This window comes from Lacinutrix algicola (assembly GCF_001418085.1).
Taxonomy (GTDB): domain Bacteria; phylum Bacteroidota; class Bacteroidia; order Flavobacteriales; family Flavobacteriaceae; genus Lacinutrix; species Lacinutrix algicola.
This window is the reverse complement of record NZ_LIQH01000018.1, coordinates 1-43,464: the sequence shown is the minus strand read 5'-3', so window position 1 is coordinate 43,464 and position 43,464 is coordinate 1. Positions and strand designations below refer to the sequence as shown.

General features: G+C 32.3%; 26 protein-coding genes. 9 read left to right on the top strand and 17 right to left on the bottom strand.

Annotation, left to right across the window (positions count from 1 at the left end):
* Window positions 1-30 precede the first annotated feature (30 nt).
* From ASC41_RS00480 to panC, 9 genes are all read right to left on the bottom strand, one after another.
* Complete coding sequence (locus ASC41_RS00480) at window positions 31-417, bottom strand: TraR/DksA family transcriptional regulator (protein WP_055434682.1); 387 nt, start codon at window positions 415-417, stop codon at window positions 31-33.
* Window positions 418-421: 4 nt separating this feature from the next.
* The gene (gene ileS / locus ASC41_RS00475) at window positions 422-3,826 is read right to left on the bottom strand and encodes an isoleucine--tRNA ligase (protein ID WP_055434681.1); all 3,405 of its coding nucleotides are present in this window, start codon (window positions 3,824-3,826) and stop codon (window positions 422-424) included.
* A 241-nt stretch (window positions 3,827-4,067) separates the two neighbouring features.
* Window positions 4,068-4,622, bottom strand: a complete 555-nt coding sequence (locus ASC41_RS00470) for a hypothetical protein (RefSeq protein ID WP_055434680.1) — start codon at window positions 4,620-4,622, stop codon at window positions 4,068-4,070.
* A 113-nt stretch (window positions 4,623-4,735) separates the two neighbouring features.
* Complete coding sequence (locus tag ASC41_RS00465) at window positions 4,736-9,541, bottom strand: LamG-like jellyroll fold domain-containing protein (protein ID WP_055434679.1); 4,806 nt, start codon at window positions 9,539-9,541, stop codon at window positions 4,736-4,738.
* Between the two features lie 216 nt (window positions 9,542-9,757).
* Window positions 9,758-11,116, bottom strand: a complete 1,359-nt coding sequence (gene radA / locus ASC41_RS00460) for a DNA repair protein RadA (RefSeq protein WP_055434678.1) — start codon at window positions 11,114-11,116, stop codon at window positions 9,758-9,760.
* A gap of 88 nt (window positions 11,117-11,204) precedes the next feature.
* On the bottom strand, window positions 11,205-12,350 hold the full coding sequence (locus ASC41_RS00455; RefSeq protein WP_055434677.1) for an alpha/beta hydrolase: 1,146 nt from the start codon (window positions 12,348-12,350) through the stop codon (window positions 11,205-11,207).
* Between the two features lie 35 nt (window positions 12,351-12,385).
* On the bottom strand, window positions 12,386-13,339 hold the full coding sequence (locus ASC41_RS00450) for a lysylphosphatidylglycerol synthase transmembrane domain-containing protein (protein WP_055434676.1): 954 nt from the start codon (window positions 13,337-13,339) through the stop codon (window positions 12,386-12,388).
* Window positions 13,340-13,342: 3 nt separating this feature from the next.
* Window positions 13,343-13,693 carry an aspartate 1-decarboxylase gene (panD, locus tag ASC41_RS00445; protein ID WP_055434675.1) on the bottom strand — a complete coding sequence of 117 codons (351 nt, stop codon included), beginning with the start codon at window positions 13,691-13,693 and terminating at the stop codon, window positions 13,343-13,345.
* A 13-nt stretch (window positions 13,694-13,706) separates the two neighbouring features.
* The gene (panC, locus tag ASC41_RS00440) at window positions 13,707-14,555 is read right to left on the bottom strand and encodes a pantoate--beta-alanine ligase (protein ID WP_152971390.1); all 849 of its coding nucleotides are present in this window, start codon (window positions 14,553-14,555) and stop codon (window positions 13,707-13,709) included.
* 173 nt (window positions 14,556-14,728) lie between these two features.
* Between panC and ASC41_RS00435 the strand changes: the two genes are divergently transcribed.
* The 7 genes from ASC41_RS00435 to ASC41_RS00405 all read left to right on the top strand — a co-directional run bounded on the left by ASC41_RS00435 (window position 14,729) and on the right by ASC41_RS00405 (window position 25,730).
* Entirely contained in the window at window positions 14,729-15,535 is an 807-nt protein-coding gene (locus tag ASC41_RS00435; RefSeq protein WP_055434673.1) for a glycogen/starch synthase, read from the top strand.
* Between the two features lie 28 nt (window positions 15,536-15,563).
* The gene (locus ASC41_RS00430; protein ID WP_160318789.1) at window positions 15,564-17,210 is read left to right on the top strand and encodes a BamH family beta-barrel-assembly machinery protein; all 1,647 of its coding nucleotides are present in this window, start codon (window positions 15,564-15,566) and stop codon (window positions 17,208-17,210) included.
* Between the two features lie 6 nt (window positions 17,211-17,216).
* Window positions 17,217-19,064: a glutamine--fructose-6-phosphate transaminase (isomerizing) gene (glmS, locus tag ASC41_RS00425; RefSeq protein ID WP_055434671.1), complete on the top strand. Its 1,848-nt coding sequence runs from the start codon at window positions 17,217-17,219 to the stop codon at window positions 19,062-19,064.
* Between the two features lie 200 nt (window positions 19,065-19,264).
* Complete coding sequence (locus ASC41_RS00420) at window positions 19,265-22,045, top strand: TonB-dependent receptor (protein WP_055434670.1); 2,781 nt, start codon at window positions 19,265-19,267, stop codon at window positions 22,043-22,045.
* A gap of 1 nt (window position 22,046) precedes the next feature.
* A complete protein-coding gene (locus ASC41_RS00415) occupies window positions 22,047-23,678 on the top strand; it encodes an SGNH/GDSL hydrolase family protein (RefSeq protein WP_055434669.1) in 1,632 nt (543 codons plus the stop codon).
* Window positions 23,679-23,848: 170 nt separating this feature from the next.
* Window positions 23,849-25,357: a F0F1 ATP synthase subunit beta gene (gene atpD / locus ASC41_RS00410; RefSeq protein ID WP_055434668.1), complete on the top strand. Its 1,509-nt coding sequence runs from the start codon at window positions 23,849-23,851 to the stop codon at window positions 25,355-25,357.
* Between the two features lie 79 nt (window positions 25,358-25,436).
* Window positions 25,437-25,730, top strand: coding sequence for a FoF1 ATP synthase subunit delta/epsilon (locus ASC41_RS00405; RefSeq protein ID WP_055434667.1), 294 nt, complete (start codon window positions 25,437-25,439; stop codon window positions 25,728-25,730).
* 109 nt (window positions 25,731-25,839) lie between these two features.
* Here ASC41_RS00405 and gldD read toward each other — a convergent pair whose 3' ends face one another.
* From gldD to mutY, 4 genes are all read right to left on the bottom strand, one after another.
* Complete coding sequence (gene gldD, locus ASC41_RS00400; protein ID WP_055434666.1) at window positions 25,840-26,439, bottom strand: gliding motility lipoprotein GldD; 600 nt, start codon at window positions 26,437-26,439, stop codon at window positions 25,840-25,842.
* A gap of 83 nt (window positions 26,440-26,522) precedes the next feature.
* Window positions 26,523-27,827, bottom strand: coding sequence for a gliding motility-associated protein GldE (locus tag ASC41_RS00395; RefSeq protein WP_055434665.1), 1,305 nt, complete (start codon window positions 27,825-27,827; stop codon window positions 26,523-26,525).
* Between the two features lie 16 nt (window positions 27,828-27,843).
* Window positions 27,844-28,290, bottom strand: coding sequence for a single-stranded DNA-binding protein (locus ASC41_RS00390; RefSeq protein WP_055434664.1), 447 nt, complete (start codon window positions 28,288-28,290; stop codon window positions 27,844-27,846).
* Between the two features lie 90 nt (window positions 28,291-28,380).
* Entirely contained in the window at window positions 28,381-29,421 is a 1,041-nt protein-coding gene (gene mutY / locus ASC41_RS00385) for an A/G-specific adenine glycosylase (RefSeq protein WP_055434663.1), read from the bottom strand.
* 136 nt (window positions 29,422-29,557) lie between these two features.
* Between mutY and ASC41_RS00380 the strand changes: the two genes are divergently transcribed.
* Window positions 29,558-29,848, top strand: a complete 291-nt coding sequence (locus ASC41_RS00380; RefSeq protein ID WP_055434662.1) for an HU family DNA-binding protein — start codon at window positions 29,558-29,560, stop codon at window positions 29,846-29,848.
* A gap of 374 nt (window positions 29,849-30,222) precedes the next feature.
* Window positions 30,223-31,770, top strand: coding sequence for an Rne/Rng family ribonuclease (locus ASC41_RS00375; RefSeq protein WP_055434661.1), 1,548 nt, complete (start codon window positions 30,223-30,225; stop codon window positions 31,768-31,770).
* Between the two features lie 156 nt (window positions 31,771-31,926).
* Here the strand turns inward: ASC41_RS00375 and ASC41_RS00370 are convergent, their stop codons facing one another.
* The 4 genes from ASC41_RS00370 to ASC41_RS00355 all read right to left on the bottom strand — a co-directional run.
* A complete protein-coding gene (locus tag ASC41_RS00370) occupies window positions 31,927-34,509 on the bottom strand; it encodes a PQQ-dependent sugar dehydrogenase (RefSeq protein WP_055434660.1) in 2,583 nt (860 codons plus the stop codon).
* A 15-nt stretch (window positions 34,510-34,524) separates the two neighbouring features.
* Entirely contained in the window at window positions 34,525-40,746 is a 6,222-nt protein-coding gene (locus ASC41_RS00365; RefSeq protein ID WP_055434659.1) for a LamG-like jellyroll fold domain-containing protein, read from the bottom strand.
* Between the two features lie 245 nt (window positions 40,747-40,991).
* Complete coding sequence (locus ASC41_RS00360; protein ID WP_055434658.1) at window positions 40,992-42,905, bottom strand: OmpA family protein; 1,914 nt, start codon at window positions 42,903-42,905, stop codon at window positions 40,992-40,994.
* Window positions 42,906-42,937: 32 nt separating this feature from the next.
* The coding region (locus ASC41_RS00355; protein WP_152971389.1) for a PorP/SprF family type IX secretion system membrane protein at window positions 42,938-43,464 on the bottom strand (527 nt) is incomplete at its 5' end.

Sequence of the window (43,464 nt, the reverse complement as noted above, 5' to 3'; positions counted from 1 at the left end):
TTGGCTTTTTTTTGTTTTAATGTGTAGTAATTAACTTTTCTGTATATTTTTAGCCTCAATACTTAAAGTAGCATGTGGAACTAATTCTAGGCGCTTAGGATTAATTAATTTCCCTGTAACTCTACATACACCATAACTTTTATTTTCTACTCTTATAAGTGCATTTTTAAGATCACGAATAAATTTTTCTTGTCTAATTGCTAAAGCAGAATTAGATTCTTTACTGTTAACAGCACTACCTTCATCAAAGGCTTTAAATTGAGGCGAAGTATCTTCTGTCCCATTTGTATGGTCATTCATATACGCACTCTTAATAAGCTCTAAATCACGTTTAGCGTGATCTATTTTATCTAAAATTATAGTTTTAAATCTTTCTAATTCGCTATCCGAATATCTAACTGTATTTTCTATTGCCATAACATTAATTTTTTGTGATAAATAATTTGGTCTCTATAGCATCAAACGCAATATCTATACCATTATTTAACTGTTCTACAACCTCAAGACTATCTGTTAATGTTTCAGCCTTGATATATTCTAAATTCGTTTCTATTGCTTTTGTAATATCATCATGCTTTTGAATTTGAATAGATATACGATCTGTAACTTCAAAACCTGAATCTTTACGTAAATTCTGAATACGGTTTACAAGCTCACGAGCAATACCTTCTTCGCGTAAACCTTCAGAAATTGTTACATCTAAAGCAACTGTTAATGCTCCTTCACTAGCTACAAGCCATCCTTCAATATCTTGAGAAGTAATATCTACATCACTACGTTCTAAAGTAATATTTTTTCCATTACACTCGACATCGATAGTACCATTTTGTTCGATACTTTTAATATCATCCGAAGTCATTTTCTGTATCTCACTAGCAATCAACTTCATGTCTTTACCAAAACGTGGTCCTAAAGCTTTAAAATTAGGCTTAATCTGTTTTACTAAAATATCTGCAGCATCTTCTAAAAGCTCTACACTCTTAATATTTACTTCACTTTTAATTAAATCTGCAACTGCTAAAATTTCTTCTTTTTGTTCTTCTGAACTCACAGGAATCATAATTTTTTGCAATGGCTGACGCACTTTAATTTTTTCTTTAGCTCGTAATGATAATACTAAAGAGCAAATTGTTTGTGCTGCTTCCATTTTACGCTCTAAGGCTTTATCGATAAAGCGCTCATCACTTTTTGGAAACTCTGCCAAATGTACACTTTCAAAGTTTTCAGAATGTGTTGTATTTGTTAAGTCTAAGTAAAGTTTGTCCATAAAAAATGGTGCAATTGGTGCTCCCAGTTTCGCTATGGTTAACATACAAGTGTATAACGTTTGGTAAGCCGATATCTTATCTTGTTGATAATCGCCTTTCCAGAAACGTCTTCTACTTAAACGTACGTACCAGTTACTTAAGTAATCTTGAGTAAAATTAGAAATAGCACGAGCCGCTTTTGTTGGTTCGTATTCTGCATAATACTCGTCTACTCTTTGAATTAATGTGTTTAACTCAGAAAGTATCCATCTATCAATTTCTGGTCTATCTTCTAATGCAATATCTGCTTCAGAATACGTAAACTTATCAATATTTGTATAGAGTTGAAAGAAAGAATACGTGTTATAAAGTGTTCCGAAAAACTTACGCTTTACCTCTTCTATTCCTTCTAAATCGAATTTTAAATTATCCCATGGATTTGCATTTGAAATCATATACCAACGTGTAGCATCTGCTCCGTAAGTGTCAAGAGTTTCAAATGGATCTGTTGCATTACCTAAACGTTTAGACATTTTCTGTCCATTTTTATCTAACACTAATCCGTTAGACACCACGTTTTTGTAAGCTACAGAATCGAAAACCATAGTTGCAATAGCGTGAAGCGTATAAAACCATCCTCGTGTTTGGTCTACTCCTTCTGCAATAAAATCGGCTGGAAAAGCTTTGTTTTCGTCAATTTTATCTTTATTCTCAAATGGATAATGCCATTGTGCATAAGGCATAGAACCAGAATCGAACCAAACATCTATTAAATCGCTTTCACGTTTCATTGGTTGTCCGCTTGCCGATACTAATACAATTTCATCAACAATGTTTTTATGTAAATCTATTTTCGCATAATTTTCTTCAGAATTGTTTCCAACTTCAAAATCTGCAAAAATATCTTCAGCTAAAACACCAGCTGAAACTGCTTTCTTCATTTCTGCTTTTAGTTCTTCAACAGAACCAATACAAATTTCCTCTTTACCATCTTCTGTTCTCCAGATTGGTAATGGAATTCCCCAATAACGAGATCGAGATAAATTCCAATCGTTTGCGTTTGCTAACCAGTTACCAAAACGTCCTGTTCCTGTAGACTCAGGTTTCCAGTTAATGCTTGTATTTAACTCGTGCATTCTACCTTTTACATCAGTAACTTTAATAAACCAAGAATCTAATGGGTAATAAAGGATCGGTTTATCTGTACGCCAACAATGTGGGTAACTGTGCTTATATTTTTCAACCTTAAAGGCCTTGTTTTCTTCTTTTAACTTAATCGCCAATTCAACGTCTATTGAACGTTCTGGTGCTTCACCATCTGCATAATATTCGTTCTTAACATACTTACCACCAAACTCTTTCATCTCTGGTCTAAAACGACCTTGTAAATCTACAAGTGGTACTAAATTATCATTCTCGTCTTTTACTAAAAGTGGCGGAATTTCTGGTGTTGCTTGTTTTGCAACCAAAGCATCATCTGCTCCAAAAGTTGGTGCTGTATGTACTATTCCTGTACCATCTTCAGTCGTAACAAAATCTCCTGCGATTACTCTAAAAGCATTTTCAGGGTTATCGTTTGGTAAAGCGTATGGCAATAATTGTTCGTATTTAATACCAACAAGGTCCTTTCCTAAAAATTCTTTTACAACAAAATATGGTATTTTCTTATCTCCATCTTTATATTCTAAAAGTGCCGGTTTATCTTCAACTCTTTTAAACTTTCCGTCAAACTGTTTGTTTACTAATGCTTTTGCCAAAATTACATTCATAGGTTTGAATGTGTATTGGTTATAAGTTTCAACTAAAACATAATCAATTTTTGGTCCAACAGTTAATGCTGTATTACTTGGCAATGTCCAAGGTGTTGTAGTCCATGCAGTAAAATGGATATCGCCTTCGTTCTGTAAAAAATCTGGCAATGTACTTTCTATAGCTTTAAACTGAGCAACAATAGTTGTATCTGTTACATCTTGGTAAGCACCTGGCTGATTAACCTCGTGAGAACTTAAACCGGTTCCTGCTTTTGGTGAATAAGGCTGAATAGTATAGCCTTTATAAATTAGTTTTTTAGTGTATATTTCTTTTAATAACCACCAAACTGTTTCCATGTATTTAGGCTCGTAAGTAATATATGGATCTTCCATATCTACCCAATAACCCATTTTTTGCGTTAGGTTATTCCAAACATCGGTATAACGCATTACTGCTTTACGGCAAGCTGCATTATAATCTTCAACAGAAATAGTTTTACCAATATCTTCTTTGGTAATACCTAATTCTTTCTCTACACCTAATTCTATTGGTAGTCCATGTGTATCCCAACCAGCTTTACGCTTAACTTGGTAACCTTTCATGGTTTTATAACGTGGAAAAATATCTTTAATGGAACGTGCTAATACGTGGTGCACTCCTGGTAAACCATTTGCACTTGGTGGACCTTCGAAAAACACATAAGGTTCTGCGTTTTCTCTTGTAGTTACACTTTTTTCAAAAATGTTGTTTTCTTGCCAGTATGCTAAAATTTCTTCTGCAATGTTTGGTAAGTTAAGTCCTTTATATTCAGGGAATCCTGCGCTCATTTTTTCTAATTTCTTCAGTTCGTAATATCTTCTTATAAAATCAGGTTTAATAAAGCAATAGAAGCTATTATTGCTAATCGTCAAATTACTAAGCATTTGACCTGTTTCTAATAAGAAAAGCGAAATTAAGGAATTTTAGTAAAAAAGAGGTTATAATTAATTAACAGAAATACGCTTCAAATCATTTAATCTTCAACAAAAATTTCATCGTCACACAAATCATTATAAAATTCAACAATTTTTATAGCTCTTTTTTTGTGTATTTTTCGCTGTTTATTTTACTAACCAAACTCGGGCAGTCTTCGAAGAATTTAGTTGCTTCCTTGTTATAAAAACCATTATTAAGTTTAGTAATTAACTCTTGCTCTGGCTTTTTTATATAATAATGGTTTTTATTTTTTTTAGACACCTCTATATAAGAGCCTCCAAACTTATCGTCATTTGAAAATAACTCTCTTGTAATATAACGATAATAATCAATTGTTTTATAAAGGTTTACATTCCCTTTTTCAATGACTTCTAGTAATAATGGATAAGACAAATCTGCTTTTAAATATTGATACTCACACATTACATCTTTATCAAAACCGTGAAATGTTATAGCTTTTACCATGATATCCTTCCATTCATCAGGATCGTCTTCTAAGGTTAATCTAAACAGTATTATCCAATTATCTTTAATACTTGCGTACCCTTTTAATGATGTTCCATCTCTAAAAAACAAGGTTGCTTCTTGGTCTTGGGCAAGTGCTAAGTTTAGCGTTAAAAAAGACAGTATAAAAAAGAGTTTATTCATAATTCTTATTTAATAAACAATAATAAGAAATATGTTTTTAGCTATTAATACTATTACATAAAAAAAGTTTCAGTTAAACCTGAAGCTTTTTTATACTACATTAAAATATCGATTTAATTAGAATTAATTATAGCTTTTTTAGTAATAACAAAATTTGTAGACTTTATATTAAAAATATAAGTTCCTGTTTGTAATTGTATTGGAATTTCAATTCTATTAATTGAAGTATTAACCTCTTGTTCTAATACTATTTGACCTAGCATATTTATTACCTGGACAGTATTTATCTCCTTGTTTGAAGGATTAGAAATTGTTAAAACTGAATTGTTTTTTACAAATACGGTTAAATTATTATTCTCTTCAAATTCATCGGTTGACAAACTCGTAGGATCTTGTGTAAACACAATACTAAATCGATTTGTAATTTCTCCTAAATCTACAGTTGTTGTATACTTAGCTTCTCTAAGATTATGATATGTACTATCGTCTTTTAAGTAAATGTCTAATAATGGATCTACATTTTCTAAAGCATCTATACCTATTTCTATAATACCTCCATTTACAGTTTTAACTGTTAGTGGTAGCGCTGTTGTAGGTAGGGTTTCATTTGTTCCTTGTATTAAGAATTTATCATTTGCAAATTCCCAATACATATCTTCACTATTACTTTCGTTTATTTTTCCATCGTATCCCCAATTATAGTCGATAGTAGCATTCTCGTCAATAGTTAAAAGAATTTGTCTATTATAAGTTTCTGGTGATTTAAAGCCAAATCTAAACTTAGGTCTTAGATCTTCTATAGCAGAATCGTTGTTAGTATTGGTAGAGTTATTAGTGTTGTTTTTAAAAAACCATGAATTTATATTTCCTGTTTCTTTAACAAAAACTCTTTGATCATTTTCAAATTTAATATCTCCAGAACTTGAGCCCTCTACAAAGAAACCTTGACTTACAGGTACGTAACGTTGTGGTGTTTTTATACCAGTCCCTCCCGATCCATCTGTTCCTCCTGTTGTATAGTCATGCTGTATTGCAGGAACTCCTCCAGAGAGATTATAAACTCCATAACCGCCTTGATACTCTAAGGTATTATGTGTTCCTCCTGCAAAATGCTCCCAGAAATAAAGTACTCCTGTAAGGTTAAGGTTATCTAAAATAAAAGCATTAGCGTCTATTGCTGAAGCGTATGGATTACCAACTAAATAAGTATTATTTGCACTTATTGGCAATAATATAGTAGCATTATTTGGCTTACCTGTAAAAGTATAATTTTGCTCATTTGAAACTGCTCCAGTTCCTGGTCCTTTCATAGAATAACCTTCTCCTGCTTTTAAACTACCAGTTTCAAGTACATGCTCCCAATTATAGTAGTCTGTTGCAAGATTACCATATTTCCATAACCAGTAACGAGCTGTTTTAATAGGAGAACTAGTATTATCACCATTATAACCACCAACAAAATCAATTGGTACTGGATTATTAGAATCTGTTCCATCCATCATTACACTCTCTATAGTATAACTTTCGTTTCCATCGACTGTTGTATCTGGATTGCTAGAATGTACTGGAGATGAAAAATAATTATAAGTATACAAGTTTTCTGTTCCTTGCTGGTCTCTTTCTAGTTTACCATTAGTACCAACTATTAAATCGCTCTCGTTTGTTTGAATTAATTGAGATTCGTTTTCTAAATCTATAAACCCATTTAATTCTAAATACCAAGTGTTTTTAAGTTCATTATCTGCGATTTCTAGTTCTTGATTTGCATCAACAAACAAACCTAATGTTGTATGATTTACAGCAGTATTTACATTGTTTTTTATATTTACAATAGACCAATCTTTATTGTTTACTTCATCTGTAATATCCCAAACATTACCATGAAGCCATGTTGCTGTTGTTGACCAATTTCCATCTGCTATTGTTTGATAAGGCATTGGAGCTGTTTGCTCTTGAACGCTTGTGATATTATGAAGTTCTAAGTTATTATTATTTTCGGAATAATCAGATGTTGTATTACTAATTATGTTAGACATTGGGTAATATCCTTTTAAACGACTCCATAATACCTTTTCTGAAGTACTAAAATCTTGAATATCTTTTGGTATAACAGTACCTCTTAAAACTCCTGAGTTATTCTCAATTTCTTGATATACCATTTGTTTTATTTGATCGTTTGTTAATGCAGAATCAAAAATTCTAACTTCATCAATATCTCCTTTAAAATGACCAAAACCAGCTGTGCTTGTATTTGTTGGATATCGTCCTATTGTAAATCCTCTTTGTGAATAAATATGAGGAGTTCCATTAAAATTTTTAGTTAAAAGTTCAGAATTTAATCTTGAATCTGTTGTTGTACCAACCAATTCTCCATTTAAATACAATTTAACTGTTTGGTCTGAAGAATTAAATACTCCTGTTAAATGATACCATAGATCATTTTCTAATTTAATACCTAATGACGAATCTGGTTGAACCTGTATATTAGAAGGATAGTTACTAGAAGCTGTTACTTGATCTTGAGTAATAACATAAAAAGCAGGTGTCCTACCATTAGTTACGTATAACCTCATATTTTCCTGACCTGCAACACTATATAAATTTGGAAGGTTCCCACTTGAAGTATGACCAATTTTTACCCATCCCATAACTGTTCCTGCTGTCCAGTTTTCTATGTAAGGTGCTGTATCTAAATAATCATCTATTCCATCGAAATCGATAGTTGCTGAAGATGGTGGATTAACATTAAAAACATCTCTATAATCTAAATCACCAACTGTAAATAAATCTCCATCTGCATCTGGTAAAACTGTTAAATTAGTTGGATCATCTATCTCATCGTTATAATCTAAATCATTAACATTAGATCCTTCAAAAGAATCATCTAAACCATCTAAATCTGTATCTACACCACTTGCTACATTAGCCATTCCGTTTTCTTCAATATCCAACATTTGATCGTTGTCTGAATCTAAATCTAAATAGTCTGGAGTACCATCTCCATCTGTATCTTCTATGTTTACAAAGCCTTCTCCATAATTATCGTCAACTCCATCATTATTTGCATCTATCATTGATGCACCATTACCACTTGGAGCAATATAACCTATTGTTGTTTGAGCTTCTACATTATCTGGAATACCGTCATTATCACTATCTATGTCAATAAAATCTGGGATATTATCTCCATCTAAATCATTACTACAATTTAAGCCATAACCCGTTGCATACAAAAATGTAGGTCCTTGAACTTTTTGTGTAACCTTAACAGTATTTGTTGCAGACGAATTCCATGTTATTGTATTAAACTGTGGATGAGATGGGTCTATAATTAAATCTTCTAATATTGAAGTTGCTGTACGTTTTCCCTGAATAGAAACTTCTCCGTTTGGAGATATAAAAATTCTTAATGAAATGAATAACGGATTACTATTATTATAATTTATTGACCAAACATTAGAATTACCAGACTGACCATATAAAGAATTATCTGAAGCAAAACGTACTAAAGACTCTCCAGTTGTATATGCCCACGTATTATCAAACTGAATTTCATCAGGCACTAATTTGGTACCGTTTATAATTAAATTAAAACTATTGTCTATCGAAGAAATATCAATTACATAACCACCTGTTGAAGCAGTCAAGTTAAAGGTTTGAGTGTTTCCGTTTGTAACAGAAAAAGTACTAAATTCTACTCTTCCACATTCATCAAAGTCTAGTATACCATCATTATCATTATCAAGATCACAACTGTTATTTAACCCATCTCCATCTGGATCATTAGTAGTTGCTGTACCTAAAATAGCACCATCTACACAATAATCAATTAGTGTTCCGTCAAAATTTCTACAATCATTATCTAACATTAGAGTTTGTGAACAGTTACCATAAGCAATACAAGCTTTAGAAACATTTGCTAACTCTGTAGAGTTATTAAAATTTTGGTAGACATTAGCTTTGTCTGCTGCATTTGTTCCTGGATAATACTCTAAATCAAGGTTTGGGCCTATTGTACCACTATTAAAAGTAGCTTTTTGTCCAAATCTTATATATCCAAGTTTAGAGTTACTGGTTGGACCTGCAAAAACACCATTTGTAACATTAACAGTACTTTTAATTGTCATTTCTCCTTCATTATAAAGATAATCAGAACTTGAAGACATATTCATACCAGAATTAAGATCCATAGTTGCATAATTTTCTAACACACCTCCATTAAAGACAATAGTCCCCGATTCTGTTATAAAAAGTCCAGTATTAATTATCTTTCCTCCATCTAAATCAAATCCTTGTTCTGTAGTTACATTACCACAATTACTAAATATAACATTAGACTTAAAAACAAAACTTAGCCCTATATTCAAATCACCTCTGTTTCTAAGGTTAGTTGCACCTTCTAATGCTATGTCTTTATTAATATTGAAAGTCCCAAAATTTTCAATGAAATTATTAGCAGAAGGGCTATCAAATTTTAAAGCTCCCATTTCTATTAAGCCATAATTTACAATACTATTAGCTCCTGAACTATTGAAATCAAAATCTACATTTCCAGAGGATCCAGTTTTTAAATATCCCGTTGCCGAAACAAATAAATCTAGTTCACTTTTAAATTCAACAGGTTGAAAAATAATAAAAGAACCTTGTACATCAATATCTACGCTAGTATTTATCGTTGTTACTATTGTACCATTTATAGTTACTGTTATACCTGGTGCAATACAAACCGAACTATTATCATGAAAAGTAACATCGGTAAGTGTTGCATTTGCTGTAAAACAAGTTTTAGTATTACTCGCAAAAACAAAATTACCTGTTGTAGGACCTACAACATCACAATTATTACATTGTGAGTAAATATTATTTATCAAAAAGAAGAAAAGTACTAAAAAAGCACTCTTAAGTAGTGTTGTATTCATAGGTTAAATCATTCATTTCCAATAGACTTGGGGAGTCAAAGGTAAAAAGTAGCCACAATATTAGTTTAAATAACAAATACAAACATTTATTATTCGATTAAATACATAAATTACCGTTTAGTTTATGCATTAACGCATTTTTAAACTAAAAACGACCAACTACCTGATTTAATAATTATTAAGTTGGTTTCGGCAACTTAATTTGCTTAGACACTTTTACACAATAAAGTCTACCAAATCTTCAATTTTAGAAATTAATTGGATTTTTATCTCTGTATCTTTAAGTGATATTTTATTATATTTTGAAACAAAAATAGTTGAAAAACCAAGTTTTTCTGCCTCAAGAATACGTTGTTCCACACGTTGAACTGGACGAATTTCTCCAGATAAACCAACCTCTGCTGCAAAACAATAATTTGAAGGTAATGCTTCGTCTTCGTTTGAAGATAATATTGAAGCTACTACGGCTAAATCTATAGCCGGATCATCTACGTTAATACCACCTGTAATGTTTAAAAATACATCTTTTGCTCCTAAACGAAAACCAGCTCGCTTTTCTAAAACCGCTAAAAGCATATTTAGTCGTTTAGCATTGAATCCTGTTGCGCTACGTTGCGGTGTTCCATAAACAGCAGTACTTACCAAGGCTTGCACTTCTATCATTAATGGGCGCATACCTTCTAAAGTTGCTGCAATAGCATTACCAGAAAGTTCTTCGTCTTTTTTAGAAATTAAAATTTCACTAGGATTACTTACTTCTCGTAAACCCGAGCCTTGCATCTCGTAAATACCAAGTTCATGCGTAGAACCAAACCTGTTTTTTTGAGCTCTTAAAATTCTAAATACGTGATTACGATCACCTTCAAATTGCAACACAGTATCTACCATGTGTTCCAATATTTTAGGTCCTGCTATATTACCATCTTTAGTAATGTGACCAATTAATATAACTGGTGTATTGGTTTCTTTTGCAAACTTAATTAGCTCTGTAGTACACTCTTTTACTTGAGAGATACTTCCGCTAGAAGATTCGATATAATCGCTATGCAATGTTTGAATAGAATCGATAATAACAATATCTGGCTCTAAAGCTTCGATTTGTTTGAAGATATTTTGAGTTTTTGTTTCGGTAAGAATATAACAACTGTCGTTATTAGGATTTATACGCTCTGCACGCATTTTAATTTGTTTCTGACTTTCTTCGCCTGAAACATAAAGCGTTTTATATGGTAATTTTAAAGAAATTTGAAGTAATAATGTACTCTTTCCAATTCCTGGTTCCCCACCTAAAAGTGTTAATGAACCTGGAACAATACCACCACCTAAAACACGATTAAACTCTGCATCTAAAGTATCTAACCTTGCTTCTTTACTTGAATCAATTTCTTTAATTCTTAAAGGTTTAGAAGCTCGCGATTTTGTATTTGAAGGCGTTTTCCAATCGCTCTTTTCTGGTTTTTGAATAACTTCTTCTACAATAGTATTCCACTCTTTACAAGCTGTACATTGTCCTTGCCATTTAGAATATTGCGTGCCACAACTTTGGCAAAAAAACGTGGTTTTAACTTTAGCCATAACAGGTTTTGTTTTACAACTGTATTAACAGCAAAAACACTTTTATTTAGTTAGTTATTTCTTCCGCGCAAGCGAAAAACATATTTATTTAGTATCCGAAATCAGCTTTAATTTGTTCTGAAAGCTCTAAAACATGATCTTTAGTAATACCACCAATTTCTTCTAAAATATAAGCAGACTGGTATGTTTTCATAGCTTTTTTTGTAGATCCGGTTTCTTCGTAATAACGTCCTAAATAATAGTTTCCTAAAAGTGTATTTGGATAATGTTTTCTGGCTAACTTTCCTAAAGGTTCGAAATACTCAAACTTTTGAGACTTATTTATCGCAGCTGCAATAGCTCTAAAATCGTTTATTAAAATTGGTTTATCAATTCCGAATAAATCATCGATAGCGGCATATTTTTCAACTAAATAATCTACAGGAGATGTTTCTAGTTTTAAAATAGTCTCTTTATATTCTTGCTTAGAAATAGGCTTAAAAACAAAGAAAATACTCTCTAAAGCTTTTGGTATAGCATGTGCAGGAAGTGAGTAATGCGTTGGACCATCGAAATTATCGAAAGCACTAAGCACGTTTTTATTATCAATACTTTTTATAGCTGTATTTAGAGCTTCAGTTTTTGTTTTAATGTCTTTAATATCATTATTAGAAGTTGCTAAATAATAAAATGTTTTAGTTTCAACACCGGATAACTTTTCGGTTAAAAAGGTTTGCATATCTGGAGCTAGCTCCGGACTTAAACTGACGTAAGCATTAAACAAAGGTATTTCTTTAAACAAATAATAGTTTATAAAATTTGCTGTAGCACCATGACCTACTGCTACTTTAAACTTTTCTGTTCTGTATGTTTTTTCTATGTAAGGCATTAATTCCATACCTATAAAATCGAAAAAAGCGGCTCCTGTTTCTTCTGGCAAAGAATTTAGTGGAGAATACATAGTATCGCTATCTCTCTTATCGAATTGATTAATACCAACCACTATTGCTTCTGGAATATCTTCCCAATAAGATGCATATTCTACATTTCCGGCAACAATTTCGAACATATAATCACCATCTAATACAACAACTACAGGATAACTTTTATCACTAGTATTGTAACTTCTTGGTAATTGAATCTTAACCTCTCTAGCTTCACCTAGTTTTTCTGAATTAAAATTTTTATAAGTGACTTGTGCTCCAATAAATTGTGCAGAAAGAAATATAACGAAAAGGTATAGTATACGTTTCATAGTAGTATTTATAAAATTAAAATGCAATGTACAAATTATTTCTTTCGATTGTAAATAGGTAGAAATAATAGTGATAAACCTCCTAAAATAATAATCATTACTGTTTGCGAAGTCCACATAATCCAACCAAATGCACGACTTGGATCTTCTAGCAAACTAAATAACAAAAAGGCTATAACTATAGCTTCTGGATAAGAACCAATACCTCCATTTGTGGCTGCTATACTAAAACTTGCCAAAATAAAACCTATTAAAACAGCTCCAAAAGGAATGGGATTTAATCCTTGAATAGCATAAGTTGTAACATAGAACATAAGTACATACATACTCCAAATAAAGATTGTATGAAATATGAATGCCCATTTTTTCTTCATTTTAAAAATACTTAAAGCGCCTTCTATTAAACCATTTACAAAGGTTTTAATTTTAATTGCTAACGCAAATGTGCTTCGTTTGATATAAAAAACAAAAAATAAAGCAGCAATAGCAAGTATTAAAAAAGCAAAGATGATTTTGGTGGGATTAAATTTTTCGGTTAAAAAATTATAGATAAAATCGAACTCTAAAAACAATGTAATAGCTATAATTACTAACATCATTAAAAGGTCTGCAATACGCTCTGCGACTATGGTTCCAAAGCCTTTTTCGAAAGGCACACCTTCGTAATTAGTAAGTATAGATGCACGCGCTACTTCTCCAGCCCTAGGTATAGTATAGTTTATTAAATAGGTTGCAAATACTGCCATTATACTATTACCTAGTTTTATTTTATAACCTAAAGGTTCTAACATAAAAGTCCATCTATATGCTCTAGACAAATGACTTAGTAAGCCAAAAAAAACACCCAAAAGGATGTATGTATAATCTGCTGTTTTAAAGTAACCTAAAAGCTCTTGAAAAGATAATTTTGACAAAGAATACCATATTAAAAAAACTCCCAATAAAATTGGGAGCGTGATTTTTAATATTTTAAGTATTGATTTACTCATTTATTATTTCAACAAATTAGTTGCTTCGTCTGGAAACACTAATGAAGGCTTAAATGTTTTAGCTTCTTCGATGTCCATAAAACCGTAAGTAATTAATATAAGTACATCACCAGGAGAAACTAATCTTGCCGCCGCACCATTAAGTGTTATTTCTCCACTATTTCTTGGTCCAGGAATGGCATAGGTTTCTAATCGAGCTCCATTATTATTATTTACAATTTGAACTTTTTCACCTTGTACAATATTAGCAGCATCCATTAAATCTTCATCAATAGTAATACTACCAATATAATTTAGGTCTGCGCCTGTTACTTTTACTCTGTGAATTTTTGATTTTACTACTTGTATTTGCATGGTGCAAAGTTAATTAATTAAGTGCTAAATTATCTATTAATCTAATATCATCTGCATATGCAGCAACAAACGCACGATACGTTTTAGATTTAGACTTTCTTTTTACTGTTTTTAGAGTTGAAATATCGGCAATAATAAAATATTCAAGTTCTAAGAATTTATTTTTTGCAAATTGCTTCTCTACCCACTCTGTTACTTCTTTAGCACTTTTTGTGCCAAACTTTTCCTTGGCAGTAGTTAAGGTTTCAAAAATAAAAGGTGCTGCTTTTTTATAGTCTGGTTTTAATCTTTCGTTTCTAGAACTGTAAGCCAAACCATTTTCTTCTCTAAAAATCTCACAACCTTTTACAGTTACAGGAATATTATATTTTTGAGCTAGTTTTTTAATTATTGCTAATTGCTGAAAATCTTTCTCTCCAAAATAAGCAATATCCGGAGTTACTATCTCAAAAAGTCTTTTAACAATAGTACCAACACCATCAAAATGGCCTTGCCTAAACTTGCCTTCCATTTCGAATTCTAAGCCATCAAAACTAAAATGCTCAGATTTTGTATTTCCTTCGTATATATCATCAACACTAGGTGCGTAAACAATAATTTTATTAGAAACCGTTTTTAAAAGCTCAACATCACGCTCTAAAGTTCTTGGATATTTTTTTAAATCCTCTTCATTATCAAACTGGGTTGGGTTAACAAAGATGCTAACCACACAAAAATCATTTTCCTGCAATGCTCTTTTTACTAAAGACATATGCCCATTGTGCAATGCTCCCATAGTTGGCACGAAACCAAAGGTTGTTCCTTTTGCCTTTTCCTTGGTAATCAGGTCTTGAATTTCAGATTTATTAGTACAAACTATCATTTTTAATATAAAATTAACGGATGCAAACATAATATATTAGTCGCAAACTGCATAAAATTTTGTACTTTTGCGTGTTTTTTAATTACATTTTTTGATGTTGAATTACTTTTTAAGTGTTTCACACTAAAAGAAAAAACAAAAAAACTAGAACATAAATCGAATAAAACTAACGTATGAAAGATAAGAGAATATTATATGTGTCGTCTGAAGTAGTGCCATATTTACCAGAAACAGAGATTTCTTCAATGTCGTTTGAAACTCCAAGAATGGTAAACCAACAGGGAGGACAAATTAGAATATTCATGCCTAGATATGGAAACATTAACGAAAGAAGACATCAATTACACGAAGTAATAAGACTTTCTGGAATTAACTTAGTTATTAATGATTTAGATATGCCGCTTATTATCAAAGTTGCATCTATACCAAAAGAGCGTATTCAGGTTTATTTTATTGATAATGATGAGTACTTTAAAAGAAAGGCTACTTTAACTGATGAAGACGGAAAATTGTTTTCAGATAATGATGAACGTGCCATTTTCTTTGCAAAAGGTGTTATTGAAACTGTTAAAAAATTAAACTGGTCTCCAGATATTATTCATGTGCATGGATGGCTTGCTTCTTTACTACCACTATACTTAAAGCAGTTTTATAAAGACGAACCTCTATTTAACGAAAGTAAAATTGTTACCTCGGTATACAATCAAAGCTTTGACGATACGTTAAATAAAGACCTAATTAATAAAGTAGCTTTCGATAACATCGATAAGGATGCAATAAAAATGCTAGAAAAGCCTACATACAATAATTTAATGAAGGTTGCTATAGACAACTCAGATGCTTTAATAATTGGCTCTAACGAAATCCCAAAAGAATTAGAAGATTACTTAGCAAAAACAGATAAGCCTGTTTTAGATTTTAAAGAAAAAGATGAGTTTGCTGAAGCTTACACAACCTTTTATAATGAAAGTGTTTTATAACACACGAAGATAATATTTTATGAAAAAAATGATTAAAAGCCTCAAGTCTGTGGCCCTACTTGGCTTAATTTTAGTGATTTCTACATCTTGTGATAACGATTTCACCAATATAGAAAGTAATATTCAAGGCATAAAAAACTTTGAAGCTACAAGTAAATTATTTCCATTTGTTACACGAACTAAAACGTTTACTCCTTTTTCCGGAGGCACAAACGATGCTGTTGGTGTTAAAACAAATGATTTAGATGGTAACCTTTTTGGTATTTATAATAGTCCAACGGCTACCTATGGAGCTACTGCTGCTAGTGTAACTGCCCAAGTTGCTCCATTAACTTATAATCCAGATTTTGGAGATGTAAACAGATCTGTTGAATCTATTTGGTTAAATATCCCTTACTTTTCTACTTTAGAAAGTACAGATGATGACGGTGCAAACACTTATCAGTTAGATTCTATTATTGGTCAAACAAATCAAAAATTCAAGTTATACATATACAGAAGTAATTATGTACTTAGAGATTTAGATCCTAATTCTAATTTTCAAGACCCACAATGCTACTACTCTAATCAAGGTGATTTAATTGAAACAAATGCTGAATTATTATATAAAGATGAAGAATTTGAAATAAGCAATACAGAGCACACTGTAGAAGAATTAGTTGATGGTGTTTCAGAAGTAACAGAACGTATCGCTCCAGGAATTAGAATTAATTTATTAAAATCGAATCCAACAGATATAGATACTAATAGAACTTTTTGGGAAAATATTTTCTTTGCCAACCAAGGCAACGATGTATTAAGTACAAAAAGTAATTTTAAGGATTTTTTTAGAGGCATAATTATTAAAGTTGAAGAAATAGACTCTGCTAACCCTAACGGAAGCTTAACATATTTAAACTTTAATTCTGCAAATATTATTTTTGATTACACAAATCAAGAAGAGGAAGATGCTGATGAACCTTATGATTCTTCAAACGAAACAATCTACACATTACAATTTACTGAAAACATTGTAAATACATTTAAACAAATTAATGTAGTTGATGATCATGATGGTGACGAAGACAATCTTTATTTAAAAGGAATCGATGGCTCTATGGCTGTTTTAGAATTATTTTCTGGAAACATTGAAAATGAAGATGGTGACATGGTACCAACTTTAGATTATTTTAATAGTAAAAAAGATAAATGGTTAATTAACGAAGCTAACTTAGTTTTTTATGTTAATCAAGATCTTGTTGGTGGTGATGAACCTGACCGACTAACACTTTACGATTTAAAAAACAACCTTCCAATTATTGATTACTTTTTAGACGGATCAACAAATACTGCTCAACCTGAATTCTCTAAAACAGCTTACTCCGAAATGCTAACAAGAGATAGTGACGATAATGGTGTACGTTATAAAATTAGATTAACTCAGCACATCACTAATATTTTACAAAGTGATTCTACAAATGTAAAACTAGGATTATTTATTGCAAATAATGTCAATTCTCTTTCAGAGTCTAAAATTCAAGGAATAAACAGAGATGAGGACGACACTACAATAGACATGGTGCCAAGCACAAGTGTTTTAAGTCCTAAGGGAACAATTTTACATGGTTATAACGACAATGTCGACACACCATTAAGAGCGGAGTTTGAAATTTTTTATACAGAACCAGAAAATTAAATATATATGTGTGGTATAGTTGGCTATATAGGCAAAAAAGAAGCGTATCCTATTATTCTAGAAGGATTAAAAAGACTAGAATATAGAGGATACGATAGTGCAGGAATTGCTTTGTACGATGGAGAGAACATAAAATTATCTAAAACTAAAGGTAAGGTTGCAGATCTTGAAAATAAGATTAATCAAGGTATGCAAACTAGTGGATCTGTAGGTATTGGTCATACACGCTGGGCCACACATGGTGTTCCAAACGATGTTAACTCTCACCCTCATTATTCTAATTCTGGAGAACTAGTGATAATTCATAACGGGATTATTGAAAACTACGCTTCAATAAAAGAAGAACTTATAAAAAGAGGCTACACTTTCACTTCTGACACAGATACAGAAGTATTAATAAATCTTATCGAAGATGTAAAAAAGAACGAAAAGGTAAAATTAGGTAAAGCAGTACAAATAGCACTTAACCAAGTTATTGGAGCATATGCTATTGCAGTTTTCGATAAAAATAAGCCAGATGAAATTGTAGTTGCAAAATTAGGCAGCCCACTTGCAATTGGTGTGGGAGAAGATGAATTTTTTATTGCCAGTGATGCAACACCTTTTTTAGAATATACAAAAAAAGCAATTTACCTTGAAGATGAGGAAATGGCTGTTGTGCGTTTAAAAAAAGGTATTAAGATTAGAAAAATTAAAGATGATTCTTTAGTTGCTCCATACATTCAAGAGTTACAACTTAACTTAGAACAAATAGTAAAAGGTGGTTACGATCATTTTATGCTAAAAGAAATACACGAACAGCCTGAAGCTATAAAAGACACTTATCGCGGAAGAATGCTAGTAAAAGAAGGCATAATAAGAATGGCCGGTATTGATGATAATCTAGAACGTATTCTTAATGCTAATAGAATTATTATTATTGCTTGTGGTACATCATGGCATGCTGGTTTAGTTGCAGAATATATATTCGAAGACTTAGCTAGAATTCCTGTTGAAGTAGAATATGCATCAGAATTTAGATATAGAAATCCTGTTATCACAGAAAAAGATGTAGTTATCGCTATTTCTCAATCTGGAGAAACCGCAGATACTTTAGCTGCAATAAAATTAGCAAAATCTAAAGGCGCATTTGTTTTTGGTGTTTGTAATGTTGTAGGCTCTTCAATTGCAAGAGAAACACATGCTGGAGCTTATACACATGCTGGACCTGAAATAGGGGTAGCATCTACAAAGGCTTTTACTACTCAAATTACCGTACTTACATTAATAGCTCTTAAATTAGCGAAAGAAAAAGGGACTATTTCTAAATCCGATTTTCAACTTCATTTACAGGAGTTAGAACTTATCCCTAGTAAAGTAGAAAAAGCTTTACTACAAGATGAACATATTAAAACAGTAGCTCAAACTTATAAAGATGCTAAAAACTGTTTATATCTAGGTCGAGGTTATAATTTCCCAGTAGCATTAGAAGGCGCTTTAAAACTTAAAGAGATTTCCTATATTCATGCTGAAGGTTATCCTGCTGCAGAAATGAAACATGGCCCTATTGCTCTTATAGATGATCAAATGCCCGTTTTTGTAATTGCAACAAAAAAAGGACACTATGAAAAAGTTGTAAGTAACATTCAAGAAATAAAATCACGTAAAGGAAAAATTATAGGTATAGTAACAGAGGGAGATAAAGATGTAAAAGATCTTGCAGACCATGTTATTGAAGTACCAGAGACTATTGAGTCTTTAACACCGTTGTTAACTACTATTCCTCTACAATTGTTATCTTATCATATAGCAGTAATGCTTGATAAAAATGTAGATCAACCTAGAAATTTAGCTAAGTCTGTTACAGTAGAATAACACCTGTTAATACTATTTTAAGAGAATAAGACTAAATTATCAAATACTTAAAAAACACCGTTTTTTTTTATCATTAGTATAAAAAAAGACGGTGTTTATTTTTATATTTTTATTATGCACGCATAATTTTTGTTAACTTTTTTTTAAGATATAGTTAAAAAACGTATATTGGCTTATATTAAATTAACTAAATCTAAAAAATGAGAACAAACTTATCAATTGTATTGTTGCTGTTTTGCGCATTTGCTTTTGCACAAACCACATTAAGTGGTACTGTTATGGACAATAATGGAACTCCAATTCCTGGCGCAAATGTTATAGTAACAGGGACATCTTCGGGAAATGTAAGTGATTTTGATGGTCAATTTACATTAAAAACAGATAGTAATCCTCCATTCTCTGTACAAGCTAGTAGTGTTGGTTTTTCTACAGAAACAATGGATGTAACTTCAAAAAATCAAACATTAAATTTCGTATTACAAGAAGGTAGTGTTCTTGATGAAGTAGTTCTTTCTGCTTCTAGAACTCCAGAGCGTATTTTTGAATCTCCTGTAACGGTTGAACGTTTTGGTCTTAAAGAAATTAAAAACACAGCTTCTGCAGATTTTTACGGTGGATTAGAAAACCTTAAAGGTGTAGATGTAAACACAAATAGTTTAACCTTTAAATCTGTAAACACACGTGGTTTCGCAACATTTGCAAATACTAGATTTATGCAATTAGTAGACGGAATGGACAACTCTACTCCTGCTTTAAATTTCCCAATTGGAAACTTAGTTGGTATGGTTGAAACAGATGTTCAAAGTGTAGAATTGCTACCTGGTGCTTCTTCAGCTCTTTATGGAGCAAATGCATTTAATGGTGTTTTATTTATGAGAAGTAAAAATCCATTCGATCATCAAGGTATTAGAGTTTCTTTAAAAAGAGGTATTACCTCTCAAGAAGCTGCTGGAGATAATGCATATACAGATGTTGGAATAACAATGGGCCATAAGTTTTCAGAAAAATTTGCTGCAAAAGTGAATTTTGGATACTTGAAAGGTACAGATTGGCAAGCAACTAGTGAAATAGATAAGATTGATCCAAACAGAACTCGTGCTAACACTAACTATGATGGTATCAACGTTTATGGAGATGAAGTTTCTACAAACATCAGATCAGCTTCTGGACTTGGATTTATTCCAGATGTTGAAGTAAGCAGAACAGGTTATAACGAAAATACTTTAACAAACTATAATGCAGAAAGTATTAAAGCAGATTGGGGATTCTACTATAGACCAATTGAAGATAATAGTTTAGAGTTTTCTTATGTTGGTAAAGTTGGTACAGGTACTACAATTTATCAAGGAACCAATAGATATAATATTGATGGTTTCTTTCAACAACAACACAAATTAGAAGTTAGAAATGACAACTTTTTTGTAAGAGCTTATGAGGTTTCTGACAAAGCTGGTGATTCTTATGATATGGTTTTTACCGGAATTAACATTAACAGATCGTGGAAAAGTGATGAAGATTGGTTTGGAGATTACATAGGTAATTATGCAAATATAGAACTAGCCGGAAACCCTCAAGGTTTAACAACACAACAAAAACACGATGCTTCTAGAGCGGTTGCAGACGAAGGTCGTTTTTTACCAGGATCTACAGAGTTTAAAAATGCATTCGATAGAATTATTAAAGATCCAGATTTAGCTACAGGTTCTCAATTTAGAGATGCTTCTAAATACTTCCACAGTGATGCTAATTACAACTTTAGTCATTTAGTAGATATTGCAGACATTCAAGTTGGTGGATCTTACAGAAAATATAACTTAAATTCTGGAGGAAGTATTTATACCGATTTAGATGGTCCGATTGAATATTCTGAATATGGCGTTTATACTCAAATTCAAAAAGATTTAGAACTTAATAATGATATGAAATTAAAATTAACGGCTTCTGGACGTTATGATAAATCTGAATTATTCGATGGTTTTTTCTCTCCAAGATTATCTGCAGGTTTAACACTTAATAGAGATCATAATATTAGAGCTTCGGTTCAAACAGGATTTAGAAACCCAACTACTCAAGATTTATTTATAGGTCTAGATGCTGGTAGAGCAATATTAGTTGGTTCAGCGCCAAGCAACTTGAACAGATACGTTAGAACTTTCGAAGTAAGTACTGCTGCGCAAGGAACAAATCCTGCTCAAGGTGGATATGGTCAACCTGCAACAATTACACAAACAGGTGCAGCTGCATATAATAATTCTTATTCGGCTAGTTCTGTACAAGATTTCGCTAACACTCAAGATGTAAACTCTTTAAAAGTTGCAAATCCAAACATTATTAAGCCAGAACAAGTAACTTCTATGGAAATTGGTTATAGAGGTAAATTCGATAAATTAATTGTAGATTTTAGTACATACTATAACAAGTATCAAGATTTCATATCTCAGGAAGTTGTTATTTCACCTTACTATGGAATAGCTGGAGATGGAGGATTATCTGCAGGAGCGATTGCTAATGGTGATTACCAAGCATACAGTGCTTACACAAACTCAGATGTAGACGTAAATTCTTATGGAGCATCTCTTGGTTTATCTACTAAAGTACTTGATGGTTTTGATTTAAGTGGAAGTTATACATTTACAAAACAAGATTTCGATAGGGCATCTAATCCAGATTTCCAAACAAGTTTTAATACTCCAGAACATAAGTTTAAGGCTTCATTTGGTCATACAGAAGTATTTACAAACTTTGGTTTTAATGTATCATATAGATTTAGCGATGATTATTTCTGGGAAGCAACTTTTGGAAATGGTATTGTACCAGAATTCCATACAGTAGATGCACAAATAAACTATAAAGTACCTAGTTTAAAATCTGTAATAAAATTAGGTGCTACAAACCTTACAGGTAGTGAGTATTTTACAGCGTTTGGAACAGGATTTATAGGATCTATGTACTACGCATCATTAACAATTAATAACTTATAAAATGAAGACATTTAAAAACTTAAAATATATAGGGCTTCTAGCAATTGCTGTAAGTTTAACAGCCTGTAATGATGAAGAAGATTTTGAAGAATTCTTAGATGAGCAACCACAACCTACAGTAGTATTACCAACACTAAACGCAGGTTCTGTAGACTTTTCAAACTATGTTGCCCTAGGAGCTTCATTTACAGCTGGATTTACAGATGGTGGTTTATTTATTGCATCTCAAGAAAACTCTTTCCCAAATACACTAGCAAAACAATTTGCTAATGCAGGAGGAGGAACTTTTACGCAACCTTTAATGTCTGACAATTATGGAGGACTAGCCCTTGGAGGTTCAAGAATTCAAGATCCAAGATTGGTTTTTGGAGGAGCAGGACCAATTCCTTTAGAGGATGCAATAGGCCCAGTAACTGTAGGGACTGATTTATTATCACCTCCTACTGGACCTTTTAACAATGTTGGAGTTCCCGGTGCAAAAAGTTTTCACATGATTGCTCCCGGATATGGTAATTTAGCAAACTTATCTGCAGGGTTAGCAAATCCATATGCAGTAAGATTAACAGGAGCAACACCAGATGCCTCAATGCTAGAATTAGCTGCTGCTCAAAATCCAACATTTTTTACACTAAGTGAAGTTGGTGGTAATGATGTATTAGGCTATGCAACTACAGGTGGTGACGGTACAAACCCTATTACTCCTAATGCAGCTTTTGATTTTTCATTAAACACAATTGTAAATGCTTTAACTTCTAATGGAGCTAAAGGAGCTATTGGTAACTTGCCAGATATTACAAGCTTATCTCACTTTACAACTGTACCTTATAATCCATTAGATCCAACAGATTCAAGTTTTGGTCCACAAATCCCTTTATTAAACTCAATATTTGGAGCATTAAACCCAATATTTAATGCTGTAGATCCTGCGAGAGCAATTGTTTTTTCTGAAACAGAAGCAAGCGCAGTAGTTATAAAAGACGAAAGCTTAGCAGATATCTCTGGAATAATTATAGCACAATTAAATGCTAGCCCAACATTCCCTGCTTTTATAGCTCAATTTGACCTACCACCAGCAGCTGCACCATTAGTAGCAAACCTTTTGGGAAACACTTATGGACAAACAAGACAAGCAACCGAAGAAGATTTATTTGTATTACCTAGTTCTAGTGTAATAGGAACCGTTAACACTACTAATGTAGGAGTATTAATGGGTCAAGGCTTACCTCAAGCATTGGCTGGACAATTTTCTGTAGAAGGTATAACTTTACCTTTAGAAGATAAATGGGTATTATTACCTTCAGAACAATTAGAAATAGCTAATGCTACAGCAACTTACAACGCTTCAATTTCAGCTATTGCTTCTGCAAAAGGATTAGCTTTAGTAGACTTAAATAGTATTTTAACACAAGCAACTACAACTGGTGTTCAATTTGATAGTTACAATTTGGATACAAGATTAGTTTTTGGTGGTTTAGTAAGTTTAGATGGTATTCATTTAACAGCTAGAGGTTATGCTTTAATGGCTAATTCTTTCTTAGATGCTATTGACACTACATATGGTTCTAACTTTAGAGCTTCTGGAAATGTTGCAAAAGCTGATGATTTTGGAGTAAACTACTCTCCTCTGTTATAATAACAACAAAAAAACAACATAATATAAAACGCCTTCTAATAGAAGGCGTTTTTTTATCCATAAAAAGCTTGGGAAACAACTTTTATTTTAAATTAAATCCCCTATCTTTGCACGCGAAAACCGAAGGTGTTTTCAAACAATTAAATCGCATAATATTAAATAGATAAGTAATGTCAAAAGTTACAGGTAAAGTTGCACAAATAGTAGGTCCAGTAATCGATGTAGAATTCGGAGCTGGTGCTGAACTTCCAAAAATTTACGATTCATTAGAAATTAAGAAAGCTGATGGTTCATTATTAGTATTAGAAGTACAATCTCACATTGGTGAAGATACAGTACGTACTATTGCTATGGATTCATCTGATGGTTTAAGTAGAGGAACAGAGGTTAATGCTACTGGAGCACCTATTCAAATGCCAGTTGGAGGAGATGTTTACGGACGTTTATTTAATGTTATTGGTGATGCTATCGATGGTTTAGGAGATTTACCTAAAGCTGGTGATGCTGGTTTACCAATTCACAGAAGCGCACCTAAATTTGAAGATTTATCAACTTCTACAGAAGTTTTATTTACAGGTATTAAAGTAATCGATTTAATTGAGCCTTATGCAAAAGGTGGTAAAATTGGATTATTTGGTGGTGCGGGAGTAGGTAAAACTGTATTAATTCAGGAGTTAATTAACAATATTGCAAAAGGACACGGTGGACTTTCTGTATTCGCAGGAGTAGGTGAAAGAACACGTGAAGGAAACGATTTACTTCGTGAAATGTTAGAGTCAGGAATTATCAAGTATGGTGATGACTTTATGCATTCTATGGAAGAAGGAGGTTGGGATCTTCAAAAAGTGGACAAAAATATAATGAAAGAGTCTAAGGCTACTTTCGTATTCGGACAAATGAATGAGCCACCTGGAGCACGTGCACGTGTTGCATTATCTGGTTTAACAATTGCTGAATATTTTAGAGATGGAGCAGGTGAAGGACAAGGAAAAGATGTACTTTTCTTCGTAGATAACATTTTCCGTTTTACTCAAGCTGGTTCAGAGGTATCTGCATTATTAGGTCGTATGCCTTCTGCAGTAGGTTACCAACCAACATTAGCAACAGAGATGGGAGCAATGCAAGAGCGTATTACTTCAACTAAAAGAGGTTCTATTACATCTGTACAAGCGGTTTACGTACCTGCAGATGATTTAACAGATCCAGCACCAGCAACAACGTTTGCTCACTTAGATGCAACAACAGTATTATCTCGTAAAATTGCAGAGCTAGGTATTTATCCTGCAGTAGATCCATTAGATTCTACTTCAAGAATTCTTACTGCTGATATTTTAGGTGATGAACACTACGATTGTGCACAGAGAGTAAAAGAGTTATTACAACGTTATAAAGAATTACAAGATATTATTGCTATTCTTGGTATGGAGGAATTATCTGAAGAAGATAAAATGGCTGTAGGTAGAGCAAGACGTGTACAACGTTTCTTATCTCAACCTTTCCACGTAGCAGAGCAGTTTACAGGTCTTAAAGGTGTTTTAGTAGATATTAAAGAAACTATTAAAGGATTTAATATGATTATGGATGGTAAGTTAGATCATTTACCAGAAGCAGCTTTTAACCTTAAAGGTTCTATTGAAGAAGCTATTGAGTCTGGAGAGAAAATGTTAGCTGAAGCTTAAAAACTAGTAAGCAGTTCTCAGTCAACAGTCAGCAATAAGCGACTAAATACTGAATACTGATTACTAAATACTTAAAATTATGTATTTAGAAATTGTATCACCAGAAGCAACTTTATTTAGTAGTGAAGTAGACGCTGTAACTGTACCAGGATTAAATGGAGAGTTTCAGATGCTTAATAATCACGCAGCAATTGTAGCTGTGTTAGCAGAAGGTACTGTTAAAATAAACACACACACACAAACTCATCTTGTTTTTGATGATTTACATGGTAGTGTTGTACCACATGCTGATGATAATAAAGTTTTAACTTTAAAAATAAAGTCTGGAACATTAGAAATGAAAGATAATAAGGCAATCATATTAGCTGATTAATTTATTATTCACCATAAATAAAAAACGCGAACATAAGTTTCGCGTTTTTTTATGCCTAATAATTTTTTTTACGTTCTCGATTATATACTTGAAAATTATTTGTAAAAGCTTAATTCTTCCACTCTAAACTTTCCATAATCCTCATAATATCCTTTTGTAGATAATTTGCTGCAGGTAAAATAGAATCGTAATTTGGTTTTGCGTAAAAATAAAGAGAACCTGTTATAAAGTGGTTAATACTATCTGTTACATAAAACTGTGATTGTGAAGCAGCATTACCACCAACATCGTAAAACATTCCATAAACTTTACGTTCTGGATTTTCATAAACAATACCATCTATAACATCGGCTTTTTGTGTGTGCTCTTGAGTGAAATTCTGTGCATTTATAAGATATGTCCTTAATAATTTTTTATTGTGTTCAAGAGCTTTATAGGTAATGTAAATGGTCCCTTTGAGATTGGGATATTCTATATTAATTCCATAACTAATAGTTTCTCCTTTTAGTGTTTTGGTTCTTAAGTTTTTACCTAAAGCATTACGATCGAAAGTAAATGGCATTTTTGCTATATCTTCCGTTTTATAAATAGGTTCTGGGTATTCTAAAGCTAAATAAGCCTTTGGTTTTGGTTTAGGATCTTCATTACAGGAATTTAATAATCCTATTGAACAAATTACTAAAACAATATATTTATAGTTTATTTTCATAAAAATTAGTACTCTAGAACTATCCTAAAAATTCGCCCATACATTTTATAGAATTTTTAAAGATTCTAATAAGCTGTGAGGATTTAAGGTATAGTTATTTTAACTCTTTTAATTCTTTTTTTATCTAAAGCTTCAATTGTAAAAACGTAATCTTCAAAAATTATTTTGCTCGCTTGTCTAGGAAAACTACCAGAAATTTCAAGAATAAAACCTGCAAGTGTTTCGGCTTCTCCTTTGTTATCTTCAAAAACAGTTACTTCTTCAATTTTTAAAATCTTATAAAAATCTTTCAGCGCTGTTTTACCTTCAAACACATAATTATTATCGTCTAGTTTAGAATAATGCACATCTTCATCATCAAATTCATCACTAATATCGCCAACAATTTCTTCAATTATATCTTCTAAAGAAACTAAACCTGAAGTACCTCCATACTCATCTACAACAACAGCTAAATGGACTTTCTTCTCTTGAAATTCCGTCATTAAGTCATCTAACTTCTTATTTTCTGGTACAAAAAACGGCTCTCGAAGTAATGTTGTCCAATCAAATTCTTTAGTTTCAACATGAGGCAACAAATCTTTTACATACAAAATACCCTCAATAGTATCTACATTATCTTTATATACAGGAATTCTAGAATATCCATTAGAGGTTATTTCTTGGATAATTTCGCTATACTTTTGTTCGATATTTAAAGCAAAAATATCTAATCTAGGTCTCATAACTTGCTTTGTATCTGTATTACCAAAAGATACAATTCCTTTTAATATTTTATGCTCTTCCTGTGTAGTATCCTCATCGCTAGTAAGTTCTAAAGCTTGTGATAATTGGTCTACACTAAGGTTAGATTTTTGTTTACCAAGTTTACTATGTATACCAAGTGTTATTGCTCGCATTGGCAAACTTATTGGTGAAAAAATAAAATCTAATACTTTTAATGGATAAGCCATAAAAGAAGCAAATTTTAAATTATTTCTACTGGCATATACTTTTGGTAGAATCTCACCAAAAAGTAAAATCAAAAAGGTTACTACAACAACTTCTAAAACAAATTTTACAACAGGATTAGAAACACCTTGAAACATAAAATTACCAAGGAATGCAAAGAGAATTACAATTCCAATATTTATAAAGTTATTAGCTACTAATATGGTTGCCAAAAGCTTTTTTGGTCGTTCTAATAATTTACTTATAATTTTAATTGCCTTACTAGACTGCAACTCTTCTTGTTCTAAATCGGCTCTTGTTAATGAGAATAATGCGACTTCGGCTCCAGAAATTAATGCCGAAAAAAACAACAATACAAACAGTAAAACAAAACCAGAGATTGCAGAGAAATCTATAGCTAAAAATTGTATTAATAAACTCGTGGGTTCAGGATCCAATGGTTATAAATTAAGATTAAAATGGTAAATCGTCATCACTAGCAGCTTTTCCTGTTTGTGCTGAATTATTATCCATCTGTTTTTGTTGCTGGATTGGTTGTGGAGCATCAGCAGCTTGGCTATCATTTTTAGTTGTTAAAAAAGTAAACTCGTTAGCTTGAATTTCAGTACTATAACGGTCGTTACCTGATTCATCTTGCCATTTTCTAGTTTTAATTCTACCTTCAATATACACTTTATCACCTTTAGTAAGGTATTTTTCGCAAATTTCGGCAGCCTTATTTCTTAAAACAATATTATGCCATTCTACAGTAGTAACACGTTCGTTAGTGGTTTTATTCGTATAGGTTTCGTTTGTTGCCAAAGGAAACCTCCCTACACAACCTCCTCCTTCGAAATAATGCATTTTAACTTCATCTCCTAAATGTCCAATTAACATTACTTTATTTAACGTTCCAGCCATATTCTTATATAATTACAGTGCAAAATTACATTTTTACCTATTGATAAACTTAAATTTAATAAAAAAGAAAGACTAATTTAAGTTAAAGTACTAAAAATTGAAGTTTTCAATAAAATTACCTATTAATATAGGTACAGGAAAATCTGTTATTTTTTCTACTAAAACACCTTCTGGCAGCTTTTGATCTGTAGTAACAATCCAAAACTTAGTATATAAGTGTTGATGTGATAGTTTGTGTATAATATCCGATTCATTATATAAAGACAAACTAAATTTTTTATTTTTCACTACTGAAAGACCCAAAAGTTCATTTTCAATTTCTGAAGCTTCGGATGGTTTTAAAGTTTCAATTAAAGGAAACTGATATAAGTTTTGCCAGATGCCTTTTCCTTCACGCTTTTCAAGAATCGTTTTTTTATCTGAAGACAACATCACAATAAAATTGAAGTATTTTTTCTTAACCTTTATCGTTTTCAGCTTGACTGGTAAATCGGCTATTATATTTTTTTGAAGTGCTACACACTTGTTATTAAGAGGACAAATATTACAATCTGGACTTTTAGGCTTACATTGCCTAGCTCCAAATTCCATAATTGCTTGATTAAAAGTTGCAGGATCTTTTTTATCTATTAACTCTTGAGCTAAAGCTTTAAATTCCTTAAAACCTTCTCCTTTATTAATAGGAGTAGAAATTCCGTAAATTCTGGATAAGGCACGATAAACGTTTCCATCTACAACCGCAGTAGTTTCATTAAAACAAATAGAAGAAATTGCACTGGCAGTATAATCGCCAACTCCTTTTAATTTTATTATCTCTTTATAAGTACTAGGAAATTGCCCATTTAATTCATTTACTATATATTTAGCGGAAGCATGTAAATTTCTAGCTCTTGAATAATAACCCAGTCCTTGCCAAAGTTTTAAAATTTGAGATTCTTCTGCGTTAGCTAAATCAAAAACCGTTGGGTAATTAGTGGTAAATGCGACGTAATATGGAAGACCTTGGGCAACTTGTGTTTGTTGTAAAATGATTTCGGACAGCCAAATAAAATAAGGATTTGTAGTATTACGCCATGGTAAATCCCTTTTATTGATTGAGTACCAGGTGATTAGTTTTTTAGTTATGTTCATTTATGGAATAAGATTCGCAAACAAAAGTAATTCTTTATAGCATTAAATTTTAATGAATTAGGTTTGAAATATTGAATATTTAATTCCTATATTTGCCAACCCTTAAGAATAGTAATAACAAAACAAGAGAAAGACAATGACTAAAGCTGATTTAGTATCAAAAATTTCTGAGAAATTAGGAATTGAAAAAGGAGACGTTCAAGCAACAGTAGAAACATTCATGGAAGAGGTTAAAACATCTTTAGAAAGTGGTGACAATGTTTACTTACGTGGATTTGGAAGTTTCATTATAAAGAAGAGAGCTGAAAAGACTGGTAGAAATATTTCTAAGAATACTACTATTAAGATTCCAGCACACAATATACCAGCATTTAAACCTGCAAAAGTTTTTGTAGAAGGTGTAAAAACTAATGTTGACGTAAAGTAATTACAACATAAAACGAATTATTAATTTAAAACCAGACATCTTATGCCAAGCGGTAAAAAAAGAAAGAGACACAAGGTTGCAACGCATAAGCGTAAAAAAAGAAGACGTGCTAACCGTCACAAAAAGAAGAAGTAATTCAAAAAAGTAGTTTTTATAACTACTTTTTTGGTTTACTAAAATCAACGTTCTTTGAAAACGAACTTAACTATTATCACGTAAGACCTTGCGTGTAGTCTAAGTTCTTCGGATTTTTATTAAAAATCCTGTGAATGTCTTATTTATTTAAGACATTATGTTTGGTGAAATTTTTGCCAAACAAAATAATGTATAATCCATCTGTTATACCTAGTGTATAATAGATTAAAATTAACAGTATGAATAAAGAATTGATTATCAGATCTAATTCTGACGGTGTTGATTTTGCCTTATTAAAAGATGGAAAACTTATTGAATTACATAAGGAAGAAGATAGTAACAACTTTGCTGTTGGTGATGTGTTTATTGCCAAAATACGTAAAGCTGTTCCTGGACTAAATGCTGCATTTGTAAATGTAGGTTACGAGAAAGATGCATTCTTGCATTATCACGATTTAGGGCCAAAAATATCTTCTCTCTTACAATTCACAAAACGTGTAAGCACAGGTAAATTAAATGATTTCTCATTAAAAGATTTCCCATTTGAGAAAGATATTGACAAAGACGGCAAGATTGCCAATGTTATAAAGTCAAATCAATCAATGTTGGTACAAATTGTAAAGGAACCTATATCTACAAAAGGCCCAAGAATAAGCTCTGAGCTTTCTATTGCCGGTAGATATATAGTTTTAGTCCCTTTTAGCGATCGTATTTCTATTTCACAAAAAATAGAAGACAAAGCAGAAAAAGACAGACTAAAACGATTGGTAAAAAGTATTACACCAAAAGGTTTTGGAATTATTGTACGAACAGTAGCCGAAGGGAAAAAAGTAGCCGAATTAGACAAAGATTTACAGAATTTGTTAGGTCGTTGGACCACAATGTGTAAAAAGCTACATAAAGCAAATCATCCTTCTAAGGTACATGGCGAGTTAAACAAAGCCTCTTCAATGTTAAGAGATATTTTTAACGACTCGTTTACAGGTATTCAAGTTGATGATGAAGCGCTTTACAATCAAATTAAAGATTATGTGCAAGAAATTGCACCAAAAAAAGAATCAATAGTCAAGCTACATCAATCTAACACTCCTATTTTTGAAAAATTTGGAGTCGATAGACAAATTAAAACTGCCTTCGGGAAAACGGTTTCAATGGCTAAAGGTGCCTATCTAGTTATAGAGCATACAGAAGCTTTGCATGTTGTTGATGTAAACAGTGGAAATAGATCTAATAAAGCTAATTCCCAAGAAGAAACAGCCTTAGAGGTTAATTTAATTTCTGCTACAGAAGTTGCCAGACAACTTCGTCTTCGAGATATGGGAGGCATAATTGTAGTCGATTTTATTGATCTTAATAAAGCTGAAAACAGAAAAAAACTCTTTAATCATCTTCGTGATGAAATGAAAGATGACAGAGCTAAACACAAAATATTACCTCCAAGTAAATTTGGATTGATTCAAATTACAAGACAAAGAGTAAGACCAGAAATGAATATTAAAACCAGAGAGGAAGATCCTAATGGTGGTAATAGTACTGAAGAGGTTGAAGCTCCAATTGGAATATTATCTAAAATCAATCATGATTTAGAGGTATTATTAAAAAAAGACTATAGTAAGGTGACTTTAAACACACATCCTTTTATAGCAGCCTTCTTAACAAAAGGCTTTCCATCTATTCGTTCAAAATGGTTTTTTGAACACAAAAAATGGGTTAAAATACAACCCAGAGATGCTTACACATATTTAGAATACCACTTTTTAGATAAAGATGGTAATCAAATAAAATAAATAAAAAGCCGCAACTTATGTTGCGGCTTTTTTGTTTTTATACAAGAATGAATATCAATAATAAAGACATAAAAAAACCAGAGAAATTAACTTCTCCGGTTTTTTACTTTATAAAGCAATGCCATTTATATAGAATACTATATAAATAGCTTTAAATTAAATTTTAACTAGCTTTTTAGCACTTGAAACAGATTTTCCATCACTCATTCTCATAAAATAAACTCCTGAGTTTAAAACGTCTAAATTATTAATGGTAATTGCTCCAGATTGATTTCCAGAAATAACCTCTTTTCTAATTATTCTACCTTGAATATCGAATAAAATAACTGTTAAATCTTCTATTGCAGAAGGCTTATTTATCTTTATTTGAGAGTTAAATGGGTTTGGAGATATGTTAAAAACCTCTAAACTTAATGTATTAACACTTAGTGTTTGATTAATATTAACGGTGTAATCTTCAACTTCAGAATCTTGATTAGCTTCTACAACATCTCCACAAGAACTAGATATAGTATAATATTGTCTAGAAGCTACTCTCATTCTAGTATTCCCTAAAGAAGCACTAGCAGGTACTACAAAAGAATTAGTTCTTGGAGAAGCAGCTGTTGTTCCTTCTACATCATCCCAAACTTTTTCATCGGCATCTTCAAAATCTCCATCTTGATTATAATCTATCCAAACAGAAACGCCCGCATCATTATAACTTGTACTTACCTCAATATCGTAACTCTCTCCTATTTGTAGATCTACAGGAGTTAAAGAAGTATAATCTGTATAATCTACATTTGTATTAGAAGATGAATTAATAGACGTACCATTTTCTCCATTTAATAACACATTACTAATATGTCCTCCTGTTACACCTTGAGCATCGCAATATGTAATTGCTAAGGTTGTAAAGTTTACAACAGGACTATATGCAGATTGTGAACTACCACAATTGGTTAATACCTGAAATTCGTAATCTGTAGACAACGTTAAACCTGTTAATGTTATACTGTTAGTAGTCACTGTTTCCATTAACCATGTAGCAGCTCCTACTTCTCTATATCTAACATCAAAAGTTGTATTATCTAAAGGGTCCCAAGACACAACAGCCGAAATACTTGATGGCTCAACCGTAATGTTTGATGGCACTTCTAAAGCATTTACTATTACTGTTTGGTTGGCTGTAAATACACTTCCATTATCATCGAAAGTCCATTGTACAACATTTGTACCAGAACTATATGTTAAAGGATCTGACGTTGTACCAACAATAGCAACACAGTTGTTAGACATAACTTCTGCTGCATCAATAGTAATTGGGCAATAACTTACCACATCTTCTAATGTTGCACTAGTAACAGGATCTGTTGATAATGGGCCGACATATTGTAATTTAACAATAACTCCAGGATTATCAATACTAACTCCTGATGTAGATGATGGTCCAGAAGTACCACCAGAATTATCTGTTACTGCATAAATGGTTAAACCATCTGGAGAAATAGCAACATCTCTATACCTATCGTTAGAAGAGTGAAGTTCTTCGTAATAATCATCAACAATATCATTTCCATCTGCTGTTAATTTAGCTCTAAAAATAGTACCTCTTTTTAATGTAGGTATTAATAACGATTTATCCCAACACGGAATATTACCTGTTTCATGAATATCTATACTTGAAGGTGCAACACCTGGCCATGTAAAATATCCTGCTGCAGTTTCTGGTTCTTCATCTACCGTACTATTGTAAGTACCAATTGGATTTTGGAAGTTTGCTGGCGCACCACTTGCTAATGGGTAAGACTCATACTCTGTAGCTTCTTCGTTTGTTGGTGAACCTGTACAACTTGAAGTTGTAGACTCATTTCTATAAGTATACCCTCTATTATCATAATATCCTGCAATTTGTGGCCAACCATAATTTTGACCTGAAATAATTTTGTTTAACTCATCATCCGTTTTTGGACCATGCTCTGAACTATATAATGTTCCGTCTTCGGTAAAAACGATACCTTGTGGATTTCTATGTCCATAAGTATACACATGAGTTTTAACACCATCTAAAGTTGGATTATCTGTAGGTACAGAACCATCTATATTTATACGTAATGTTTTTCCTGGATAATTATCAAAATCTGAAGCTGAAGAAGGTAGTACTTGAGATACTATGGGATTACAAGCATTCGAAAACTGATTAGAACCTTGATCTCCAATAGTATAGTACAATTTATTGTCTGGGCCAAAAATTAAACGTCCAGAGTTATGATCTACACTTCCTGGCATACCTTCTATAATAGCAGCATTTACATTACCTACACTTGTATCTTCGGTTAATAAACCTGTAACGCTATTGTAAAGTAATCTTACAATTCTTGTTTTTAAAGTTCCGCCATCATCATAAGTATAAGATACAAAAACGTAGTTATTAGTTATTGTATTAATGTTGGTATATAAATCGGGATGAATAGCCATACCCATTAATCCACCTTGCGTAGAATTTGCAATTTTAGCATTAAGATCTATCATTGTGGTAATAGCACCTGTAGTAATATTAAAGTTTACTATTTTTTCTCCAACACGTTCTGTAATCCATAGATTATCGTCTGGAGCATATGTAATCTCCCAAGGAAAATCTAAAGCATTATCGCTGGTAATATTTGTTACTGTCCAATCTGCACCATCTGTTATTGGCGTTTGGGCATATAAGAATGCTTGGCAAACTATTGCCATTAAGAGTAAAGTTTTTTTCATGCTTTATTATAACTATTATTTAGAATTGATTATTACTTTTTTAGTGATTGAAAATTGAGTAGACGTTACATTAAAAATATAGGCTCCTGTTTGTAAGTGTAATGGTATTTCAATCTTACTATTTGAAGACTCCACTTGCTCTTCTAATATTATTTGACCCAACATGTTTATAACTTGGACAGTATTTATCTCCTTATTTAAAGGATTAGAGATTATAAAGTTTCCATCATTTGCAAACATCGTGATATCGTTATTTTCTTGAAAATCTTCTACAGATAAAAGTGCTGGACCTGGAGTAAATACAATTTCAAAACGATTATCTACAACACCAGCCACTACAGTAACTGTATATGCTGCATCTCTAAGATTATGATATGTGTCATTATCTTTTAAATAAATATCTAAAGTTGGATCTATATTTTCAAGTGCATCGATTCCAATTTCAATAATTCCTCCATTTACAGTTTTTACGCTTAATGGTAATACTGTTGTAACAGTAGTTTCATTTACACCTTGTATTACAAACTTATCGTTTGCAAAACTCCAATACATATCTTCAACATTATCGTCATCAATTTCAGCATCATATCCCCAATCGTAATCTATAGTTGTATTCTCATCAACAGTTAAAAGCAGTTGTCTTTTATAAGTTTCTGGAGATATAAAACTAAATCTAAATTTAGGTCTTAAATCTTCTATAGTATAATCTTCATTAGTAGCGTTATTGTTGTTATTTCTATAAAATATAGAATCATCATTCCCTGCTTCTTTAACAAAAATTCTTTGATCATTTTCAAACTTAATATCACCAGTACTAGTACCTTCCACAAAGAAACCTTGACCTACAGGAACATAACGTCCAGGTATTCTAATACTTTCTGCTCCACCTGCTTGATTTCCTCCTGTTGAGTAATCGTGCTGAACTGCAGGGACTCCTCCAGAAAGATTGTAGATTCCATAACCTCCTTGATATCCTAAAGTATTATGAGTTCCTCCTGCAAAATGTTCCCATAAATAAATTCTACCATTAAGATTTAGGTTATCTAAAATAAAAGCATTGGCATCAAGTGCAGATGCATATGGGTTACCAACTAAATAAGTATTATCTGCTGTTATTGGTAGTATTATTGTACCATTGTTAGGTTTACCAGAAAAAGTATAGTTTTGTTCGTTTGTAACTGCTCCTGCTCCAGGTCCTTTCATAGAATAACCTTCTCCTACTTTTAGATCCCCAGTTTCTAACACTTGTTCCCAGTTGAAATAATTTGTGGCAAGGTTTCCATATTTCCATAACCAAAAACGAGCAGTTTGAATTGGTGAAGTCGCATTATTTCCATTGTAACCATCAATAAAATTAATAGCTACTGGATTAATAGGATCAGTTCCATCCATCATAACATTACCTACAGTATAAATTTCATTTCCATCTACTGCAGCGTTTATATCATTAGAATGTACTGGAGAAGAAAAGTAGTTATATGTATATAAATTCTCTGTTCCTTGTTGGTCTCTTTCTAATTTACCATTAGCTCCTAATACTAAGTCACTTTCGTTAGTTTGAACTAACTGAGACTCACCTGCAAGATCAATAAACCCATTTAATTCTAAATACCAAGTGTTTTTAATTTCTGCGTCTGTATTAACTTCAAACTCTTTACCTGCTTCTACAAACAAACCTAATGTTGTATGGCTTGTATCTGTATCTACGTTATTATTAATATCTACAATTGACCATGCTTTATTGTTTACTTCGTCTGTTATATCCCAAACATCTCCATGAAGCCATGTTGCTGTTGTAGACCATGCGCCATCTACTACTGTTTGGTAAGGTAATGGTGCTGTTTGTAAGTAAATATCTTTAATATTATAAAGCTTAGCTCCTGTTATTTGATCTATAGTTGGTGTTACTTTATTATCTGTAATATTTCCTTTATAGCCATCCATTTTATAATAACGTAATAAGTTACCTCCAATAGCATTAGCTGAAATATCTTTAGGTATAATTTTACCTTGATTAAAATTTTGGGTTTCTTCTAATTCTTGATAAACTGTTCTTTGTATTTCCTCTTCGGTTAAAGCGATATCGAATACTCTTACTTCGTCTATTTCTCCATGAAAATAATTTGAATCTGTATTTGCAAGTCTACCTATAGTAAAATTAGAAGCATCATTATTAACACCTCCAGAACCTGTTGGACTACCTTGTACTTCTCCATTTACATATAAAACAGTTTGAGATCCATTTGTTGTTGCTGCAACATGTACCCAAATAGCATCAGTAACTATATCTGTAGATGTTAAAACAGCACTACCATTTAACATTACAGTAACAGAGCTGTCTGAGTCATTAACAACTAAATAAAAATTATTTTGACCTGCTACAATTCTATTAGAACTTAAAGTATTGTCTCCTTCAGATTTTATCCAAGCTGTAATTGTTGCATTTCCGTTTGAAATAACATTACTGTCTTCTACATAATCATTTCTTCCGTCAAAGAAAAGACTATAAGAATCGTCTAAATCCCTAGGTGAACCATAAGCTGTATTATCTGTATCAAAAGCATCAAGAATTCCATCCATATCTGAATCTGTGTTTCCATCTATAACACCATCGTTATCTGCATCTAAATTTGCATATATAGTTTCACTAATATCTGTTCCATTTGCAGGATTATTTGTCGCATCATTACTATCTGTATCTAAATAATTTGGTATACCATCACCATCTGTATCAATTGGATCTGGATAATTATAACTTCCATGATCGTTACCTATTCCATCATCATTTAAATCTACAATTGCTAATAATCCATCACCATCTTGCTCATCTGTTGCAATTCCGGTATCAACGTCACTTCCTTCTCCTACTCCATCACCAGAAATGTCTACATCACCTAATCCAAAATATTCTAGGTTATCAAAAATACCATCATTATCACTATCTAAATCTATATAGTCAGGAACTCCATCTCCATCAGAATCTAAAAGACTAATGTTTTCATAAGAATCATGCATACCATTTCCATTATTATCAACCCAAATATTAATTGAATCATTTAGCATAGTCGCATCAAGATCATTATCAGGTAAACCTAATTCAACAACATTAGGGATTCCGTCGTTATCATTATCTAAATCTATTATATCTGGAATACCATCACCATCTAAATCACACAATAATTGTTTAACAAAAATATCGTCAATCGCTAAATCGTTACCAAGACCTCCAAATTGACTATTAATCAATTGCACTCTAAACTGAGAATAAGTTGTAGTAAATGAGGCACTAACTTCTATCCAGTCACCAGCAGGTGATGTTGGATCTATTAAACCTGAACTAGCTGTTGTAATTAAATTTCCGTTAGGATCGTATATAATAATTTGTACTTCCGGACGCTCTCTATTACTTATGTTTGGCGCATCTGTTCTATCAATATTTAAAGCAGAAAAACCATAAATAATTGGTACTCCTGGAGTAACACCCGTAATAGTGGCATCAAAGAAAACACCTGGATTAGTATCAGCATTAAATATTGCCATTCTACCATCTGTATCACCAGGTGTATGATCTTCACCTAAATACCAATATTGATCTGCCCAATATGCTACTTCATTATTAGGCGTTTGATCATTTCCATCTCCATTTGCAATCTTATGATAAACAGTATATTCTCCATCTCCTAGCGATGATCCTTCTGATGGACCTGAACCTGTTCCATCTTCATAAGCATAACTAGTTAATACATCTGAAGTAAAAGCATCTATCTCTACTCTATCTCCTCCTAATGCACCAAATGTTTCATTTAAAAAAACAACTTCTGCCTGATTTGAGTAAGAATAGAGCCCACAAGTATCATTTTCAACAACATCAGAAATACCGTCATTATCATCATCTAAATCAACATTATCAGGTATTCCATCTCCATCTGTATCTGGAAAAGCTCTTATACCTTCTCCTTTAACAACAAACGTATATGGATTTTCATCAGCGTCATTATTATCAATGCTAATTTCGGCTAGATGTTGTGCTATAGTTGAAGGATTATATGTAACTGTAAACGTAGTAGATTCACCTGTTGCTAATGTTGATAGTGCTGGTTGTGTAACTGTAAAGTCAACACTACCTGTTATTACAACTATTGGAGAACCTGTTAAATCTAGATCTAAAGATCCATTATTTGTAATAGTATATGTTTTTGTTAAAGATCCTTCAAAAACATCATAAGCTCCAAAGTCTGTTCCGTTATCTGTATCTGTATCTGCAAGCGATGCCCCATCAATTATTGGATTACCACTAGTTATATCAATTTCCTGTGGAGAAGATGCATCTATCAGTAAGTTTACAGTATAATCTTCAAATTCCCCAAAATTATTATCCCAGTAACCATCACAAGGATCATCTGGATGCCACCAATTTCTAAAAGCAACACGCATTCTTGTTGTTCCTGTTATTGCAGATGTTGGGATTGTAAAGTCTGCTGTAAGAAAATCACCTTGAATAGTTCCTCCTGCAGATCCAGTTCCTCCTTGAGAATATACTTGTTCACCTGGATCAGATAAAATTCCATTGCCATTATAATCTATCCATATAGAAAAACCAACTTGCATCCAATTTTGGTCTCTTCTTACATCTATTTTAATATTTTCTGTACTTCCTTTGTTTACATCTGCTACACTAGTTGTATAGTCTCCATATCCATTATCAAACCCTGAAGTATTATCTATATTTTGAGCTAAAGATCCAAAACGCACTCGTTCTATATATTGATTTGAATTCGTATTTGAAACAACTGGTGTACAATAAACAACACCAATAGTTGTAAACGTTTCTGAAGTTGAAAAAGATGAATTAACAGCATTACATAATGCACTAACCTGAACCTCGTAATCTGCACCTGCAGATAACCCAGTTAAATCTATTGAATTTGTAGCAACAGTTTCATTTATCCAATTTACGCTCCCAACTTGTCTATATCTTACTTCATAACTTGTTATCCCTTCTTGAGCATCCCAATCTACTGTAGCTGCATCAACCAAAACATTACTAACAACAACATTAATAGGCGCAGCTAATGCACTTATTGTAATATTATGGATTGCAGTGTCACTATTACCTGTTGCAGAATCGTAATACAACCAGTTTACTGTGTATACTCCAGGAACATCAAAATATGTTTGATCTGTTGTTGTTGGAGAAATAACTACACATGGAAATTGATAAGTAATATCTGGTGGAGTTGGAGATGTAAACGAGCAATAGGTAGTTGTATCTGCTATTGGCGGTGCAACTAAAGCGCCAGTATAAGCAAGCACTGTTACAGTAGCTGTACATGTTTCAACCTGCCCTACACTATCTTCTACGGTAAGTGTAACTGTATTTGATCCAACATCTGCACATGTGAAATCTGTAATATCTAAAGATAATATTGGTGTATCTATATATACAACAGATCCATTATCTATATCTGCTGTAGTAACAGATGCATTACCAAAAGCATCTAAAAGTACTGTAGCGTTTTGACAGTATGCTTCTGGTGGATCAATAGAAGATATACCTTCTAATATTACGTCATCTATAAAATAAAAATCATTACCCGCTGAACCTATTATACCATCAACACCTGTAGCTCTTACTGTAGCTCTAAAGGCAGTAGCAACATCTGGCACCATAACAACATAAGGATTTGCTTGAGCTCCTGATGCACCAAACAATAATGTATCAAATGCATCATCTGTTCCATCAATAAGTTTAACACTAAAATCTACCCATGCACCACTCACAAAATATGAATAATCTAACCATAAATCTTCTCCATTATCTGAAGTACCATCACCCTGGTATGTTACTGAGAAAGTAACATCACTAAACAAGGTTATATCTTGATCTGCAAACGCCACACTACCATTATTATTCCAAAAATTTATAATCTGAAGACTATAAAGATCTGACGCAGGAGTAGTTACATTACTATTAACTATTCTAATTTGACCATTAGTTGTTGTTGCTGTATAATCCCAATCATCTGTACCAACATGAGTTGTAACATTAGCTGTTCCGGTAGGACCTACTACAATATCATTTTGATCTGTAGGTCCACCAGTAGCATTCCCATCATGAAATGCTTGAGATGCTATAGTAACCTGAGAATAGGCTGTGTTAAAAATAAATAAACTAAACACGATTATCAACAATCTTCCATAGAAAGAATTAAAAGAATTTGAGTAGCTTTTTTTCATAATATAAGTTTTTGAGTATCTGAGACTTAAAAAGTCTTAAATCACCACAAACATACATTTTAAACGATTAAATACATTTATTAACATAATAATTCTTAATGAATTACGATTAAATGCGATTTTTATACGATAAAGCGCTATATTATGCTATTAAAACCAAAAAAGTCGCAACATATGTTGCGACTTTTTTATTTTAACAAAGTAAGTTAATTTATGATAGCCTAATAAAGACTATTTAATACATTTTAATTATTACTTGGTCCACCACTCATAATTCTAAACTGAGTTCTACGGTTTAGTTGGTGTTGGTCTTCAGTACAATTATCACCACAATCTACAGCTAATTCTCTTTCACCTTTTCCAGCTCCTGAAATTCTGATAGCATCGATACCTTTAGAGATAATATACTGCACTGTAGTTTTTGCTCTTCTATCTGACAAAGCATCGTTGTAACGATCTGATGCTCTTGTATCTGTATGAGATGTTGCATAAATAACCATGTTTGGATACTTTTTCATCGCTTGTACTAAGTTATCCAACTCAAAAGCTGCTTTAGCTGTAATATTAGACTTATCGTAATCAAAATAGATTGGGTTTAATACTACACGCTCTACTTCAATAATTTTTTCGATTGGATCTAATGCAATTTCAACTGCAACTTCCTCTTCGTTACTACCTGCTATAGACAATTTGTTACTTTCGTAATCTGCCATAGTTACTTGTAGTTCTGTTTCTGTTTCACATTCTACAATGTATTCTACTATTCCTTCTGCATTTGCTGTTTTGGTAGACAAGATATTACCTTTACTATCTACTAAAGATGCTGTTGAACCTGCTAATGGTGCTTTTGTTTTGTTATCTAATATTGTAGCTATTATTTGTACATCGCAAAGTGGCTGTATTTTTTTAATCGCATAAATATCATCATCTCCTTTTCCACCTTCACGATTTGAAGATACAAATCCTTCACCTGTTTCTTCGTTCATAGAAAATGCAAAATCATCTCCATTAGAGTTTATTGGTATTCCAACATTTCTAATTGGTGCTAATTTACCGTCAATCTCTTTAGTATAGAATACATCCATACCTCCAAGTCCTAAATGACCTGTTGATGAGAAATAAAGTGTATTATTATCACTTACGTGTGGAAACATTTCATGACCCTCAGTATTTACTTTCTGTCCCATGTTTACAGGAGTACCTACTTGTCCATTACCATCTATAGTAGCTTTATAGATGTCGTATTTTCCAAAACCACCTGGCATATCACTTGCAAAGTATAACGTACTTCCATCTGGACTTACACTTGGGTTTTTTATAGAGTAATTTCTACTGTTTATTGTTAAAGCTTCTATGTTAGAGAACTCGTCTCCACTTTTAGTTGCTTGGAACATGTGTAGTACACTGTATTTTGTGTTAGATACTGAATCTTTCTCGTAAACGTTTTCATAAAAACTCTCTCTTGAGAAATACACTGTTTTTCCATCTGGAGAGAATGACATAAGACCTTCATGGTATTTTGTATTCATTTTATCTCCTAACATTGTTTCTTCTTGATAAGATCCATCTTCAGCTTTTGTAAAAGAATACATATCTAAAAACGGTTGCTCATTCCATCCGTAATTTTTTCTAGAATCGTTTCTTGCTGAAGAGATGTATAATTTTCCATCTTTAATAGTACCTCCAAAATCTGATACAGCTGAATTAATATCCATATTCTGAACATTAAATTTCTTACCACCTTTTAATATTTTTGGTAAGTAATCTGGATTAGATAAAAACATTACTGCTCTATCATCTCCTGGGCGCATAGATGCAAATTTTTTCATTTGAGTGTTAGATACTTCGTACTTTCCGTTTGCTTTCAGCATTTCAGAGTACTTGTAAATCATTTCTGGCTCTTGAGAAGTTTCTAAGGCTTTTGCGTACCACTTTTCTGCTTCTACAGTATTAAAAATATTGTAATTAGACTCTGCTAAGCGTCCATAAACGTAAGCATCTGCCTCTCCTTTTTCTGTTAATTTAGTATAGTCCTCTATGGCTTCTACAAATTGATATTTCGCAAAATGCTTATCGGCTTTCTTTGTCGCCTTAGTTTGCGCTGTCACGCTAAAGCTACTTAGAATGACTAGTGTTATAATTAATTTTAAGTGTTTCATCTGGTCGTGTCTTTTTTGTTAGCTTATGTGGTTTAGAAATAACGTGGTGAACGTGATACTTTTTTTGGTAAATCGATATCGAAGTTTATAAAGATCTCGTGAGAAGCATCTGTAACTACGTTTAATTCTGATTGAATAGCATCGTAAGCATAACCAATTCTCATTGATGGTGAAACCATAAAGTTTACCATACCACTAAAAGAATCGTCTAGCCTGTATCCTGCTCCAATTTCTACAACATCGTACATGAATAGATTTAGGTTTACATCATAACTTATTGGTGCATCGAAAGCAAACTTCATTAAAGCGTGTGGCTTTAATTTAAAGTTTTCTGACAAATCAAACACATAACCTGCAGCTGCAAATAAATGTTCCGTTTCAGATCCTATTTTTCTACCATCTTTATCTAAATGTGTTCCATTTAAAATGTTAGGCATCGAAGCAGATAGATACCAACGGTTAGGTTGGTATAAGTATAAACCTGCACCTACATTTGCTGTAGTCTCATTAACATCTTGCGAGAAAAATGGATCATCAGCATCTATAGTTTCTACACTTG

What these genes read in the sequence shown, in the direction of transcription:
- mutY (WP_055434663.1), bottom strand. Translation starts at nt 29,421, where the DNA reads ATGAACATAACTAAAAAACTAATCACCTGGTACTCAATCAATAAAAGG.
- ASC41_RS00420 (WP_055434670.1), top strand. Translation starts at nt 19,265, where the DNA reads ATGAGAACAAACTTATCAATTGTATTGTTGCTGTTTTGCGCATTTGCT.
- ASC41_RS00435 (WP_055434673.1), top strand. Translation starts at nt 14,729, where the DNA reads ATGAAAGATAAGAGAATATTATATGTGTCGTCTGAAGTAGTGCCATAT.
- ASC41_RS00450 (WP_055434676.1), bottom strand. Translation starts at nt 13,339, where the DNA reads ATGAGTAAATCAATACTTAAAATATTAAAAATCACGCTCCCAATTTTA.
- glmS (WP_055434671.1), top strand. Translation starts at nt 17,217, where the DNA reads ATGTGTGGTATAGTTGGCTATATAGGCAAAAAAGAAGCGTATCCTATT.
- ASC41_RS00380 (WP_055434662.1), top strand. Translation starts at nt 29,558, where the DNA reads ATGACTAAAGCTGATTTAGTATCAAAAATTTCTGAGAAATTAGGAATT.
- ASC41_RS00415 (WP_055434669.1), top strand. Translation starts at nt 22,047, where the DNA reads ATGAAGACATTTAAAAACTTAAAATATATAGGGCTTCTAGCAATTGCT.
- radA (WP_055434678.1), bottom strand. Translation starts at nt 11,116, where the DNA reads ATGGCTAAAGTTAAAACCACGTTTTTTTGCCAAAGTTGTGGCACGCAA.
- ASC41_RS00405 (WP_055434667.1), top strand. Translation starts at nt 25,437, where the DNA reads ATGTATTTAGAAATTGTATCACCAGAAGCAACTTTATTTAGTAGTGAA.
- gldD (WP_055434666.1), bottom strand. Translation starts at nt 26,439, where the DNA reads ATGAAAATAAACTATAAATATATTGTTTTAGTAATTTGTTCAATAGGA.
- atpD (WP_055434668.1), top strand. Translation starts at nt 23,849, where the DNA reads ATGTCAAAAGTTACAGGTAAAGTTGCACAAATAGTAGGTCCAGTAATC.
- panD (WP_055434675.1), bottom strand. Translation starts at nt 13,693, where the DNA reads ATGCAAATACAAGTAGTAAAATCAAAAATTCACAGAGTAAAAGTAACA.
- ASC41_RS00390 (WP_055434664.1), bottom strand. Translation starts at nt 28,290, where the DNA reads ATGGCTGGAACGTTAAATAAAGTAATGTTAATTGGACATTTAGGAGAT.
- ASC41_RS00480 (WP_055434682.1), bottom strand. Translation starts at nt 417, where the DNA reads ATGGCAATAGAAAATACAGTTAGATATTCGGATAGCGAATTAGAAAGA.
- ASC41_RS00360 (WP_055434658.1), bottom strand. Translation starts at nt 42,905, where the DNA reads ATGAAACACTTAAAATTAATTATAACACTAGTCATTCTAAGTAGCTTT.
- ASC41_RS00375 (WP_055434661.1), top strand. Translation starts at nt 30,223, where the DNA reads ATGAATAAAGAATTGATTATCAGATCTAATTCTGACGGTGTTGATTTT.
- panC (WP_152971390.1), bottom strand. Translation starts at nt 14,555, where the DNA reads ATGATAGTTTGTACTAATAAATCTGAAATTCAAGACCTGATTACCAAG.
- ASC41_RS00465 (WP_055434679.1), bottom strand. Translation starts at nt 9,541, where the DNA reads ATGAATACAACACTACTTAAGAGTGCTTTTTTAGTACTTTTCTTCTTT.
- ASC41_RS00455 (WP_055434677.1), bottom strand. Translation starts at nt 12,350, where the DNA reads ATGAAACGTATACTATACCTTTTCGTTATATTTCTTTCTGCACAATTT.
- ASC41_RS00470 (WP_055434680.1), bottom strand. Translation starts at nt 4,622, where the DNA reads ATGAATAAACTCTTTTTTATACTGTCTTTTTTAACGCTAAACTTAGCA.
- ileS (WP_055434681.1), bottom strand. Translation starts at nt 3,826, where the DNA reads ATGAGCGCAGGATTCCCTGAATATAAAGGACTTAACTTACCAAACATT.
- ASC41_RS00365 (WP_055434659.1), bottom strand. Translation starts at nt 40,746, where the DNA reads ATGAAAAAAAGCTACTCAAATTCTTTTAATTCTTTCTATGGAAGATTG.
- ASC41_RS00370 (WP_055434660.1), bottom strand. Translation starts at nt 34,509, where the DNA reads ATGAAAAAAACTTTACTCTTAATGGCAATAGTTTGCCAAGCATTCTTA.
- ASC41_RS00430 (WP_160318789.1), top strand. Translation starts at nt 15,564, where the DNA reads ATGATTAAAAGCCTCAAGTCTGTGGCCCTACTTGGCTTAATTTTAGTG.